Origin of the sequence: Dyadobacter arcticus (assembly GCF_011762185.1) — a bacterium.
In the GTDB taxonomy this organism is placed as follows: domain Bacteria; phylum Bacteroidota; class Bacteroidia; order Cytophagales; family Spirosomataceae; genus Dyadobacter; species Dyadobacter arcticus.
The window spans coordinates 173,015-230,685 of sequence record NZ_JAASQJ010000003.1 but is presented as its reverse complement, the minus strand read 5'-3'; the positions used below and the strand labels follow the sequence as shown (position 1 = coordinate 230,685).

Here is a 57,671-nt window from a genome sequence, read left to right as displayed (position 1 = left end):
GGGAGATTCGCTGGACGCTTACCTCTGCATCCTGCCCGACGATTCAAAGGGGATTATCGAAACACTCATTGCACAATATGATATGGATCTCTTGACAACCCGGCTCAAAGAACTAGGTGAAAAATGCCGGCAGATCGTCCAGGCTTGGGGCGAAGGATTTATGGACCAGGAAATCGCCATTGAAATGGGTTACCAATCGGCGGCAGTAGTGAAAACGAGCAGGTTGAGGTGTTTGGAGAAGCTGAGGGGGTTGTATGGGAGGGAGGGGAAGGAAGGATGAGGGAGGAAGGGAGAGAGAGGGAGGAAGGGAGAAGGAGGGGTTGAGGGTTAAGGGTTTAAAGATTAAGGTCGGCCCGAGAATAGGGTTGTAGATAAATTAAAAAAAATAGAAAGCTAAAAGCTAAAGGCTAACAGCTAACAGCAAAAGACCGGAAGCCACGGAAAGCATGGACGAACGGATTGATGACTATTTTGGGCAGAGACTTACTGGAGCTGAAAAGGCACAATTTGAGGCTGATTTGAAATCGGATCCTCAACTGGCTGATGCTGTGGCATTTTATCTGGCATCCAGGGAGGCTTCCATGCAGTACGCCCGCGAGAAAAAGCTGCTCGAAAGGCATGCTGAATGGCAGGCTTTGCCGAAAAAAGCAACAAATATGGCTTGGCTGAACGCCTGGTATGCTGTCGCTGCGGCCGTGGCACTGGTTGCTTTTGGTATTGGCTGGTATTTTCTAAATACGCCGCCAAAAGATATGCAGCAACTGGCGGCAGGTTATGTAATGGAAAATTTTACGAGACTTCGTCAGGAATTGGGTGATAGTGGCGACACCCTGCAGCGCGCAAAGGACAGTTACAATAATGGCCAGTACGCTACGGCTTTGAAACGCTGCGAAAGTGTGCTTTCCAGCGATCCGCAAAATGCGGAAGCAAAAAGAATCGCAGGTATTGTTTCCCTTCATCTGCTGGATTACGACAAAGCGATTGACTACTTCCACCGGCTGGGCGCTCAAAAAGAACTGTATGCCAATCCCGGGAAATTTTACGAAGCCATCGCATTGATTCAGCGCAATCAGCCAGGAGACAAGAAAAAAGCAGAAAGTTTACTGCAGGAAGTGATTGACCAGGACCTGGAAGGTAAGAATGAGGCAGTGAAATGGATGAAGTAAGGTGCGGAAACTGCATTGAGCGTATTTTTTGAAAAATCTAACCATCCCCTATTATGAAAACCCTCAATTACCAGAAAGTTCTTCACATTGCCTTTACAGGTCTTTTTCTCTGGGCGCTAGGTTCACAAAACGCTGCTGCCCAGTCTACTAAGGCTTTGACAGAGCCGCCGCATCACGGATACAATATTCTTATACCCAAAGGTTACAGTTTGCGACAATTGATAGATGCTGTAAGTAAGAACTTTAAGATTGATATCACTGATTCCGTCCGCCAATGTCCCTGCGACACGGCTTTGATCAACATTGATTACGATGGCCTGGATTTCAACGGACATGATAAACTACAGGTGAAGACCAGGGATGGACAGGGAGGTGACAGTCTTACATTGGACGTACCAGGAATCCTGGCCAATAAAAACTACGAGTTCTCGCTGGATGACGATAATGACATTTACGCTGTTAAAGAAAGTGACATTAAGTATGAAATGCATCAGCCCGCATTCAACCCCAACCGTGGTAAAACCAGAAAGGTTACCCTGGCGATTTTCGATAGTGGGTTGGATGAACAATTACTGGATTTAGATTATCTGGGCGTTAAAAAAGCCCGCAGCTCTTGTTTGTTTCAAAATGATGAAGGATATCGTCCATCACGGGACTTATTCGGAAAGAAAAATACTGGCTTTACAATGCTCTACAAAGGCCTGAATTTTGCGCCGAAAGATGGGCCTGGCGACCGCTACAATATTTTTAACATCACTGATACGCATAAAAACCGACACGGTACACGTGTAGCCTACCTGGCTGCTCAACAATTTAGCAAAAGCGAAACGATTGGCGTTAATTTACTGATCATGAAGGTTTTGAATGCAAGTAATAAAGGTGACGGCTACGGGATCATGTGCGCGATGTACCATGCCAAACAGCTTGGTGCCGAAATCATGAATTTCAGTCTGGGTTACTATGGGCCGGAAGATCCCATTTTCAGAAAGTATGTCAGACAAATGCGGCTTCCTTTTAAAAATACTAGCAAACCGATCTGGCTGGTGACGGCCGCGGGTAATGCAATGCCTGAGTATGATCGGGATAGGGCAGAAAATGCGGAAATCAACCGGGATTTGAGGTTTCGTAGCACGAAATTTTACCCGGCGTATTTTAGTAAAAATATAGAACAGGTCGTTTCGGTGACCACGGTTTCGGATAACGCGCAGAAAATTTGCCCCGGCCAGAACTACGATTCCCATAGCCTTGATATTGGTGTGAAAGGGCGAAACTGCTTTTTTGGCATTGATACATTTGTCGAAATTGAGGGCATCACAAAGGCGAGACAGGGTACATCTTTCGCGACTCCCGTTGTCGCAGGCTGGATCGGTACAAAATCACAATTAATTGTATCGAAAGAGCAGTTATTGAGCGGCTCTTTACGAAAGCCTCATTTGAAATATTTCATACGTGGCAATAAATACATTATTTACAATCCTTAAATCCATAATAATATAGAAGGACATTAATAATGTTGCATCGCCTGGTCTGCGTTATTTTTTTTGGCTTTATTCTCTCAGGTTCCGTACATGCACAGTGTCCGGAACCTGGGATGCTTTATGACCGGATCAATCTCGCGGCCGATACGCTGGAAGATAAGGATCTGATCATTGAAATGAAGAAAATCATTCGGATCGCTGACCAGTGTTCACAAAATAAAGATTCAATTTATGCGCAGGCTTTGCACATTCTGGGAAGAACGTTCTGGTATGAGGGTAAGCTGGACTCCGCAATTATTTTTACCAAAAAAGCAATTTCAGTCAATGCTGGCAATTTTAAAGGTGCGAACGATGCCAATACCTGCCATAGTTACTTCAATCTGGGCTGCATTTACAATGACCTGGGAGATATCCGGCAAGCTTTAAATGCATTGGATCTGGCTATTAAAGTTGGGCAGCGCTACCCTGGCAAAGCAGCTTCTGTTGCAGGGTCTTACAATAAAATGGCGAGTATTTGCACGTCGATCGGGGACTATGAAAAGACGGTGCGCTTCTCGGATCTGGGATATGGATTGGCTCAAAAACTCAATCGTGACGATCTGAAAGCCCGGAGCATGATGGAAAAATCGCAGGGTCTTGAAGAACTTGGCCTTTATAAAGAGAGTGAAATCGCGCTCAATTTGTCCCTGAAATTTGCATCCAGCGATCAGGACGAAGCATTGAAAGGAGCCATATTTTCAATGCTTGCGGAACTGAAAAAGAAACAGTCGGAACCCCGGACGGTGATCGCCTATTATCAGAAATCTTTTGAAAGTTTCAAAAAAGATAAGTTTCTGTACGGCTGCGCGCAGGTAGCCAATAATCTGGGTTTTTATTATCATACCGAGTTTTCGGATTTAAAAAAAGCATTGGAAAATTACACTTTGGCCCTCCAATACATGGTTCTTCCCTCGGGCAAAGCGGTCATTCTCAACAATATCAGCAAAGTTTACGCGGATAAAAAAAGCTATTCGAACGCACTCATTTACAATGACCAGGCAATCCAAACTGCACTTGAACAGCTTGATGTGAAAAAGCAAAGCGCCGTTTTAACTTCCCAAATAATCCGGTCGGTGGTGAATAAAACGGAGCTGCTCACCATTATTCAACACAGAGCAGATACCTGGCTGGGTTTTGCTAAGGCCACTGCAAATGACAGGGCGAAACTGGGAAATGCGCTTAAAACATACATGTTGGCCGACACGATGATCGATTATATGCGCTGGGAGCATACTGGTAACCTTACGAAACTGTTCTGGCGGGGGAAGACGAGAGCAATGTATGAGCGGGCAATAGAAACTTGTTACCTGCTGAATAATCCCGAAAAGGCTTTTTATTTTTTTGAAAAAAGCCGTGCAGTAATGCTTACTGATCAGCTCAATGAGCTTGGGGCCAAGCAGTTACTTTCAGCCAAAGACCAGAAAAAGGAAGGTGAGCTAAAAAAAAATGTGGCAGATCTGCAAAGCCAGGTTGCTGCGGCTGGCAAATCTGCTGACGAGATCCGGACAAAAATTTTGAATGCTCAGCAGGAACAGGAAACTTTTGTGAGGCAGATTGAAAAAAGCAATCCGCAATATTATGCATATAAATACGACAATTCGGTCCCTACGTTAACTCAATTAAAAACAGGCATACTCGGAGAAAAGCAATCGCTGGTCTCCTATTTTGTAGGCGACAGTGCGGTGTACGGACTGGCGATCTCAGCAGGAAAGGTTATTTTGAAAAAAATAGATTTATCTGAATATCAGTTACTTACTTCACAGTTTCAAAAACTAATGATTAACCGGGAAGCTCAGAACAAAGCTTTTAAAAGCTATCTGTCTATTTCCTCAAAATTGTATGAATTGTTGCTAAAACCATTTAACATCCCAGTTCAAACACGTGTTATCGTATCACCGGACGGGGGCTTTCTTCCTTTTGAAGCATTCAGCACTTCCGCAACCGAGCCCGAATATCTGGTAGGCCAGTATGCATTCAGCTACACTTATTCAGCCGGTTTTTTGGCTAAAAGTTTGAAAAAAGAGCGGGCAAGGACATTTTCCGGATCTTTCCTCGGGCTCGCCCCGGTAACCTATGCGCCACGACTCTCACAAGCCAGTCTGCCCGGTTCGGCGGAAGTGCTGAAAACCATCGATCAGGCGTTTTTTCTCTCCAAAATTCTGACCGGCCCGGAAGCTTCGCGAAGTGCGTTCATCAATAATTCACCGGATTACAGGATCGTCCAATTACTGACGCACGCTACCGCTGACAGTTCTGGCAACACGCCAACGCTCTATTTTGCTGATTCCACATTAATAGTCAATGAGTTACCTGCCAATGCAAGTTCTGCGACCGAACTCCTGATCCTCTCGGCTTGCCGCACAGGCATTGGAAAAAACCAGAAGGGGGAAGGCGTATTCAGTCTTGCCCGGGGATTTGCCGGAATCGGGATACCCTCTATCCTTACGACATTATGGAGTGTCGAAAACGAGCCTGTCTACGACCTGACCACATTGTTTTACGTGGGACTTGAAGCGGGGTTACCACTCGATATCGCACTACAAAACGCTCAAAATGAGTGGCTTAAAAATGCGTCACCTTCGGACAGGCTCCCATATGCGTGGGCAGGCATGGTGCTGGTGGGCAACACGCAGGCAGTAAGCCCCGGGCCCTCGCGATCAGTTGTATTTGTGTTGCTTGGAGGACTGGCGGTGCTGGCGGTTTTTCTTATCTATTATTTCCGTAAAAGGGCAAATCAAAGAATTTCCGTTTAAAAATTCATTTCTGTTTCCAAAAGCAAGGTTGATCACGACTAACTGTCTGTAACAACTCAAACTTTTAGAAACATGAAAAAGATTTTACTATTAATGATCCTCTGCGGGTTTTTACCGTACGTCGGCATCGCTCAGAAAACCGTTACAATCAGCAGTCTTACAGATGCTTACGGGACACCGGCAACGGAATTGTGCGCATATATGGCGCCTACTTACAAGACCTATCGCGTTAAAGGCACATTTTCCTCGTCATTTTATCCCGGGCCAGCGGAAATACAGCTTTCGGATATCAATGGAAACTTTACGGCTCCCGGTTACCCTAAAATCCTGGCCACCAGCCTGAGCACAAATGGATATCCAAACTTCACATTCTCCGGCAGCATTTATCAAAGCGACCCCGCAAGCGCATTTAATGGTCTCCCTTCTGGTACAGGTTATAAGATCAGGATTAAAATGCGGGACGTGGATGTAAATCAGGATTTTTACAGCAACTTATGGGACGTGTCTGTAAATGGCGGCGTTACGACACCCGTCATTCAGCCTCATACCAATCCGCAGGCATTGTGTGTCGGTACCTGGTACACCTATAACATTGCTGACGTGCCCAATGCAACTTCATTTGAATGGCAGCTCATCTTCGACAATTATTTCAATATCAGCCCGGCTACGAACGGGGAAATAGAAATATTGAGCCGGACTCAGGCGCGCGTGCGAATCAACAGCAGAATGAGCAATGGCTCTAATGGATTCAGGGTTAGGGCTTTAAATGATTGCGGAACCTCTGATTATTCTGCCATCACTCAGGTTGGCCCTCAATTAGAGCTGCCCCCGCTCCTATCCCTCACCGGAGAAGCCGACGTTTCAAAAGAAAGCAGCTACACATACACATCCGAATTCTCATCCTACTATGGCGGCGTGGCGGATTACACTTGGGCTTATTCTGGCACCGGAGCGACCATTCCGGCGGGAAATTCCTATTTTAAAAACATTGCATTTTTATCCACCGCCACTTCGGGCACATTGTCTGTTACAGCCACAAACGGTTGCCAGACGAGTGGGCCTTTAACCAAATCAATCAATGTGATACAGGTTAAAACCACAGCGCAGGACGGCGACTGGGACGTGGCCTCAACCTGGGTCGGAAATGAGGTACCACTTGTGAGCGAACCAGTGAAAATAGACCATCACGTAACGCTCACGGCATCTGCGCAATGTAAAACGCTGCACATTTCCGCAACAGGCAGGCTGAGCATGACCGACTACGACATGACAATTGGTGAAGCGGCCTGGGACGGCACGCAGCTTGCGCCTTGCGGGCAGTATTTCATGCAGATTGACGGCACTTTTGAAATGACCGGCGGAGCGTTGCATGTTGGCGGAACGATTAATAAGGGAAGCTCAGGCATTTTCAGGATGAGTGGCGGACTGGTACAAGTGAAGAGAGGTGGCTGTGGTGGTAATTTTAATATTGGCAATTCCCTTGTATATCTGCCGACTGCGGAAGGGGATGTGACAGGAGGTATTGTTGAAATTCTTGGAAATACAGGCACATTCAAGGGCATTTATTTCAGTAATTTCGGTCCTAATACCACCATCAGGATTGGTAAGGCGGGTACCAATACTTTCTTTACCGGAACTCCTCCTGATTTTACACGAATTTACCTTCCTATAACACTCAACCGGGTTGGCAATGTTGAAATTTACAATGTAATCACCTCTGGCGGCGCAATCAAGCCTAACTTGCTCTCGGGAGGTAGCCTGGATTTGGTTCGTATCCGCGGCAATCTGTTTCTGCAATCTTTCAATACTATTTTGGTTGGCGATGAAACCAATTTTTCCACACCTGCTACCATGGGAATTTCCATCATTGGAAATCTTACGAATAATGCCGCATCACTCGAAATGGCGAGCGGCCGAATGTTGTTTTTTGGTGGAGAAGGATCCTACGATGTTTTCCTGGGCAGACCCTATTGCACCATTTATGGTTCAACTCCCCAAAGTATCGCCGGGTCAGGCACAATTACGGGTATGACCTGCAATTGTAATTCCGCCGGCATGGTATTGGGCGGACCGATTACCCTACCCCTCTTTACGCTTGGCGGTAGAATGATACTTGGGAATCACGACCTGACCATTAATAACCTGAAAGTTGAGGCAAATACCAGCGGTTATATTGAAACAAATGGCACTGGCAAATTGCGGCTAAAATACGTTACCGGTAGCATTCAATCCAATGTGTTTCCGGTAGGCACCGAGAGTGGCCCGGCGCCGGTTACGATCACCTATCCCAGCAGCCCGAATGCCGAAGTGGCGGTATCCGTCAAAAATACATTTACCAATGCCGCTCCCACCACCAAAGCCGTCGCGCTCGAATGGAACATTACCAGCAATGTTTCGGCGCCCGCCAATGTAACTTTCAAATGGAATGCCTCGAATGAATCGCCGGGGTTTAACCGCAACAGCCTAGCCATATCCCGCTTCAATGGCAGTGCGTGGGAAGTGCGCGCTTCGGGCCTGTCGGCAAGTGGCACAGGACCTTATTCGGCGAGCATCAATGGGGTCACCCAGTTTTCTCCCTGGGCTATATTCGATTCTCAGGCAGCATTACCCGTAACCCTTGCTTCATTTTTGGTGAAGAAAGAGGAAAAAAATGCGCTTCTGGAATGGACAACGACAGAGGAAACCAATAGTGACCGTTTTGAAATAGAACAGAGTTCGACCACAAAAAGCTGGCTTAAAATCGGCTCCGTCATTTCCGGAGGAGAAAGTAAAGTTTTGAAATACTATAACTATACACATACTGATCCTTTCCCTGGCGAGAATTTTTACCGCCTGAAAATGATTGATGCAGATGGAAGTTTTACTTATAGCCGCATCAAAAGTGTTGATTTTGCGAACGATGTAAGTGCTTTTATCTATCCCAATCCGGTTTCCGACCGTCTGTTTCTTGGGAATACAAAAGGCATCCGATCTGTCAAAATCCTAGACATTGCAGGAAAAGAAGTCCTGAAAACAACGGAAATCAATGCACTTGGCATTCAACTAAAACACTTAGCCGCAGGAGCTTACATTACAAATATTGAAAAGATGAACGGAGAGGTCAATACCTACAAAATAGTGATCAAACCTTGAATGTTTCTTTGAAAAGGAAAACGGCCTGACGAAAGCGATTTCATCAGGCCGCTTTGAATATAAACGATTTTTAATAAGTACCGTCGGAGGCCGAATAGCCGCCGGAAATTACCTTTTTCGCGCGGTTACGATAAATTTCAGGATCGGTTGGGGCAGTAGTAGCCAGGCCGTCGACGTATCGGTTGAACATGCAAAATGCAGCCGCAATCAGCACAGTGTCGTGTATTTGCCGGTCGTCGGCACCATTTTCCCTAGCTTTTTCAACTTGTTCAGGTGTCACATTTTTACCTCCTTTTTGCACACTTCCCGCAATTGCGAGCAGCGCCTTCATTTTCCCAGACAAGCCCGTTTCGGCATAGTCATTTTTGACGTCCCGAATAAGCGACCAATCCTCATCACCCAGATATGCACTGGCAATCGCACCATGAATGGTTTGGCAAAAGAAACAGTCATTTTCAGATGAAACATAAGTCGCAATCAATTCTCGTTCCCCCCGGCTTAGCCCTTCATCTGTCTGCATCAATGCATTAGCCAGCAAATTCATTGGAGCAGCCGTATGCGGACTAAACAACATAGGGCCCAATATGCCAGGCATTCCGTTTTGAAGATCAATATGAGGCATTCGAATCGATGGGTTATTGGTAATTATTATTTTAACAGTGAAGGCGGATGTTGGATGAATTTACTTCCGGCAACCTTGGCTAATCTGCATCCCATCCCCCCACATTTGAATTTCGCAAGTATTAGTTTGAAAATTGCAAATGCGGTGCCGTCTGGCATTGTACTTTTGTGTATGTCCAGGATGTAATGTCGCGGACTGTTTTTTTTAACATACTTAAAATCAATCATGCAGATTTCAAACAACAAAATACTGATAACAGGTGGTGCGTCCGGCATTGGGCTGGGACTTACCGAGCGGTTTGTAAAAGAAAACAATACGGTGATCATTTGCGGCAGGCGTGAATCGGCGCTCAAAGAAGTTTCGGATAAATATCCTTCCGTGATTACCAAAGTATGTGATTTGTCCAATGAATCGGAAAGAGAAGCGCTCTACCAATGGATTGCCACGGAGCATAGCGACTTAACCGTCCTGGTCAACAATGCGGGAATGCAGCAATGGATGTCAGTTTCGGACGAGGACTTTTTTGAGCGGGCAAAAGAAGAAATCACATTGAACATTGACGCGCCGGTCCATTTGTCTTCCTTATTCACCAAACTCCCGTCGTTAACAGCAATCATCAATGTAACATCGGGCTTGTCATTTGTACCATTTACCAAAGTTCCGGTTTATTCGGCGACGAAAGCCTTTTTTCACTCTTTCACATTATCGTTACGCTATCTTTTGCAAAGCAAAGGAATTGAAGTAATCGAAATGATCCCGCCTGCATTGAATACAGATCTTGGAGGAAAAGGTCTGCACGATCACGCACCACCCGTGAGTGATTTCATCGATGCAGTTTTTGATCAGATGAAACACGGAAAAACAGAGCTAACGTTCGGTTTCAGTGAGCAGATGGCGAAAGCAAACCCAGAAGAATTGCTGGCTGCCTTTAACAAACTAAACGGCATTTAATCCTTATCTGGCGATATCGAACTACCATCTTTCCGCTTCGATATCGCCTTTTAAAATGTTATTAATCGATACTTTGGCATCCAATAACACGTATATGCTGGTTCCGCGCTCTCTCGCATACCTGCTTTCCACCTTGCCCGTCAGCCTGACTTCCCTGAAAAGTGGCTGCTCTTTTTTCCTTTCCTTATCGTCATCATCCGCATTTTGAACCAGGATCACGTTCTTGATTTCTTCATCCAACGGAAACCAATCAATGTAATCTGCATTTAATGTTACTGCACCAATGTCTTTGTACTTGGAATAATAATTAATGGCCCCGGCCTGCCCGTAATTATCGCAAAGCACAAGCGTATGTTTTTTATCGCTGACCTTCTCATAAACGGAATCCACTTTATGGGCTAACTCGCTCCATCCCAGCATGTCCGAAAAATCCTGGGGCAGTTCATGATCCTTACCGTCTTCCCAGCGCAGCAACCCCAGATCCTTATAAATTTTGGGATTTTGGGCAATTTCGAAGGGACTTTTGGTTGGGAATGCGACCCGGAAAATGGGAATGGATAATATAATGATCAACAATATCGAGGCAACCCGAAGCCAGGCTCGTTTTCCAACAAATAGCGATTCGAGGTAAACGGAGCCAAATGCAAGGTAAATCGGATATAAGCCAATTGCGTAATAACCTTTGGCTTTGAGATAAATAAAAAGCGACAAAGTGAAGACAAACGACCAGAAAAAAACCTGGTACTTCTGAAAAGCCGGATATGTAAAAAAAGAGATGAACGCTGCGAGAATTATGAACATTGACCCCATAAAAAACAGCAGCTGTTCTTTCACAAAATCCATCCTGTCTACATTGACCAGCTGCGTTTCAGCCAGTAACTTCATGTGATGTATAACAGGAAACTTGTTTTGATACTGCCAGATCAGATTTGGGGCAATAATGAGAACGGCCACAACCGCAGCAACATATAACCTGCTATTGGAGAATATTTTACGCTGACTTGTCAGTAATAATGCCGGAGCCATCCCGGCTGCCAAAAAAACAATGTTGTATTTATTTAAAAAACTCAACCCAAAAGCGATTGCCGCCATATAAAGCCATTTATTCTGTTCCGTTTTGAGATATTGAAGGATGGAAAAGTAAAGTAAGGTCCAACCAAATATATCCACGGAGTTGGGCTGATAAAGCATATTGATCCGAAGCAAAACCGATAAAGTGACTGCGCTAGCGCCCAAAATAAGGGCAAATAAATTTCCGCCCAACGCTTCGATTGCCTTCCAAACGACTACCAATGTGAGCACGCCAAAAAGTGCTGGAAAAAATTTCACCCAAAAGTCCGGGTTCTCCAAATGTAAAATGAGGTAAGAGGTCCAGGAGGTGAAAGGCGGGACCGACAAGTAACCCCAGGCCAGATGTTTTCCCTGGTCAACGTGCAGGTATTCGTCGCGATGCAGGTCGTATCCGGGTGCAATGACGACGCAATGGATCGCAAATTTTAACAGGATAAAAAACCAGAGGATGAGTGTTTTCTTTGACATGCCATAAATCTTTGTCCTGAATGTATGGCTTTTCGCTGGAATGATATTTGTTCTTAAGTGCTAAATTCAAATTTGTAAATTATGGACAGCATCAATCAACAACAGGAAGAAAAAAACCATGAAGATCTTTTCGGTGATAAAGCCGGCGAGAAAATTAAAGAGCTGGCAAAAGATGCAAATACCTGCTTTTTCTGCACAAGTATCACCAGCGGCAAACCTCTTAATACCCGGCCTATGTCGATACAGAAAGTGGACGACGACGGCAATTTCTGGTTCCTAAGCCCCGAAGACAGTCATAAGAACGCCGAGATCCAAAACAATCCATCGGTTCATTTGCTATTTCAGGGTTCAAAATATTCTGAATTTTTGAGTGTTTATGGCCATGCAACGATCTCGAAAGACAAGGAAACCATTAAAGAATTGTGGGAGCCGATTTTGAAAACGTGGTTTACCGAAGGCGAGGATGATCCCCGCATAACAGTAATTAAAGTAGAGACGGAGGAAGGATATTATTGGGACAATAAGCATGGCAATGCAGTAGCTTTTGCTAAAACATTGATTGGTGCCGCCATTGGCAAAACAATGGATGATTCGATCGAGGGCAAATTGATAAAGCCTTAAACGAACGGCACTTAAAAATAAAGGGAGTTAAAACCGGCTATGATCCGGTTTTAACTCCCTTTATTTTTTTTATAAAAGCCTAAATTAAAATTCGACAACAGGAACTGCGCTGCACGAAGCAGCTGATATTTTCCAGTCCATATCCTTCCTTTTCCACACGCGCATGTACAGATAACGTCCTTCAAATTCGCGGCCGCGGCAATTGCCTTTGATCCGCTCAATCACCATCACGATTGCGGTGTTTCCGGTCAGATTGATCTGCTTGTCGCAAACATCCATATGTCTGATCGAAAGCTCACCGGCACGGTAAATCGCAAGGTCGTCGGATTGAGGAATAACCTTTCCCTCTCGGTCAATAAATAACACTTTTTCATCCAATAGTTCTTCCACCACATTCACATTTCCATTCTTGACAGCAGCGATTAAACGTTCCTCAGCCTCCGCAATTTGTTCCCGATCGGTCATTGTTCATTACATTGAAAAGTATGCCCGCAAAGGTCCGATAAAGGGAGTTTCAATGGTATTAATTCTGTTTCAAATGCTGTAAATTATGTTTCACGCAAATTCATTGGGAGTCACATGATAAAACTCCCGAAAACATTTGGAGAAATAGGAAGCACTGTCAAAACCGGTCTTATACGCTGTTTCCGAACTATTATACCCTTGTTTGAGAAATTGGGCGGCGCGTTTCAGGCGGTAATTGCGGAGTATATCTCCGGGTGCAATACCTGTGAGTGTTTTTACTTTCCGATGAAGACTTGTCCGGCTCATGCTTACCTGCTCCGCAAGTTCTTCCACGCCAAATGACGTGTCATCAAGCCTTTCTTCAATGATACGATACAGCTTTTTTATAAAGATATCTTGCAGGGAAACTGCATCAACAGGGTTAGCCAAAGCCGGTTGATCAGGGTTACTGACTTTTAGCCGGAGCTGGTTTCTCATTCTCCGCTGTCTTTCGAGCAGGTTACCAACTCTCAATTGCAATTCCTGAATGTGAAAAGGTTTAGTCAGGTAATCGTCGGCACCGATGCCCAGTCCTTCCATCCGATCATTAAAGGAGGATCTGGCGGTGAGCAAAATGATGGGAATATGGTTTGTCCGTTCGTCTTTTTTCAGCTTGCCACAAAATTCAAATCCATCCATAACTGGCATTAAAACATCGCTGAGCACCAAATCAGGCACATTCTGAATGGCTTGCTTTAATCCTTCCGCTCCATTGGACGCATAGATGATCGTATGATTCCCAGCCAGGCTGTCACCAATAAATTCTGCCAGTTCAGCATTGTCTTCAACCAGCAGAATCGTCGCAGCCTCTTCTTCCGGTTCACCTTTAAAGTTCTTCTCAATCGAATCCGGCGTCCAGAAATCTTGCACACCACCGTGCGTGACGAAATTCGGACTGGCTTCACTCATGCTCCCGGCATCCGCCTTGCGATAAGGCAGCGTAATCTGGAAAACAGTTCGCCAGCGCGAACCTTCCATTGGACTTTTCACAAAAAGCGTCCCTTTCTGCAATTCCACCATTTCCTTAACAATGGATAACCCGATACCAGACCCTGCCGCAAGTTGTCCGTTGTTGATTGGGTCGTCAGCCTGATAGAACCGGTCATAGATATACGGTAACTTTTCGGGCGGAATTCCGATACCTGTGTCACAAACTTCCAGATAAACCCCACTCTCTCCCCGGCTTTCGAGTGTTAGCTGAACTTCGCCATCATTGGGCGTAAATTTGATAGCATTGGAAAGCAGATTGGACACAATCTGTTCCAGCTTGTCGGGATCAAACCAATAATTGCCCATATCAGGGTCTTTTCTGAGCACCAGGAGAATGCCTTTTGCTTCCGCCTCGTGCGTGAATGACGATAGCAGATCTTCCAGAAACCGGCCCGGATCTCCAAGTGCCTCGTTGATTTTGAGGTTGCCCGATTCTAGTTTCGACAAATCCAGCAATTGGTTGATCAGCCGCAGCAGTTGGTTAGCATTCCGTTCAATGGCAGAAAGCCAGCGTTGTTGTTCAGGCCCATTCAATGTAGGTTTTAGGCGTTGGGCGGGGGTCAATATCAAGGTAAGCGGTGTCCTGAACTCGTGCGTGATGTTGGAGAAAAATTTGGTTTTTAATGTATCCAATTCTTTCAGCTGTCCGGCTTCACGATCTTTCTGCATGATTTCCTGCCTGAGCCGCTCCCGATTGGCCAAATATTGTGAATAAACCCAAAAGATGCCCGCTAACACACATGCATAGAAACAGTAAGCCCACCAGCTAAGCCAGAACGGCGATTTGATTTGTAATTCCAACTTCCGAACATTCGAGCTCCATTGCCCCGTCGTGTTAGATGAATTAATTCGAAGCAAATAGTTTCCCGGCGGCAACTTAGTAAAACTCGCCACAGGTGTATTGTCGGATACAATCCAGTCATTATCGTAACCTTCCAGCTTGTAGCGGTACCTCAGCCGTTTTGGACTGTTGAATTCCAGTCCTGCAAATTCGAAAGCCAGGGAATTCTGGTCGTAAGGAAGGGTCAGCTTTTTCAATTGATTCAGTTGTCCTGTCCGTATTTCCGCATGTTGGTCTGCATTGACATTGTTAATTTTTAGGTTCGTAAAGGCGACTTCCGGATGATAGGTATCCGCTTTCATGGCATTGGGATCAAAAATAGTCCAGCCCTCCGTCCCTCCAAAAGCAAGTCTTCCGTCGGGCAATTTCAAATGGTGAAAACGATTGAATTCATCCCCGGGCAAGCCATCGTCACTCAGGAATGTTTGAATTTTATGGGTTACCGGATGAAAGCGGCACAAGCCCTTGTTGGTACTCAACCACAGATAGCCGGATTTATCAGTCAGAATGGAGTAAATGGTGTTATCTGGTAAGCCCTCTCGCATCGTAAAAACTTTGGTCTGCAATTTCTTCCTGTCTAAAAGAATAAGGCCGTTGTAAGAACCCATCCACAGAAGATCCGGGCGCGTTGGATCGGCTGTCATACCCAGTAATAAATCCTCCGGAATGATGCTGGGATGTGTTTTTTGGGTTAAATGGATAACCTGCTTATTATTTCGATTAACAATCAGCAAGCCGTGCCCATTGGCAGTTGTCAGGAATAACTTGTCTTTATCCGCGAAGATATCCACCATATTTAATGCTGCCCCAACCTTTTTCACCAGAACCGCGGCGTCCAGAAACACCACCCATTTTTTTGCAGAAGCATCAAAATACCGGATGAATCCGCCGTCACTAACCGTCCACAAAATGCCGTCAGGCGCAAAGGAAATCCCCCGGATACCCAATGGCATATTGCTGTCAGTGCTGATGTCGGGAATCTTTGGGAGCAAGACGATTTTCTTTGAAGCCTCATCATAGTAACCAACCTTATTCCGCAAACCGATCCAAAGTCTGCCCCGTACATCATAAGTGGATCTCACCAGATAACCGGACCCTATGAAATTCTGGGCGTCAAACGGCCAGCCCGAAATGGCAGAAAGTGAAAGCCTCAACTCCTTTTGAACAACATCTTCATGAAATGCATGCTGGTAATGTTTCGATTCGAACAGCGGCGTTGCCAAATCGATCTGGTGAACCCCGGCGGCATTGGTACCCAGCCATATAAGTCCGGAACGATCTACCAAAAACGCCGGCGTTTCCCAATGCTTTGGGTTATCAATTTCCCCAACCTCCTCAATCCCCGATTGGTCACTGTAACGAAAAACACTGCCGTTTATCTCGAAATACTCAGTTCCTTCTGGCCCGGTTTGTACCGATCGTATCCCAACTCTTGGTTTTGTCGGCAGCGGCTTATTTCTTAATGTTCCTGTTTTTGGATTGTAAAAGATCAACCTGTTCCTGTCGCCGAACATGATCTCACCACTACTGCGTTCGAACAAACCAACCATCTCTGCATCGGAATCAACAAATCGGTTAAAATCCAATGCATGAGGGATTCTGATAGATTTGAAATGGTTTTGAGCCTGATCGAAAAAACTTAATGCGACTTCATCCAATACCCAGATGCGATGCCGTTTATCTTCCATCATCGCGCGGATCGTATCGCTTGCCATATCCTGCCGCGCTTTGCTGAAATGTAAAATGCGATTGGCCTTAAAGTCATATTTCAGAATTCCATCCCCTCTTTTCACTACCCACATATTTCCCTCAAAATCCCCTAACCATCCTCGGCGGACGAGTTTTAACGGGTGGTTGTTGTATAGAGGTTTTGCGGTTTGCCTGGTAATTTTTTCGTCTCCGGGATCCATTACATCGATCTGCCCCGACCCATGTTCTATCCAAATATTGTTATTGACATCCCGCGCCATTGAAATGATCACATTGGAACTGATCGTTGCAGAATCATTCTGATCATTCCGGAAAACCTTGAAGCGAATGCCGTCATATCTCGCCACACCATTCAGCGTCCCAATCCATACAAAACCATCGGCGTCCTGAACAAATCCGGAGACAAAAGACTGGGGCAGACCATCCCGGATACTGATGATCCTGATCGGCTTTTTGACGGATTGGGCACTCCCATCCCACAAAACCGATAACATGATCAGGGTCAGGCTGGTAATGTGTTGAATAGAGGATTTGAGTCGCATATGTCAATGTCAAGCCTTAACAAAGCAACGGCAATTTAAATATTTTCTTGATCTGGATGATGTAGATTACACAGAAGCAGGTGTCACCAGAAAGGCAAAAAGACTTTTTCGCTTATAGCTCGCCATTATCGATTGAAATAGTCCGCAATTTCTTTTTTAGTCGGCGCTGAACTTTGTGCTCCCATGCGCGTAATGCTTACCGCCGCCGCTTTACTTGCAAAAATTGCCGCCTCTTCCAATGTATTTCCCTCTGAAATAGATAAAGCAATTGCACCATTATAACAATCCCCTGCCCCAGTGGAGTCTGCTTGTATAACTCTGGTAGCCTTGATAAACTGGCTTTTCTCTCTGGTTTTGAAAAATGCGCCCATGACTCCCAATGTAATGATCACATTTTTACAACCATAGTTGAATAGCTGATCTGCCGCTTGTCTAATAGACTTTTTATCAACGAACTCAATGCCGGTCAGCATTTGCATCTCCGTTTCGTTCGGCGTGATCAGATACAAATGTTGATAAATTTCCTTAGGTAAAACCCGCGCAGGAGCCGGGTTCAATATGACTTTAGCGCCTTTATTTGATGCGTATTTCACAGCAAATACGACGGTTGCAAGGGGAATTTCTAATTGGATAAGCAGGATATCTTCGGATGTTATGTTTTCCAAGGCAGGAATAACATGTTCTGTCAAAAGGGCATTATTTGCTCCTGGTGCTACGCTGATCGCGTTTTCACCGTTGACATCCACATTAATCAATGCAACACCCGAGGGTAGTGTCGGATCGGTCGTTACAAAATCTGTATTGATATTTTCATTCCTGAATTGATGTAATGCAGCGTTCCCAAATAAATCGTCCCCTACCCTGCAAACAAAAGTAACATTACCTCCTAACCTCGCTGCACTCACCGCCTGATTCGCCCCTTTACCTCCCGGATTCATGAGAAACTCTCCTCCAATAATGGTTTCTCCCTTTGCAGGTAACCTTTCGGATTTAACAACCATATCGGTATTGGAACTTCCGACTACATAAATCATGCTGATGTTAATGCTCTTTTTAGCGAAGCCGGGCCGAATAGAGCGGCTTCATAATTCTTGGCCTTTTGCCGGATTTAACCGTTCTGGTTGTGTCGATTTTAGTAGAAAAAGGGTTTGTATTCTCAAAGCTACCGGATATTTCGATTGTATCTTTGTATTGGGTGTAGCTATTGTTATGCGTCGATTCCATGATAATGCTGATGATATTTTAGAATTTGTTTTTCTAATCATAATCTAAAAATCATACCAGAATTAATCGTTAGGGTATAAAAAAGCCGGAAAATTTTCCGGCTTTTCACACTAATTTAGGATTGCTCAACTTTATCCTACATTTTTTCCATTTTTATCAAGTTTCACCCTGGCGTTTTCTTTGCCATTTCCAACCTGTAATTCATAGTATTCTGGTTTATCGCCTTCTTTCACTAAAAAAGCCTTGTTAACTGTCCAACCTGAGAATTCTTCTCCTTTAATGGTTTTTTTAATTCCTTCTGGCAAATCTTCCGGTTTCACAGCAACCTTTTCTTCCTTACCCGCCTTTTCCTCTTTCGATGGTTTTACAGGCGGCTCCTGAGTTGTTGGATCTTGGGTGACTGCCTCTTTTTGTGTTGTTTCTGGCTGCGCAGTTTGAGCCTGAACAGAGGCGAAAGAGATAAGTGTCAAGGCTACTGCCGATATTATTAGCTTTTTCATAATCTTTGTTTTTAACATTTTATTGTTTGACTCTTGTGCAATCACGTTGTTGGTTTAATAACTACCAAGATTATTCCAAAATTAACAATATACTGTAAATCAAATACTTAAATAAACTCTATAAGTGTGGTAGTGTTTATCGAAATCCCCGATTTGTGGGACTTTGCCAGCAATTTCAACAAAAAAACCGCTCTGATCAGGAGCGGTTTTTAAACACCAAGGCATTTTGGAACTTACTTATCGTAACCTGGATTTTGGATCAATTTCGCATTCCGGTTAATCTCGTCGCGACTGAATGGTCGGAAATACATTTTGTCCACCCACGTCCGATTTTCATGCGATTTTTCTTCCACAGGTGTGTAGGTATAATCGTAAATCGTAGGATCGTAATGATACGGCTCGCGCATCGACTTACCTGGCTTGAATTTACCAATTACGGTAATGTATTGAAGTGGCCTTCCCAATGTTGTGGGTGCGATCATCCATCGACGGGCATCGTGGTAACGCTGCTCTTCATAAGCCATTTCAACCCTTTTTTCATGACGAAATGCCTCTTTTAAGGCAGCGCCCGTAGCCTTCACAGCCGGCATACCTGCACGGAAACGGACCTTGTTTAGCCATTGCAGCGCAACGGCATCTTGTCCCAATTCAATGCTTGCTTCAATATAATTGAAGACATTCTCAGTAGTCCGGAGGAATGGCCATGGGATGTTCTGACGATCCGTATTGTCGTACAATGCCGGGTTTGGATCGATGAACTTGCGCATGTAGTATCCTGTGCGGCTGCCATTCCAATCTTCAATTGAACTACTGCGGGTATCCAATCCTTTTCGGTTAACGAGTGCTCCTTTGTCATCTAACAGGTCATAAGAACCGGTCTGGATCTGATTGGCAGGATCCTTTGCATCTGAAGGACGTGGTTTCCAGTTGGCACCGTCATACATAATTGTCGCATAAAAGCGAGGGTCACGGTTTACATACGGACTCGCTTTTTGAGCCGGATTGGTCCATTTGAATGCAGTACCATCCATCATTTGGTAATCGTCCACCAAAAGACCGATCGGTGTATTTCCAGCCCAGTTGTGATAGCCATTCGGACCGTTGTTCAACCCCGTCTGACGCGCGCCTTCACCTAAACTTGCTGTGAAAAACCGTCCAAAAATGATTTCGTTCGCAGCAGAAGCATCCAGTGTTTTGTCAGCACTTGCACCAGCCATTGCCATAGAGATATAGTTGGTCTTCCCTTGTTCAGCAGTCACCGGAGCAGTCAGATTTAACTTATAGCCACCATCTGTTGCATCCAATGCAGCTTTTGAAGCAACTTGTGCAGCCAGCCAACGCGCTGTTCTGTCGCCAGAAATATATCCCAGAAATTCAGGATTTGGAAACCCAGCGATGACAGTTGACTTGGCTTTTGCAGTAGGAATGTCATGCAGGTCGCTGGCGGCATAAACCAATACCCTCGACTTTAATGACAATGCAGCGGCTTCGGTTGCGCGGCCTTTCACTGCCGTTTTACCTTTCAGCAACATGGCAGAACTATCCAAGTCCATCGTAATACGCGCAATGTTCTCCTCATAAGTATTACGCGCCACTGAATAATCCTCATTCAACGCATACACATTTGTAATAATAGGTACAGAACCATAATAGCGCACCAATTGCTGATAATAGTAAGCCCGCAAGAAGTAAGCTTCTCCCATCAGACGGGCTTTCAAAGTTTCGTCAGCGAAAGTGGCAGTTTTCAGGTTCGCAATTGCCTGGTTTGTAGCCCGGATCCTCGTATACATCGGTCCCCATCCATAGGTATCATCTACCCAACCAAGGTTTGAAGGACTTAAACTGCCTTCATTGACGGTATTAATGTTCCTTCCTGTATGGGTAAACACCGCTTCATCAGTGAGGGACGCAAGCATTTGCTCGCTAAATCCACCCTGCTGAAGACCAGCATAAATCCCGGTAACAAAGCCTTCAGACAATGCTCCGTCCTTCCAAACTTCCTCCGCGGGAATTTCTGTCGGAGGCGTTACATCCAGAAATTCCGTGTCGCATGCTACCAGGCCAACTGAGCCCAGCGCAGCAAAAAATAGCAAATATTTATAATTGAGTTTCATTGTTGATTCTTAAAAAGTTACACGTACACCTGCATTAAGCACTCGCGACTGTGGATAATATTGTCCGCTTGTTGAAGTCGCTTCCGGGTCCCATATCTTGATCTTGTCGATGGTGAACAGGTTAAGCCCATTTACATAGACCCGAAGGTTACCCAAACCTATTTTGCTGCCGATCTCGGAAGGCAGGTTATATCCCAATTCAATATTTTTCAGACGCACATAATTGTTGCTTCTTAAAAAATACGTATTGGCACCGGCATTATCGAAATTGGTATAATAAGTATTATTTCTATTAGCAAGCCTTGGCTCGGTTGAGCTTGGATTGTCAATTGTCCAGCGGTGATCGTAGGCATATTTTAGGTAATTACCAATGTCCCCGGATTCAGTCTGACCAATGTATTGAAGACCTCCTAATGTTCCCTGGAATAAAATCGACAAGTCAAAAGCCTTATACCCAAGGTTGAAGGACGCGCCTCCGGTAAATTGCGGACGGTTGGTTTTTTCAGACCGCATTTTATCATCTGCCGTAATTTTCATATCTCCATTCACATCCTTGAACTTCATATCTCCCGGACGGATCGAACCGGTGATACCGCTGTAATCCAATGGATTGGAATCAACTTCGGCCTGGTCTCTGAAAACTCCGTCATACTGGTAAGCCAGGAATGAGTTGTAAGGCATTCCGGTTGTTTGCTGGTAAGATGGTGCGCCAGGCGTCTCATCCCAGTACTTGATCTTATTTTTGGCATAACCACCGTTCACGCTGACCGAATAGGTGAAATCGTCCGAGCTGCCATCGTAGCTCAGTTTGAACTCCCATCCTTTGTTTTGCAGCTTACCCAGGTTTTGAGGGGGAAGCTTGCCATCGATACCCGCGCTGGAAGGCGTTGAGCCAATTTTTGGGATAAGGATATTGGAACGGTTATTCACGAAGTAATCGAATTCAAATGCGACCCTATCATTGAACAATGTTCCCTCGATACCCACATTGGTGTTGTTGGCAACCTCCCAGGTAAAGGCTTTGTTAGCAACCCTGGTTTCCAGCAAAGTTTTGGCTACCTGGTCATTGATTACATAGGAACCAAAGCCCATTGTTTCCAGATATTGGTACTCAGCAAGGGTTTCTGTTCCCAGGAAATAAGGTTCAGCACCCATTTGTCCCCACGAACCGCGAATTTTCACATTGTTCATGAAGTTGATATTTCCCTTCCAGAAATCCTCTTCGGAAATACGCCATCCCGCAGAAACCCCAGGGAAGAAACCGAAACGACCGTCTTTTGGAAACACATAAGATCCATCTACGCGCCACAGAAACTCAGCCAGGTATTTTTCTTTGTAATTGTAACCAGCCCTTCCGAAGTAACTCAAACGCGCACGTCTGAAAAGATCGAAATTGTCTATATTCTGCTCGGCTGTACCACCTGCAAACAATTGGTCAACCACCGGCGAGATGAAATAGCGGCGGTAGGCCAGGAAACCATCAGCTTCCACTTTCTCACGCTGGATACCAGCCATTACGTTGAAATTGTGCGAGTTAATGTGTTTTTCATACGAAACCTGACCCGTCAACTGGATAGAAAGTTCTTGTGATGAACTCTCCGTCAAACGTGGATCGCTGAAAGTAGAACGCACCGTTCCTGTCAGGAAAGGCGATGTTCCGTCTGCTTCAAAAGTCTTCTTATCCCAAAAATAAAGCGTCCAAGGTTTCTGGAAGGATTTCTGACGGCGCAATTGCTTATCGATCGCAGCCATGGCAGTTACTTTCAGGCCTTCAACACCGGGAATCAAAATGTCCAATGATGCATTGGTTTGGATGTAGTCCCTTTTATCGTGGTTATAACCGGTTGTATTGGTAGTGATAACCGCAGGGTTTTGTCCGTTTTCAATATCAGGTCCCGGACGTCCGTCTGGCCAGATGGCGATTTCAGTTGGTTTTCCGCGCATTAGCATCCGGAAAATGTCCCCTGCTCCACCGCCATTTGGAAAACGACGGAATTCTTCACGCAATGTCAGACCCAGATTAGCGCTCACATACTTATTGATCTTTGTATCCAAATTGATACGCATATCATATTGCTTGTAACCCGTTGCTGAATTCACATAATTACCATCCTGGTTGATGTGGCCAAGAGAAGCGAGGTACTTAATGTTGTCGCTACCGCCCGTTAGTTGCAGGTTATGACGTTGCTGCGGCGACCAATTCCTGATCACCGACCCATACCAGTCTGTGTTAGGGTGAAGAAGCGGATCGGAGCCATCCCCGAATTTTTTAATGTCATCAGGCGTAAAAACCGCGCTGAGTACATTGCCATTATCCGTTCTTGTGTAGGCTCCATTGGTATTGAAACCTTGCAACGCGCCAGACCATTGGCCTACGGGTAAGTTATCATAAATCTGCAATTCATTCCGAATGGTCGCATATTCCGATGCATTGGACATCTGAGGTGTGCGAGTAGGTTGTGCGATACCCATATTGATATCATACGACAACTGCGGCTTACCGGTTTTTCCTCTTTTGGTAGTGATCAGAATAACCCCGTTTCCAGCGCGTGAACCGTAAATGGCAGCCGCAGCATCTTTCAAGACCGAGATACTCTCAATGTCGGCTGGATTCAAACGATCCAAACCACCGCTCCTGTTTGGAACTCCATCCACTACAATAAGTGCATTGCTGTTACCCAGCGAGTTGGTACCGCGGATACGGATCGCTGAACCATCGTAACCAGGTTCACCGCTTCCCTGAACCGTAGAAACACCCGGTAACCGTCCACCCAATGTATTGGAAAGGTTGGTAGCCGGTGCTTTTGCTAATTCTGCCCCTTTTACGGCCGTAACCGCACCGGTGAGCGTCGCTTTTTTGGCGGTACCATAACCTACAACAACTACTTCTTCAAGTGCTTTTGTATCGGTCAACATCTTCACATCCAGGCTCGTTCTGCCTCCCAATGGTATTTCCTGCGTAATATAACCGATAAAAGAAATGACAAGTGTTGCTGCACTTGGTGCATTCACCGTGTAATTCCCTTCCAGGTCCGTTACTGTACCAACTGAGGTACCTTTCACAACAATACTCACTCCAGGCAATCCTTGCGCCTGCTCATCATTGATTTTTCCCTTTACCGGCACATCCTGAGCAGATGCAGCGGTTATGACCATGGTAGCCATTAATAGGGAATAAAAGCACCGGCATAGGCTCCGGCCCCTCGTTCTTCTAGAAATTCTCATAGGTTAAAGTATAATTGGTAGATAGTTAAACTCGTGTCGGTTTTACACATTTTAATTCAACAAAACATTGCAAATATCCTACTCCGCAAAGACCGTAATGATCCCTGTTGAAGTCAAGATGTGATGTTGGAGGAGTTTATGTAAGGACTACTAGTGATCGGATTGCCTAACTCGTAGGGCGTCATTGTAACCGCTAGACAAAAAGATATTAAAATATTTACAAAACCAAGCAATCTTCCTATCGGACTATGTTTTCTTCGAAAATAACCATGAGTTACATAACGTATATTGACCGTTGGATAACCCAGATCACCACAGGATAATCGGCTATTAATATTTTTGATCGGAGTATTTTATTTCAAAAATGTTCCACGCCTAATCTTATCTCCAATGATCAAAACACTACTGTCGGCACTTTTAATCTGTTTCTTTTTTAATAGTCTCAAGGCACAAAATCCCTGGAATGGCAAGATTGTTCTTCAGGGTTTCTATTGGGATTACAACAATTCCAACTACGTCAATTCCTGGGCCAATTAACTTACCGAGCTCTCGCCCCGGCTCCGCAATCTGGGCATAGATCATGTCTGGATACCTCCTACCATCAAAAATGCAAGCACAAGCAAGGTTGGCTATTCGCCTTTCGATCCTTACGATCTGGGCGATAAATTTCAAAAAGGTTCTGTCACAACAAGAGTTGGGACCAAGGATGATTTGCTCCGAATGATAGCCGTCATGCATGCGAATGGATTAGGCGTTATACAAGATGTGGTACTCAACCATGCCAGCGATGCAGGCGCTTTGAATGGAGAAGGCGGCCAGGATCCGGAGCCCGTTTATTCCATGGCAAATGAAAGTGGCTATAAGAATTTTCGATACGTTTCATACACGACTCCTGCAACAGATGAAACCGCGCAGAACTATCTGGCCCGTTCGGGACGATGGTCGAAGAATTACCAGAATTTTCATCCCAATCAATGGACCAACAGCACGTCGGGTAACTGGGCCATGGGTGGCTGGGGGCCGGATTTTAGTTATGAAGATGGTAATTCTTACGGCCTAAGCACCAATGCTACCTACAATCCGCCTCAATATTTGAATTACAATGTTACGGAAGCACGCAAATGGATGATCTGGCTGAAAAAGCAGACGGGCGTGGATGGATTCAGATGGGATGCTGTCAAGCATTTTCCGCATTGGGTGGTGCAGGATCTGAGCTGGAATGTGAAATACAAGGCTGGCTGGGCCAATGGCGGCGCCAATATGTTTAATGTAGGTGAATATGTGGGAAGTGCGGGGGAAATGGACCAATACATTAACGACGTCAAGTTCAGCAATGGCGGTTCGGAAGATCTGGCAGGCACATTTGATTTCTCATTGAGAGGCGGGCTGTACGGGATTATTAGCAGCGGCGGCAATTACAATCTTGGAGATATTCCTGGAATGCAGCAAGGTAATCGCTACCGCACCGTGCCTTTTGTGAATAATCACGATACATTCAGGCCTGCCACTTTCGACGCAAACGGGGATTACGTTACCTGGAACACTGGCGACGAACTTGCGGCACACATCAACCCGGATGATGGTCGGATTCAGGTTGCTTATGCCATTGCAATGGCTGTCGACGGTTCGCCGCAGATATTTTTTGAAGACCTGTTCGATATGTCCACCACAACACGTGACAATCACCTCCCGACTTCTTTAACCGACTTACCTGTACGGGATTACCTCGCAAACTTAATGTGGTGCCATCAAAAACTAAGTTTCAAAGCAGGTGCTTATAAAGTGAGATGGCAGGCGCAGGATGCATTGGTGATCGAGCGGTCGGCCAAGGCTATAATAGCGGTTAATGATAACTGGACAATCGGCCAGACGGTAACCGTTCAGACTGATTTTGGAAACAACGTACAGCTGCACGATTATTCGGGCGCCAATTCAAATGATGTTTGGACTGATAACACGGGGAAGGTGACGCTTTGGATACCCCCTTGCGATGGCTCCAATGTGCGGAGAGGCTATTGCGTATTCGGTCCGGCCGGGATTTCAGGAGGCTTTGCACCCGCTGCCATTCCAACTACGCAGGAATGGGAAATGGCTGACGATCTGGGTGATTCAAATCCGAAATCTTTAAAACAAGGAGGCGCCATTCCGGATTTTGGGGCCTGGTTCAATCCCAGAACGGTGGGCAGAATTTATGCTGAGGCAGGCAAAAACATTCATTTAGACCTCTATCCTACGAAAACCGCAAAAGCTACCAAACTTACGCTGGCTATTTACAAGGAAGATGGAACTACGCTGTTGGCAAAAACTACCGGTGCGGGAAATTTGATCATAGACCATGTTCCCAATGAAAATAACTATTACGTCATTAAAGCCTGGAATGAGCAATTCAACTCAAAAGGCCAGAATGTTTACGTAAAAGCAACGTACACTGCCCCTCAGATACTGACCGATTTGAAAGCGCCGACAAAAAGAATGACGGCTACTCGCGAAGAGGGTGTAGAGGAAAAGGAAACCGGCCTAAATGTATCTTCTCATCCCAATCCCGCAAATTCGGAGACCCGGTTTGTGTTAAGCCTGCCGGAAGACATGCCCGTAAAGCTGGAAATACTTGACATGCAAGGCAGGTCTGTGAGTGTCGTCACGGATGGTAACTATTCCAAAGGCAAACACACGTTTCAATTCAATGCAAAGCCGCTACCATCAGGCATTTTCATCTATCAGCTGGTAACGCCCCAGAAAACTTTAACAGGTAAGCTCATTAAGAAATAAGCATTTCTTATACCGCTTATTCATTGTATCTGCCGGAGGATAAACGATTTCTATCCTCCGGCCCCTCTGGTCTATCTTTAGAATTCTAATAAATTCAAAACAGACATGAGATCATCAATATTTGCTGCTTTTTTTGTATTCGCAGCCTTTCTATCCAGCGCCCAGGCGCCCCAGCAATTCAGTTTCCAAGGCGTGGCACGGGATGCTGAAGGCAGAGCGATTTCCAATGCTACGATTGGATTGAGGTTGACAATTCACAGCACCACAACCATCGGCCCAATGGTTTATCAGGAAACACACAACGCTTCTACGAGCCAGGGCGGAGTTTTTACAGTAGCTGTTGGCGCAGGAACTACGCAAAATGGCATTTTCAAAAATATCGACTGGAAATCTGAATTTCATTATCTACAGGTTGAATTAGATCCAGGAGGTGGAACTAACTATGTAAATCTTGGCTCATCTCAACTTTTAAGTGTTCCCTATGCGCTACATGCGTCCGAAGCAGGCAGGTGGAAAAATATGGATCCAATTATCCAAACAGGAGTAATCGACGAAGGGGGCGTATTGCCAGCGCAATCATTTTCTACCTATACTGGTCCCAAATTAATTTGGTATCCGAGAAAAGCAATATTAAGAGCGGGTTACATTGATAATAACAATTGGGATATAGGCAAAATAGGCTTCAGCTCCGCCGCATTCGGGCAGAATACTCTTGCTTCAGGTGTTGCCTCCTTTGCAACTGGCGTTGAAAGTGAAGCAATCGGGAATTCGGCTGTAGCGATGGGTGAAAAGGTAATATCAAAAGCCTCATACTCCATGTCAATAGGGAGTTATAATGATACTGAGGATCAACCAAGTCTGTCTAATCTACAATCAACAGACAGAGTTTTTCAAATAGGCATTGGCACTTTTGGTGCAAGATCGAACGCCCTGACAATGCTTAGGAATGGTAATCTGGGATTAGGAAAAAGCGTTTTGGTACCCCAGTTTGTCCTGGACGTAGGCGGACGTATTCGTATCCGTCGCAATAACGAATCTGCCGGACTTTGGTTAAATAATTCTCAACAAGAGGCAAAGACTTTCATTGGGATGAAAGTTGACAACGAGGTTGGTTTTTATCTAGGCGATGACTGGAAATTTTTGGTTAATGCAACGGGCGAGGGTCGCCTAAACGGATCATTGATCCAGACGTCCGACCGCAGACTGAAAAAAGACTTTTCTACACTCAGCAACAGCCTAAGCAAAGTCAATCAGATTCAGGGTTATCACTTCATTTGGAAAGACCCTAAGATGGATCAATCAATTCAAACTGGTTTTATCGCCCAGGAAGTCGAAACCATCTTCCCTGAACTCGTTAAAACAGATGAAAAAGGCTTCAAATCTGTCAATTACATTGGCTTCATCCCGCATCTGATCGAATCGGTTAAAGATTTGAAAAAGGAAAATGACGAATTGCGGAAATCGGTTTCGCAATTGTCAGCCCTGGAAGCAAGAGTAAATACCTTAACAGAAATGTTGCAAACGCTTGCCGCAAAGCAGGAAGCAACGTCAATGCAGACAAAATGATGCTGGTACCTGCGTCAGCTAATTCAAACACACTTATCTTAAATTCAATAACTACACACCATTCATGAGATCATTTATTAAAATTTTTCTTTTTGTAACTCTGGCACTATCGGGTTACGCACAGGCGCCGCAAAAGTTTAGCTTTCAGGGAGTGGCGAAGGATGCTGCTGGCAAAGCGGTTGCGAATGCGAATATCGGTTTAAGATTTTCCATCATTCAGCATGCAGATGACAATGTTGTGGTTTATCAGGAAACTCAAAACACGACGACTTCCAGTTCAGGGGTTTTTACAGTATTGGTGGGAGCAGGTTCAGTTAAAAGTGGTTCATTCAACATCAGCTGGGATATATACGAACACTCTTTGAAAGTTGAATTGGATGCAACTGGCGGAACCAATTATGTTGATCTTGGGCTGACAAAGATGTCAAGCGTCCCTTACGCCCTATTCGCAGGCGAGGCAGACAGGTGGAAAAACAATACACCAATAATCCAGACCGGCGACGACGATCAGGGCGGTTTTCTTCCGCAGCTTGATCCAGGGAACATGCTTATCTGGTATCCTCGAAAGGGAGCTTTTAAAGTTGGTCGTAACTTACCTTTCAATACTGCCTGGGAGGACAATAAAACCGGAAAATATTCTGCTTCTTTCGGACTCAATTCGGAATCTTCCGGATTGTCATCCACTTCGATAGGATCCAACAATGTAGCCAGCGGCAAGTCCTCCTTTTCAGCAGGCGACAACACATTTGCCAAAGCACAATCCTCCACTTCCATCGGACAGTTCAATAACAAAGATGATAATCCGAGCAATACGCCCATATTTTTCGATCGTATTTTTCAAATTGGCAATGGTTCCAGCGAGGCCAACCGCTCCAATGCACTTACAGTTTTAAGAAGCGGAAAAATTGGGATTGGTGATAATGTATTGGCTCCTGAATTCATCCTGGACATAGGCAGCCGCCCAAGAATCCGTCATAATGAAAACACAACTGCCGGAGTTCTTCTCGACGATTTCAATAATATCGCCTCAGCATTTATGGGTATGAAATCAAACACCGAGATCGGTTTTTACCACAACGGTAAATGGTCATTCTGGGTAGATGGGCAGGGTAACGCGCATATAGCATCCGGTATTCTCTCAACGTCGGACAAAAGGCTCAAAAGAAACATTACGCCCCTGAGCAACACCCTTGCCAAACTGACCGAACTGAATGGTTACCGTTATTTCTGGAAGGACGGCACCCTTGACCAATCCATTCAAACAGGCGTGATCGCCCAGGAAGTGGAAGCTTTATTTCCTGACTTGGTCAAAACGGATGAGCAAGGGTTCAAATCAGTCAACTATAATGGGTTGATTCCGCATTTGATTGAGTCGGTTAAAGAGTTGAATGCTTCTTTGAATGCTTTGCAATCTGATAAAAATAGACTGAAATCAGAAAATAAAGCATTGAAAGCACAGGCGTCTCAAATAACCGCCATGCAGCAGGAAATGAGCCAGTTAAAAGATTCTTTACATAGCATAGAAGCCAGTTTGAAAGCAACTTCAAACGGCGTATCGGCAAAAACTTCATCAGGAAAATGAAACAGATCACACTAATAATCCTCTGTACGATGATGTATTGTACAAAGCTTTACGCCCAACAAGTCATTCCGTCGGGCATTTATGGTGCCGCCTATTCAGGAACAGTTGGCAATCTTTCAGTCAATTGGGTAATTGGAACGTTAACCCCAACCGATATGTCGGTGCTGCCTGTTCGGCTGATCAGTTTCAAAGGTCATCTTCGTAGCAACGGCAATGCCGAACTTGAATGGAAAACCGCGGAGGAAAGCAGTAATAAAGGTTTCGAAATACAAAAATCCATTGACGGCAAACATTTTGAACAAATAGGCTGGGTAGATGGGGCAGGCGATTATCAGGGCGAGAAAAGCTATCATTTTACCGATAACAACCTTCAAACCACCAGCTACTATCGTTTGAAACAGGTTGATTACGATGGAGAATTTACGATCAGCCGGATTGTGAGTGTCATTCCTGAAAATGAAAGTCTGGATCGTTTTTCAGCATTTCCAAATCCTTCACATGACGGGGTAATCAATCTTACGCTGCCGGATCATGCCATCTCACTCACATTGTCAGACAAGCGGGGCTCGGTGATTCAAAAACAGGAAAATCCTGCGGCCAGTCAAAAGCTGAAACTGCCAGAAGCGGGATTCTATCTGCTGCGTATACAGACAGCAGTTGGAGAGAGGACATTGAAATTGATGCGGGATTAATGCTAAGATCATGCGGCTCAATGAGCCGTCCAGCCGCCGTCAACAGTCAGTACCGAACCTACCATATAGCTTGCCGCATCGCTGGCCAGAAAAATCGCGGCTCCCTGAATTTCACGGAGCTGCGCCCAGCGTTTCAATGCAGTTGCACCCAGGATGATATCCCTTGCTTCGTCGCTATCAGCAATGGGAATGTTCATTTCAGTTAAAAAAGGCCCGGGACAAATGGCATTGACATTGATATTAAAAGGCGCCAATTCCATCCCCAATGCTCTCGTCATCTGGACGATCGCCCCTTTGCTGGCCGTATAAGGTGTTCGGTTTGCCAAACCAACCAGTCCAAGCGTACTGCCCAAATTAATAATCCGCCCACTTTTTTGTGCCTTCATAAAAGGCGTAACGGCACGTGACGAAAGCCAGGTGCCGTTTACATTGGTATCCATTACTTTATTGAAATCCTCCGGAGAAATTTCGTCGATCGGCCCTCTGATATTTATTCCTGCGCTGTTGATCAAAATGTCAATTTTCCCAAAAGTGTCCATCGCAAACTGGGCCATCGCCTGCGTTTGTGACAAACTGGTAATGTCCGCGGCAAACGAAACCGCCTTCTGTTTGTATAAACCTTCAAGCGCTGCCGCACTGTGCATTCCTTCATCAGCATTGCGGCTCACCAGTATTACATTCGCACCGGCAGAAGCCAGCCCAGCCGCCATTGCATATCCAAGACCTTTTGAGCCGCCCGTAATGATAGCCACTCTGCCAGTCAGATCAAATTGCTTTATTCCGGGTAGTTCCTCTTTGGTCATGCCCTTAGTATTGATGAAATGCCTGGGATACAAATTGTAAGACCGTCGGCAACGATTCTCGCCAGTATGTCCAGTTATGCGCACCTTCCCTGATCCTGAACTCATGCGGAATTTCTTTTTTTCGCAAAGCAATGTGAACCAGACTGTTGCCTTCAAATAAAAAATCATCATCGCCGCAATCAATATACCAGCGCACGGCCTTTTTATCGGCATCCGGCATATTGTTGACCAATGCTAACGCACTGTGGCGGTTATAATATTTGGTTACCGTCGAATCGGCGATGTCCGGATTGTCGCGGACAAGGTTCTTTTTAGCATCTTCCACAGTAATAGGTCCAGTTGAAGCACTTAACGGACATGCTGATGAAAATAATTCCGGATGGTGCAATGCGTACATAAAACTACCGCCGCCACCCATGGATAATCCTGCCACAGCGCGGTAGCGTTTCTCTGCTTTAATGCGAAATTTCTTTTCAACAAAAGGCATCAATTCCTGGAAAAAGAAATCTTCATACGGCCAGTCTCCCTTCACATCATTGAAATATCCTCTCCTACCTGTATCGGCATCCGGCATGACAATGATCATGGGTGTTGAAGTGCCTTCGCGAATGGCCTTGTCGGCAATGTTGAGCACTTCCCCAAACTGCACCCAGCCCGTGTGGTTATCTCCCGCGCCGTGTAACAGATACAGCACCGGATAACTCCGCTCCGAAGTTGCATAATCAGGTGGCAAATAAATCGCAAATTTCCTTTCGGATTTCAAAAGTTTGGAAGGAAGTGACAGATTGTCAAGCACTTTGCCTGTTTGCGCAAAGCTGCAAACAGAACAAAAAAAGAGAAGAGCGGCAAATTTCAGAATACGCATAAGTGATGATTAGTTGACGGGAATGTGGGTGATTATTTCTTTTTAAGCTTCATTTCTACCGGGTCCCAATTGACGATCTTTTTCTCGAAATAACTTTTATTGCAAGCAAGTACCGGAGCGGCAGCCCTAAAAGCAAAAATCGGGTCTTCGATGGTTCCTAGGCTTCCTTTTTTGACATTATCGAAAAAATCCCGGAAGTGATTGGCATCCGCGTCGTCGCCCTTGGGCGCTTCAAACTTAATTTCCTTTACAGGCTCTACTCTCCGGGTATCTTCCGGGTACTGTGCGTCATATTGGATCTTAAATTCCTTCTGCTGACTCTCCGAAAATGTGTTGTAGCTATCGTAACCGGCAAAACCAGGCGCTTTGGGCAGTTTTTTCTTATTCAGAACAAGGTTATTTTGGGTAAATTCGATCTGCCCCTCAGTCCCTACAATTCGGGTGTTATTTTTGATAGAACCTGCATTGGCAAAATTCACCCGCAACACCATTTGAAATTTCGAATGAAGGTCAGTCTTCGGGTAATCCAGGATCGATACCAGCACGTCGGGAACATCGCGACCGTCTTTCCAATAGCTGAGCTCGCCAGAAGACAGGATACGTTCCGGCCCAAGCGAACCGGTTACGAAATGCACCCCGGTAATTAAGTGTACAAATAAATCGCCAGCGACGCCTGTTCCATAATCACGGTAGTTTCGCCACCGGAAAAACCGTTTGGAGTCAAAAGGGACTTTGGGAGCGTCGCCCAGGAATGTATCCCAGTCCAAGGTGTCGACCGACGCGTCCGTGGGAATGGAATAATTCCATGCGCCGATCGAGTTAAACCTGTCATTGTTCGATTCCACAAAATTGATTTCACCGATCTCGCCAGCCTGTACCAGTTTTTTCGCTTCCTTATAGGACGCAGAACTGACGGACTGACTTCCTACCTGCATCGTTTTGCCCGCTTTTTTCCAGGCGTCAATCACTGAATGTCCTTCGTCAATGTGATGGACCATCGGTTTTTCGCAGTACACATTCTTTCCGGCTTTCAATGCAGCTTTGGTGATATGGTCATGCCAATGGTCGGGCGTGACGATCAGCACGGCATCAATATCCTTCCGATCCAGAATTTGCCGGTAATCTCTTGTAGTGAAAATATCTTTTCCATAAACCTCTTTTACCCTGGTTAGTCTGCCGTCATAAAGATCCGCCGCTGCTACAAATTCGGCTTCCGGCGTACTCCGGATTGCGGATCTGGTATCACTATTTCCCTGAATCCCCATTCCAATGGTCGCAAAACGAATTTTGTCATTGGGGCTGATTTTTTTGAGGTCTTTAATGATATTGAAAGGCTTCGCAATGCCGTTGGTGGCCAGTAAGGCTGACGCAGCTGTAACGTTTTTTAAAAAATTCCGGCGGGTCGGGTGCATATTGAAATTTAAAAAAGTGTAAGAAACAATAATAGTTAACTCATTTTATATGAACGCTCTACAATTCCTCAATAAAAACATCTTTATAAAATACTTTGGCCTTTCCACCTCCATGTATCTGAAAACCGATAATTCCCTTTTGCGGAACGGATTTGTCAGTCTCCGTATAATCCACCGTTTGCTTTCCATTCAAAAATATTTGAATGTGCCCGTTATCGCTGCGGACTTCATAATCATTCCATTCATTGCGTTTCAGAATTTTCTCAATCGTTACCGAGTCCGGAGCAATAAGGGTTTTGTTTCGTCGAGACTCATCATAAAGACTCGCCCAGTATTTATCACCCAAGTCGGCCTGGTAGCCGATCATTTCGTAAGCCGGGTCCTTCGCCCTGACGCTATGAAATTGAACACCAGTATTGATAAAACCCTCATTACCAGTAAGTTTAAATTTTAATTTCAAATTAAAATTGGAATAGATTTTCCTGGTGCAAAGAAAATCATTGTGCGGGACGGTCTCGGTTAAGGATCCACCAGCCAGTGCACCGTCTTCTATTTTCCACATTTTTACAGTATCTCCCTCCCAGCCATTGAATGTTTTACCATCAAAGAGTCTTACCGGCTTTCCTTTGGGTAGATCAATAAAACTCATTAATGCCAGAACAGCGGCTGCCAGGAGATATAATGGTTTGTTTCTCATATGGATCGTAGTTTTGCTGATTTGGTTTCAGATTTTTCTGTTCTCTCAAAAGCGTAAAAGGCAATGGCTTTACTATTCGTTAAGGCGTATCCAGTCTGCATGAATATTACTATTTTTACAAATCTGTGTCTAATCTTCCCTTAACCCAAATCAATGCAGACTGAACTATTGCCCTTGAATGACACGCTTAATGCACTTAAGGGCGACCTGCTGGTTGCTATCGAGAGATTTGAACTCGTAGCAAAGGCCACCCGGGATGTGATTTGGGATTGGGACCTCTTAAAAGGCACTTTTTGGTGGAGCTCGGGAATGCAGGAAAGGTTTGGTTACCGTCCCGACGAATTGGAATCGGGCCCGGGTTCCTGGTTTGATCGCATCCATGCCGAAGATCAGGAGCGGGTAATCCGAAATATTTATTTAATTATTGAAAAAGAGGAAAGCAATTGGTCTGACTTCTATCGTTTTCGCCGAAGCGACGGTTCATACGCAAATGTGCATGACAGGGGTTACACCATTCAAATTAACGGCAAGCCTGTTCGAATGGTGGGTTCGATGATAGATATTACCGATCAGCTACGCTCGGAACAAGCGCATAAAGAGAGCGAAGAGAATTTAAAATTTGCATTGCAGGCTGCACGATTAGGAACCTGGAATATGGACCCGATCAATAAGGTTGTCCAGTTTGACGACCATTGCAGAGCGCTTTATGGAATGCCTTCCGATGAGCAATTAAATTATGACTCGCTTGTTCAATTCATTCATTATCAGGATCGTGAGCGGGTTCGACTGGCAGTAGCGCAAGCCCTTGATAACAAATCACGCAGTGCTTATGATATCCGTTACCGTGCGCTAGGCGCCAGTGACAAAATATTGAGATGGCTGCATTGCAACGGCAAAGCATATTTTACAGAAGAGGGAATGCCATATCGCTTCACGGGCATTATGCGCGACGTCACGCACGAAATCAGCTCACAAGAAAAAGTGCTGTGGGCCGACCAGCAAGCCGCGATGACCATCGAAGGATCCGGAGCCGGCTCATTTTTAATCAAGCTGGGCACCAACGAAATAATCCATTCCCCCACCCTGGCCAGGATCATCACTGGTAAAGAGGACGTAAACATCAGCCGTGACGTTTTCGTACTTCATGTGCATCCGGAAGATATATTACTGCGTCTGGCGGCATATGCAAAGGCCATTGAAACGGGTGAGCTGAGGTATGAGGCCAGATTTGTCTGGAATGACCAATCCATCCATTGGGTGCGGGTCATTGGCAATTATTTATACGATAGCACCGGTCACCCCATTTCAATTTCAGGAATAGTCATGGATATCACAGACCGTATCGAATCTGAACATAAATTAAGGGAAAGTGAGGAACGCCTTCGAACATTGGTCGAACAAGCACCGGTTGCGACTGCGCTTTTTGTAGGAGAAGACATGATTATAGACATTCCAAATGAGGCAATGCTAAAACTTTGGGGGAAAGGTGACGCCGTTATAGGAATGCCTCTGCGACAAGCATTGCCTGAATTGGAAGGCCAGCCATTCCTGTCTATTCTGAAAAATGTCTATGAAAAAGGCGAGGCACACTCAGATAAAAGTGCAAGGGGTGACATCATGATTGACGGAAAGTTGGAGACTTTTTATTACGATTATACTTATAAGCCGCTATGCAACTCGGACGGTGAAATTTATGCCATTCTCAACATGGCGCTTGACGTAACCGAGCAGGTCAAATCCCGGCAGGAATTGGAAAGGAGCGAAGAGCGTTACCGTCAGCTTGCAAATGAACTGGAACAAAGGGTAGAACAACGAACGGCCGAATTGCACCAGGCCAATGCTGAATTGGTCAACTCCAATAATAATCTTCAGCAATTCGCCTATGCCGCCAGTCACGACATGCAGGAACCGCTCAGGAAAATCCAGTCTTTCGGATCCAGGTTGCAAATTACTTATGCCGGAGCATTGGACGAAAACGGCGTATTTATGCTCGATCGGATTCAGGATGCTTCTAAAAGAATGTCGCTGATGATCGATGATCTCCTCGCATATTCGAGGCTAACAACCCGAAACGATGAATTTAGGCCAGTGCAGCTTACCCAGATCGTCAAAGGTGTGCTGGCAGATTTAGAGATTTCAATTCAGGAGCAGGAGACGGACATTCATGTTGGAACGTTGCCGGTTGTTTGGGGGAATTCGTCCCAGCTTACCCAGTTGATGCAAAATTTATTGAGCAATGCAATCAAGTACAAAAAGCCTGATGTGCCCTCCAAAATAAACATATCCTGGCATGAGGTCATGCCAGCCGAACTGAAAGTACTGCCTACTTCACTTCCAGACCACAGATACTTATGCCTGGAAATTGCTGATAATGGGATTGGATTTGATGAGAAGCATCTGGACAAGATATTTCAAATGTTCCAGCGTCTTCACGGCCGGAGCGAATTTTCCGGATCGGGTATCGGCCTTGCCTTATGCAAAAAAGTGGTTCAAAACCATCATGGGTACATTACAGCGAAGAGCGAACCAGGCAAAGGTTCAACATTCCTTGTATATCTGCCTCAGCCGAAATGATAAGCAACCCGGAAATAGTTGTTACTTCTTCCAGATATCCGCGAAATCGTCGTGATGTTTGCGAAACTGCTGATGAACATATTCGCACAAAGGAAGCACCTGTAAATGCTCTTGTCTTGCATAAGCTACCATTTCATCCAGCATTTTTTTGGCAAGACCTCTTCCTTCCAATTCAGGATTTACCTCAGTGTGGTAAACGGTGAGTGTGGTCTCGCTGACCCCGATCACCATTTCCCCCACCTGCTTGCCTTCTTCTTCAATATAAAATCGGCCGCGTCGGCGGTCATCCAGCTTCATTTTAACTTCGCTCATAAAAAGTTTTTTTAATCAAACACCCTCTGCCACCTTCTTCATTTTAGCGAGACCTGTTTTCGCCACTAGCAACGGATCCTGCGCATAATAACCCTGATTAAACACTTCGAATGACAGGATTACCGGTTTATCAGGATTTTTGAGGGATTTTAAAACATCTTTTAGCGGGGCAACGCCATCTCCGGCATAAACACGGTCCGCATCAGTAATCGTTTCGCGGGGAGGTGCTGCCGGGTAATCATTCATGTGAAATATTTCAATAAGCGGTTTCCCTACATCTTTAACACTGTCCATGCCCGAACCGCCTTTATGTAAATGGTAAATGTCCATCAATACCCGTGCCGACGGATGCGCCGCTTCTACCGCAACATATAATATCTCTCCCACCCTGCTCAGGTTTTTCGAAAATCCCCAGAGTTCAAGATGTGGTACAACGCCTGTTTTTTCTCCCAGCTCCAATATCGTCCGATATCTTTCCGCTACTTGTTTCAGATCAAGTGATGCCCCGGTAGTGGCACCCATCGGTGGGGCGGCAACGCGCAGGCAGTCTATCTTAGCCAATTGTTCCATTTCTGTTTTGAGCTGATCCAATGCTTTTGCCCTGGTGCCTTCATCATCCACAATCCATGGAGCAAAGCCGATGGCGTCCTCAACTTTCAGCCCGAGATCCTTAATAATCGTTTTGGCTTCCGCAAGCGTACCGCCGGTCTTGAGATAATCCTGCAAGGTGTTTATCCAAATCTCGACAGAACCATATCCCGCCTGCGCCGCCACTTCCAGCTCCTTACGGAAGCCAAGCTTATGTCCACGAAGCGTGCTCATATTGAGCGAATAGATAAATGGCTGCACCTTATTCTTGACGTTTTCCGTTGGTAGTAAACCCGATCCGGTGACGGCTAGTATGGATGATAATGATTCTCTGCGATTCATTACGATGAGTTATTTGATAGAACTGATTGATTTTTAGAGATGTCGGAGGGAATTACTGTTTTATGGAATATCAGGCTTTCATCATTAACGTCAGCAACTTCCGATCCAGCTTGTGTCCGTGCCAATCTTCGTAGGCAACATCTTCGCGGCGTGAATCCAAAACGCCGAAATCACCTGAGAACTCCCAGAGCGCGAAACCGATGCCATTGGAAGAAAGAATATCCAGAACATCGCCGAACCACGCCAGGAAAACATCATGCGGGGTCTTATTCCAGCTGCCGCATTCTCCGCAGTGCACGCCTACTCCCTTCCCTACCAGGTCGATCCATGGTTTATAAAATTTTTCGAGCATCTCACGGCTTAAATATTTGTCCCCAACCTGTCCGGGCCACTTCGGCTTCGGTAAATTTTCGGTGTCCTTCATCGCCCAGGGTGCCTTATAATGTGAAATGATGCCCGGATGATACCCGCGACAGCTTTGCGCAATGTCTAAATCAGCCAGTTCTGGAATAACCGAGGAGCCGGTATCATTACCATCCGCAATGATCAGGTGTCCTGGATTTTCCTTCCGGATCGCCTCCGAAGCCGCAACCGCAACTTTCCTGTAAGTTGCGCCGGGTACCGTTGATCTTTTAGAATGCTGATCATTCATATCCGCCCGCATACTCGGCTCGTTCAGCAGATCAAAACTGATTTTTTTGGACGAAACACCTTTGTACCGCTTCGCCCACATGTTCCAGTGGATGCAAAATGCGTCCAATGCTTTCTGATCCGTCCAAAGATTATACGGTTCGTTAAATCCGGCATTCACACAATATCCGGGTGCACGGTGCAGGTTGAGACTGACATGCATATTGTATTTATGAGCCGCAGTTACCAGCTTATCAATATGTTCAACCGCTTTTTCGTCTATTTGATATACTTCCTCAGGGGTAATGTTCTTCGTCCTGTCAAATTTCAGATAAGCGGGATAAGCCATGGGAATCCTGACAAAATCAAAACCCCAGTCGCTCATCCATTTAAATTGCTCTTCGTGTGTAGGCTTGCGGCTGGACGCAGGGTCGGGCGAGAAAAAATCAAGGAGATTAAAACCCTTCCACTTTGGGAGTTTGTTCTTCGGCCTTGCATTGAAAGAGGCTAACTCCTCGGCTCCGATTGTACCGGCAGCAACTAGTGCGCCTGTGCTTTTTATGAAAGTCCTGCGATGCATGGGTCAGACATGTTCGTTGTTACTTTCTATAAAATGCCGGTTGGCAGGAATTTTACTTGGCGAGAACTGGCAAGTTTTGAAAACTTACCAGATCTACGCACCTTATTTCGTGTAGATTAACCCTGTTGTTGTATAGCCCGTCCGGCCTTTGTAATTATAAACCATTTCAACAGCCTTGTCTTTAATATACTTGTTTTTCAATTTTTGATGCAATTCAGCCGGTTGTTTTACGCCATTTACAATTAATTCATCCTGGCTAAGTCTGTACGAAAGGTCGCTAATCCCCTTGATGGCACCTGCACTAATCAATTCGTCAATTACGCCATTTTGCATCTTTTCGTATTCCTGCCGATTCTGTTCAGCAGCAAATCTGAATTCCTCTGCATGTTCTCTGGCTTTATTAGCTTCTACGCGGTGTTTATCGGCCTCCTGTCTTTGTTTGTCAGCTTCCGCACGCATTTTCTCTGCGTCTCCGCGCATTTTGTCCGCCTCCTGTCTATGTTTGTTGGCCTCTAACCTCAACTCATTGGCATGAACGCGGTTTTGTTCTGCCCCCTTCCTTTGCACGTCGGCCTGTTGTCTGAGAAGGTCCGCCTCTTCCCTTTGTTTATCTGCTTCTTGACGCTGCTTCTCGGCATCATCATGGGCTACTTTAATATCTTTAATGATCTTGTCAATTTCTGTTTGGTAAGATGCCATTTCACTGTCAGGAACCGGCTTTCCATTGACAACCAGAGCAGTAGTCTTTCCATTTGTTTGAACAATGGTGTATGCTTTTCCATTGGCAGTTACATCATATGTACTTATTCCGTCCTGGGCAGCGTGGATATTGGCGGAATGAAAGATCGTATTTTCTGACTTTTTCTTTTTCGGTAACGTATCGCTTTCAAAAGTTGACGAACGAACCGGCAAGGAAATCCGACTAGCTATCTCCTGTTTTTCCTCAGCTTTCTGCCGATTTTCTTGATGAGAAACAACCCATGCTGGCTGGTTTGGCGCAACATGTGAAACGGCGGCAGATAGTACCGCTACTAAAACTAAACTGATCACTACAAATAATTTTTCCATGGCATCAAGAGGTTTATTGTTGTTATTGATTATTCGTTTAATCCTGTCCAGCAAGTGGTTACGCTTTTTAGAAAACGTCATTGCGAATATATTGCTAGACGTTTTATATTCCTGAAAAGAAACCAGCGCTTCAACGAAGGAGGTCTTATTCCGCATGACCGAGATCGCAAGGTCGTCGCAGCAATGTTCACGCTCTTCTTTAAGTACTGAGGAAATCCAAAGCACAGCAGGATTGAAGAAAAACACGTTTTCAGAAAAAATCTGAATGAGATTAACCAGATAATCGCGGCGGCGGATGTGTGCCAGTTCGTGTAAAAGAATCGCTTCCACTTGCGACGCGGGTAAATTGGCCAGGAGTCCGAACGGGATCAGGACGATCGGTTTCAGAAATCCGATGACCATTGGAACGGTAATGTTTTCGGACTCCATTAATGAAATCTTTTGACTGATATTGAGTTTGAAAGCCAGCGCCTGAAACCGAAGCCGCCATTTTTCGTCCGGCTCATAAATCTTTTGTCGCCGGATCCGATGAAGAAAAACCAAGCCGCTGGCCGCCTGGACGCTCTTTATTCCAAATATCAGAAACCAGATTGCCACAATAAATCCCGCATTCTGACCACAAAAAAACATCAGAGAATCGATCCATTTGAAGTTTTTGGAAAAAGCATTTAGATTGTCTACAGCGCGTGTCTGCGCGGCATTTGCCGGAAAATAATGCAGGTTTTGAATTTGTGCAGCTTCGGAAATGCCATTTTTCTGACCCATTTCAACACTAAATGTGAATCCCACTCCCAACACGAATGCAATGAGGACCAGGGATAGCAAATTGTACCTGAACGCAGGTTTGCTCTTACCTGTCAAAATTAGAACCGCCCCTGCCAATCCCGCTGCAATTAGCCCCTGCCACAGTGAATGTAATAAAGTGAGGCATATCGCCTGAACAAGTTTCTGAAAATAAGGCTGCGTGATCACATCAAAATTCATGGCCAAGAATTGAGATAGGTTAATTATTTATCCAGTTTTTTGAAAAAATCCCTGATCTCGTCCAGATCTTCCGACGAGGTATTTTTATTCCCGAAGAGCTGCATGACCAGGCTCGCGGCTGAACCTTTGTACATAGAATCCACAAATCGCTCCAACAAAGCTGTTTTGGTTTTATCCTCAGCCTCCGCCGGACTATATATATGTTTCATGCTGCTCTCATCCCTGACCACAATTCCCTTTTCCGCCATGATCTGCATTAATTTTAAGGTTGAGGAATATTGAACGGCACGTTTTTCCTCATTAAGCTTATCATTAACAAACCGGACTGTCGATGGACCATGCTCCCAAAGCACCTGAAGTATTTCCAATTCTGATTTCGTAGGCTCCATTAAAAAGTGTTTTCATACCAACGCCTTAAAGGTAGGAAATATTTCGTACGAATAAACTTTTAGGGTTGTTTTTTGTGAATTTTTTGATGAGCAGTTTCTTAATTAATGTTGAAGGATGCCATTGGCATTTGATATCACTTGTTCCCGGGATAAATCCCGGGTCAAGGAGATCGACCGTGCCGCTGGCACTTTTTATCGTACTTAATGCCGCTAGGCATGACCGATATCCCAGCCCAGGGTTTCAACCCTGCCGGCTATGACAATAACGCAATCAGATGCGCAACAAAAAAGCCGCCACCGGAAAGTCCAGTGACGGCAACATTAAAACAATATTTAATGAATCCTATGCTCCCAGCGCCTTCCTTGCATATTCAACGCATTTTGCAGTTTCCTTCACAGCGTCAGACCCCGCAGGAATTTCATATTCCAGCTCAATAGTAGCCGGGAATTTGTATTTTTTCGCACGCATCAGCTCCAATGCTGCTGTAATCGGGGTATCTCCCTGGCCCCAGACCACATTGGCCCCGCCATGTTCTTTGTTTTTTCTGTCTTTGATATGCATGCTCACGATGTTATCATGCTTGGTTTCAATCAAAGGGATCGGATCATAACCTGCTGCCACATAATGCCCCATGTCAAAATTCATCGCATTGTATTTAGACTGGCCCAGCGCAGTATCCCACCATGTCGGCGTTTGCTGCGTGTGACCATGATAACCTACATATACCTTATTTTTTAATGCGATTTCTCCCAGCCTTTTTGTTTGGGCGGGATCATTTGGAAGTTCAACATTAGCCTGGTTTGCTCCCAAAGCTTTCGCAGCGCGAAGCGCGTAGTCCACTTCCGCATCTGTATTTTTCTCACCCAATGCCGACGGTTTAAATGCATAAATACTAACCCCCGCATCATTGTACATTTTGCGAAGCTGAACAAATTTATCCATTGGAGCCTTCACCCGCCACTCGGCAAGTTTAGTACCGTATTCCGCTTGTGCCGCTTTTTGCTCAGCGGTCATTTCCGGACGCTGCCCATTTGCCGCAGGTGCCATATTTGGACGTGGCGGAGCTTCCGGTGCCCCGGCAAATGATTCGCCAGTCGGTCCCATCAGCTCGATCGCGCTGATATTACAATCAATGCAATATTTTAGAATATCTTCTGCGCCGCCCGGCATACTACGCCAAGAATAGGTGATGGCGCCCACCTGTACGCCATTAAATAGTGAGTTAGGCTTTCCCAGGTTTTTGATATAAGCCGGAGCCCCAAAAACAGGCACCTTTACCAATGCAAACCCGGCTGCCGCAAGTGCAGAAGCACCCAAAAATTTGCGTCTTGAAATGTCTTGATCTTCCATGAGTTTCTGTTAAAAAAGGTATCTGATTACTTCAATAATAACGGCCTACGTATTTATTCTCAACAACAATCTTTTTCATTTTTGCAGGATTAATCGGTCCCTGTGCAGAATAGACGATCTTACCACCCGGCTCGACCAAAATCGTATAGGGTAAAGCGCCCTGCCATTTGGGATCGACCGCCTCGATCAGTTTGTACTTATCTTCCACATTGAAAATGTAATTCTTATTGGAAGCAAATTTGCCTTGCAAAAATTTTAGCACTTTTGCCTTTTTATCGGGGCTGTCGGCACTGATGGATATAAATTCAAAATCACGGCCGCGGTACATATGGTGCATCGTCATAAAATCGGGGAATTCAGTAACGCAAGGGCCGCACCAGGTTGCCCAAACATTGATTAACCGGAGCTTATCCGATTTGTTCTGGATCAATTCCTTTATCCCGGCTTCGTCGATCGTTTCCAATGCAACCGCTTCCTTGGCCCAGCCAGCCTGCTCATCCTGCACACCGTGTTCTTTAGAAATCCATTTCATGGAGCAGCCAAAAGTCTTGGTGGTAGGCGCTGGCACAGGCTTACCAGCCACCATTGCCTCTATCGCATTCCTTGCATCAATATTTTTTGGCGTGCCGGTCGGTTTCTCCACGTCGTCAATGCGGCCGTGGTATTGCAGCTTTCTGGCTTTGTCAAAAATGAAAATGTGCGGGGTAGCAACCGGGCCATATGCATTGGCGATTTTCTGGTCATCGCCATCATAAAGATATGGGAAGTTATAAGCCATGTCTTTCGAACGCAATTTCATCTCCGCATAGGTGTCGCCTAGATCGGTGTAACCCAGCTCATCCAGACGGATTGCTTTCGGGTCGTTGGATGAAATGGCAACTATCGCTACCTTTTTTGCTTTGTAATCTGCTGTCATCGCCTTTAAACGATCCTCATAGGCTTGCGCCGTTGGGCAATGGTTGCAGGTAAATACGATCGCAAGAATGTCTGCACCAGCAAAACTTTTCAATGTGTAACGTTTCCCGTCCACACCCAAAAGGTTGAAATCCGGAGCAGCAGCGCCGATTTTCAATGTAGCGGGCTGCTCTGCATAAGCCAGGCCAAGTTGCGCTGCGCCAACAAAAAGAGCTATGAGTATTCTATAAACTGAGCGCATAGGAGTTACTTTTTTATTTAAGATTTAATTATAAAAACAAAAGACCTCACACTTCAATTAATTACTGTTTTTATACCATTAATCTGCCAATATACTTTTGAAAATGCTGCTTTATTTTTTTGGAAAGTCAACCTGTTTTGTTGTTTTCAAATAAGCAATCAGCTCAGTAACCTCCTTATCCGACAAATTTTCCAATAGGCCGGTCGGCATCATGGAAGCAGGCGTTACTTCGCGTGTTTGGATGTCCGATTTATTCACCACAACCGCATCCTGGCCCACAATGCGAAGGGTAACCTGCCTTTCCGTCTCCTTGGCTATGTTTCCAACATATGTGCGGCCATCCCGAGTGGTAACGACCACCATTTTGTAATCATCCTGAATTTCGCCGCTTGGATCGAGAATGTTACCCAATAAATAATCAAGATTAGCGCGGTTTGACCCCGTAAGTTCAGGTCCGATAATGCCGCCTTCGCCATAAAGCTTATGACAGGGCGCACAGGTTTTTTGAAAAACCATTCGTCCCTTCATTTTGCTGGCCTCCGTCACCGACTTGTCTGAAAGCAGGTTACGGTACTTTTTATAAGCTTTTTCATCAAACGCAACGTGATCAATCGGCCCCCATACTTCCACAAAGCCGCTTCCTACAACCCGTCGCAACTGGCGTGCGGTGTAGGTAGGTATATCTTTTTTAGGTATTGCATTTTTTGAAAGAGCCTGCGTAAGAAGCCAGCCTGACTTGGGTCTGGAAGCCAGGGTTTGAATGGCTTCAGACTTTTCGGCAGCATTGAGTTTAGGATATTTTTCGATCAAAGATTTGGCCATTGGCTCATTATCGAATGCAGCCAGGCTTCTGATTGCGTCCAATCTAAGAGAATTGTCCTCTAAAAGTGCAGGAAGCTCTGCGACAAGTTCCGCTCGCTGCCTGCTGGTGAGCGACTGCAATGCTTTTCTTCTCTGCTCTGCTGGGAGATTTTTATTTTTTAGCGTTGCCAAGTCATTTTTTGCAGCCTCGGTATCTCCAAACTGGCGGCTCAGATCCGTCGCCAATTGTGCCGTTTGCTTATCTGATTGTTTCAATTTCGTGAAAACCGCATTCCAGTTTGATGGTGTCTTCATGTCAGTTCTTCCTTCCAATCCATCGCGCATTCCTTTTAATAAATAGGTTCTCCCAGATGTTGCTTTGCCAATGGATGCAACTAACGTTTCAATTTGATCGGCGTCCGTTACCCGACGAGCAATGAACTCTGAAACCATGGGTATCTTGCATTTCTGAGCTACTTCCAGCGCTTTTGTAGGATTTTCTTTGACCAGCGGTTCTATTCCAAACCAGATCATTTTCGGTAAATTATGGTCTTCCGAATCCTCTGCATGTGCGAGCAATCCTTCTGCAATACCCCATCTGGATGCGGCGCCTAGCCTTTGCAATGCCGCTGCCAGATACAACCGCACTACCGCCGACTTATCTTCTACGGCCATTTTTTCAAATTTTGCCAATGCCGCCGCAGATGGTTTTTCATCCTCACACAAAAACTGGATCGCCCAGGAACGTACATAAACATCGGAATCCGAAAGCGATTTGATCAGAAAATCAGGGTCCGGATGGACGAGGTTCAGCGCCCACATGGCACGCAAACGATCATCCGCATTGTCTTTTGATTGAAATAAACTTTCCAGTTTCGCGATAGCAGGCTGTGCAATTTTTCCCTTTGAAGCCCTACTTTGTAAAATAACGCGTGCTCGTCTGGCGTGCCATTCACTCTTGCTGGTTTGCAGATCTGCGAGTTCCAAATCCGTAAGTTTGTTCAAGTCGTCATACCTCCCTTTCCAATTTTCTGCCAGCGAAACTTTTGGCATAATCCTGAAAATCCGCCCGGTTTCGGAGTTTAAGACATCCGATCCGCAAATGTCGGCATCGTGCCAATCCAGCACATACATGCCTCCTTCCGGCCCGATTTCCATGCTAAAACCCACCCATTGTGCATTGTTGGCCAACATGAAATCGTCCCCATGCTTACCAGAAAATCCAGAGCCTTTTGGAACCAGGATATCTGATAAAACGCCGTGCTCGTGAATGTTTGCCATAAAAATTTTACCGCGCTCTGCTTCGGGAAACGCATCAGAAAGATATACCCTCGCGCCGCCGTGCGCAGACCTGTGCGTGTGATCAGCGATGGTTTTGATATCGTTGTAAACATATGGATTGAAATGCTGACCACCCTGCCGATGGTAAATCCCGCCCGGAATGACGTGCCATAGGTGCGGGATTACACAAGCAGTAATCAGCATCTGACCTTTTGCATCATAATCAACACCCCATGGATTGCTAAAACCATGGGCGACCACTTCAAATTTACTTTTCTTCGGATGGTAGCGCCATACGCCTCCGTTGATATCCACGCCATGTTCCACTTCAATATTCTCAGGAAATGGGTCCTTGTGTTTGTATAACTTCCCTTTTCCAATCGGCTTACCCACTTTCGAAGGCGTTGCAAAACCCTGCAAACCATATAGCCAACCGTCTGGACCCCAATGAAAACTGTTCAGCGTCTCATGCCGATCGCGGATTCCCCAACCTGTAAGCCGCACTTCAATATCGTCCATATCCGCCTTATCATCGCCATTTTTATCCGGAACAAAAAGCAAATTCGGCGGTGCACCCACAAACACGCCATCAAAGCCAACAGCCAGCGCAGAAGGAAATGCGATCCCTTCCATAAATACCTTTTTGCTATCTGCAACGCCGTCTTTATCAGTATCTTCCAGAATTAGGATGCGGCTATCCCCTGCATTGGAAAAGCCCTTTCCCCTTGATTCATAATCCTTATTTTCAGCTATCCACATGCGTCCACGATCATCCCAGCAAAACGCCATGGGCTGCGTCATCATGGGTTCGGATGCCCAGGCGTTCACTACAAATCCGTCCTTGATCGTCATCGCCGCTACCGCCTCCTGGGCACTTAAAAACTTCGCCTCACGGCCTTCCTTCTGCGCAATACCCCAGAGAGCGGACGTATTGTACATTCCATTATTACCGATAAACGCACCAAAGGTTTTGTTAAGCTCTACGTCATTCAACTCACCGGTGTATATGACCAGCTCATGCTTGATCACCTCCGTTTCGCCTTTTTTGATATGCCAGTCACCTTTTCTTGCTCGCGCCGGGCCAGCGCCCAATTGACTGTCTACACGCCAGGTTTGCGGATAACCCTTATTTTCAGGATGATCGAGAATGGCAATGTGCGCCAGATTGTCGCGGCCCTCCACCTGCATGCCAATGTCCACCCACAAAGCAGCCTGGCCCTCTGCCTTTTCATTTTTCTGACGTGCAGCGTTCACTACCTCACCTTTTATCCCCTCTTTCCAGGGCATGCGGACAAATAGCCCGCCATAATCGTATTTTCCAATGGTTACGTCGGTCTTTGCTTCTCCATTCCATTCAAGGTCAAGTAAATACTGGCCATCTTTTTGGCGCATCGTCCAGTTTTGGGTTTCGGTCAAAACGGCTGTTCCGGTTGAATCGAGCAGGTCGTAAACGGTTTGCCACTTTACTTCCGGGCCTTTGGCTTCAAGCACTTTCGCAGAAACCCTGCGCCAGTATCCTTCGTCGGGATGGTGAAAATAGTCGCGGCCATTGACTCTGGTATAACCCCAGTAGATACCCGTCTGATGTTTGTGATGGCCCGGACTATATTCGGTTAAAATGCCCTTTCCATCAGGCGCAACAATGGGATGCAGGTAAGGACGGAAATTCGCCTTCGCATTTTGGGTAACAATGGGTTTAGTTTCGCTTCCGCGAAAAATACTGATCGTTTCGGCCGTCTGGTTTTGAACAACCCGAAGCTGTACATCTGCATTAGGCTCAGTTTTCGAATATGAACCGGACTCTGGAAAACGATATCCAAAATTCAGCAGGAGAAAAATCATCAGCAGCGGAGCAGACCGTAAAATACCCATATTTCAACCTTATGTTAATAGCCAATGAGCTAGTTCTATGACCGTTTTTATTTGATAAGAATAAGTACGGTTCTCCCAATAATTACTCAATAAACTATCTGAGGACAGCAATTCCTGAAATGGAGACTTGTATAATCGTAAGCTAATTTGTTAATTTAAATCTAGCCTGTCTCATGAAGCCGCAGTCATGACCTTCATCAAACTTTTCGCTTTATTAGTTATCTTAACCATGATGGAGCATCATGGAATTATCTACCGGACAGGAAAAAAATCCTTATCTGCAAGAAGAGCCGAGGAAAATGCGGAATTACTTTCGGCCGGGCGAAATGCCATGCACGGAAGCTGGCGGCTTTCCGGTATAAATAAAGAGCAAGAAATTTTGATACTGCCATACGACGATCCTGCTGCCATGAGAGGAAAATTGACCGATAAGGAATTGCTTATTTCCTATTTTCCTGACAGCACCTTTACCCAGGTAGGCACGACCGGCAATTTCCTGACTGGGCGGTGGAGTTATGATCAGGCGTCACAATCGGTACTATTGACCGTGGGACGAAAAACGGAAGAGGTACTGCTTACCCTGCAGAAAGCGCCGAATGGACAACGCGTGATGAGCTTTGATTTTGGCAGGAAACAGGCAATGTTGTTATTGGAAGATGGCAAACCTATTCTCGATTTCCAAGATGACCCGTTTTATTGGACCAATAACCAGTGGCGCATTAAGCCCACTAAACCGGAAAACAAAAGGCAATTGGTAAGAAGATTACGAAACTACCTTCTCCACACTGCCTACGTATTGAAGGCAGCGCAGATCAGGGAGAAGCGAAGGGTTTCACTTGAATTTTCGGATGGCATTGCAAAGCTTTATAATGTAGGCATTGGGATCGTCAAGCCTGATAAAATCCCTCAAACCTGGATTGACGGCTTTTATTCGCGGGAAGATGCGATAAAAGCATATGACATTTACGAAGATTATTTGCTCAATGCAAAGCATAAAAAATCCCGGACCGGTAAATGGATCCGGGATGATTACAACATCCTGGTCGATATTCACAACGGGCTGGCTAGCTGGTAATTAGCCAATTTTTATAGAATAAAGAACCTTTCCGGAGTATATGCAAGTGGTACTTGCTTGTCGCTCATCATTTGTTTCAGGTCGCGCTCAATGTTTCTCGAAATCGAAAGTACAGGCGTATCGGTCGGTTTGTTTTCAAAAGGATCCTGCAAATGAATGGCCATTTTCTCGATCAAAAAGAAACAAGCGGTAATCACAATCAGCACAGGAACCATTAGGAAACCAAATAATTCGACCAATCCAAACGGCAGCAGCAGAATAAAAAAGTGCAGCGCGAGGTGAATATACAAACTGTAAGTGGATGGAAAAACCGTGTTCTTAATTCGCTCCGATCGGCCCATAGAATCACAAAGCCGGGTCAATGTCTGATCGATTTCCACTTGCTGATATGGGTTTACCCAACCCTGCTTTAATGCATTGTTCAAATCCCTGGCATGTAACTGGATCAGTCCCAGATGCTTGTTATCATAATCCTTCACGAATTCATAATCTTCTTCGCTGACAAATTTTCCGATCAGAGGCATCGGATCATTTTTCCGCAAGCCCTGACCCAATGCATAACACCAGGCAATCTGTCGTTTGATCATGCGGTGTTTGAAACCCTCGATGTTATCCGGTTCGAAAGGCTCGTCCATCAGTGAAATTACTTGCCGAGCCAAAGTCCTCGAATCATTCACAATCGCGCCCCAGATGATCCTGGCCTCCCACCAGCGATCATAAGCCTGATTGGAGCGGAAGGCAAGCAGAAGGGAAATGATAGTCCCTAGAACTGTGGGGACGGTCATCGGGATGGAAATATTGGTAATGTGGAAATTTTGATAGATGATCTCGATCGCGAAGCCATAAATGCTTACGAAAAGGATCTCGTATTTAATTTTTCCGAAAATGTATCCAATGGGAATATTCTTTTTAAGAAGCATAAGTTTGTTTTTTATTGGGCATCAACCGTTTCGGAAAATGCAGAGATGTTGATCAAATCAGTATTTATAACAGGAAGCCCACATTTTTTTAGGACTGGCAATGCATCCAGACTGCTTTTATTTAGCTTGGGAATGCCGTAACTCTCGGAGTAAGCGATGAAATTAATTTCATGGTATTCGAGGAAATTCTTGAAAGAGGCCAGCTTGTTTCCGTAGAAAAAATCAATTCTAATGCTCAGCAGATTTTCAGCGAACATTCTTTTTAACATTTTACAATCACCCCAGAATTGCTCAGATACCAATTCATATTCTTTCTCCCGCGACCCGGAAAAAAGCAGGTCCTGGATATCATCTGCTACGTGAAATAGATGGGTGAAAATAATTTTAACATCCTCATTGGCATCTCTCAGAATGGCTTCTGCAACCTGAATGCCTTCTTTTGTAAAATCTGTCGGGATCATCACAGTCTTCATAACTCTGTCGGTTTGATTAACAATGCATTTAATAATGATTTCTATGATGCAATGTTACGGCGGAGTTATTAGGCGCAGTTAAGAGGAGAATTATAATGTGATGTGAAAGTTATTAAAATGGGATGAGAATGTTAAAAAGGCATTAGAAGTAACGAAACGGAAGATATGTCAGAAACTGGGTACCCTCGCCTACTTTGCTTTTAACCTCGATTTTGCCCTGATGCATGCGGATAATATTATTTGCCAGCGGAAGCCCGATGCCATATCCTTTGTATTTTTCTGTATTCGAAGCGCGGAAAAAAGGCACAAAAATCTGCCCGATCTCGCGCTCAGGGATACCGATACCTTCATCGAGAATTTCCACAACCGAATAGCTTTGGTCTGCGCGGATCACAATCCCGACCGTTTTGTTATCTGAATATTTACAGCTGTTCAGGACAACATTGGTAAATGCTGCTTTCAAAAGCACCTTATTTCCATTCACCACCAATTTCTGCTCATCTTCCGGCAGGTTATCAAAATTGACCGCCACTTTATTATCCGGAATAATTTTATCAACCGCCTCTTTGACCGAAAGTATCAGCTCGTCGATGCGGACATCTTCCCATTGTTCTTTTTTACCATCAAAACCAGTTTGCGCAAGGCTCAGCATGCTGGTCGCCAGGTGTTCTAGCTTTTCCGACTCTTTAAAGATATTGCGGAATGAGTGCGCCGCATTTTCCGGCAGGCCAGGCACCGATAACCCCAGTTCCGCCTCTCCGCTGATGACGGTAAGCGGGGTTTTGAACTCGTGTGACGCATTGCTGACGAAATTGTTCTGAATTTCAAAGGTAATTTCCAGCCTGTCCAGCATATCGTTGAAAGTTCTCGAAAGCGCCTCGATATCGTCATTGCTGTTGTCGATCACAAGGCGCTGATGCAGATTTAAGGCATTAATACCCTTTACATTACGGATAATAAGTCGTATCGGTTTGAACACTTCATTGGAAAAAAGCTTTCCGAAAGTGAAGACAAAAACCATGGCGATCAGGAAGCCGATAACCAGCAGATTTTTAAGATTGTCCATTTCCGCCAGTCCGTACAGATCCACTGCCGATGAGATCACCATCACATTTTTGCCTTCCTTTTTAATGTTGAGACCAATGTAGGAGGTGTCATTTTTAAAGAAGCGCGCAGGCGCACTTTTGTAAAGGTCGTTATAAAATGACGCGGGCATTGGCAGCTTTTCCTTTGAAATCTGGTCAGCCTGCCCTTTCATAACCCGGTGCTTTTCAAACGGCAGGTCGCCCAAATGCCGTTGCTTAATGTCGTAATAAATGGAAGTAAGCGATTCATTCTCCTCGATTGCTGCGTGACCCACAATGTCGGCACGCACTTCCAGTCTGTGAAAAAAGCTGGCAGAAATGCTTTCAGAAGCGAAAATGTAAATGAATATGCTGAGCGAAAGTATGATCCCGGCGGTGAGCGCGGTGAAGATCAGGGCAATCTTATTTTGGATCTTCATAAGCCTGGCGAATTACATAACCCATGCCGAATACAGTATGGATCAACTTGATTTCATGGTTCTTGTCGATTTTTTTGCGGAGGTAGTTAATGTAAACGTCCACGACATTGGTGCCAAGGTTAAAATTGATGTCCCAAACATTTTCCAGGATCTCCATTCTGTTCAAAACCCGGTTTGTGTTGGTGAGCAGGAATTCCAGCAAACGAAATTCGGTAGCCGTGAGCTCAATACTTCGCGATCCGCGATTGACCTTCTTGCTAATCTTGTCCAGCATCAAATCACCAATCGTCAAAACACCTTCTACGCGTTCTTTTTCAGGTTCCTTTCCTCTTCTCGTCAACGTCCTGATTCTCGCTTCCAGCTCAGCCAGCTTGAAAGGCTTGGTCATGTAATCATCCGCACCGGCATCCAGCCCCGAAACAATATTTTCAGTGGTTTGCAATGCCGTAAGCATTAGGATAGGTGTAGATAATTGCGCATTGCGAACCTTTCTGCACACTTCCATACCGTTGATGACAGGTATCATCAGATCCAAAATAATAATGTCAAATGCATGGTTCAGCGCCATTTGCAGGCCAGATTGACCATCCATTGCTACTGTAATTTCATGACCTGAGGCAGTAAGACTTCGCTGAATTACTGAAATAACGCTGGGTTCATCTTCAATGAGCAAAAGCTTCATGTCGCGTTTAAAATGCTGAATTTTTAAATATAGCGCCGCAAGCGGGAAGCTCAAGCTGCAACAAAAAAAAGGGAGAAAAATTTCTCCCTTTTCAGAACTTCCAATCTCAATCGAACCTTCGAAAAGATCCGTATTTAATTACTTCGTGGAAACGCTTTTCATTTGCAATCCTACGATGGCTGCTTTCTGAGCAGCGCTGTGCTTATTGGTGTCAACTGTAAGCTTGGCAGTTTGTGGTGCAGGACTTTCCAAAACAGGAAGTGAGACAGGTAACGCTTTATTTAATACTGAAACTCTTACTTTCTCTTCAACTTTATATGTAGAATTCCCAGCGTTAGCATAAGTTGCGATAGTCATGGCCATCATGGCAGCTACTATCATTGATTTTGTATTTTTCATTGTTAATAGTGTTTACTTTTTTTGTTGTGTTTTTGACTTTGTTTCTGATACAAATATACTACAATATTCCGAATACAAACGTTCAGGGTAATTAATAGCAAAACAATATTTTGTGAAATACCATATAAATCAAGAATTTTATCTGAGTTATGTGAGTCATTTTATGGTACTATTTCAATATTGTAAATTCAAAAGTATCCGTTTTCAACCTTTTTTCACTAAAAAACATTTTGCAACTCAGAGCCGATGCCAATCGAAATACTGTTTTAAATAAATGACATCAGTAAAATTTCGCAATTGGTTAAGAATTAGGAATTTTATTCGGAGTGGATTATATCGATAGCCTATTTTCCCAAATAAAAGGGTGAATACGCCATCAATCCAAAAAATTTTTCAATAATTTTTTTAAAAAAATGGCACAAATGATTAAACGGCAATTTTTGGAAGGTCACCGGCATGTTCAAAAGCCGGGAATGAATTCAGTAGCTTACCAGTTTAGATGAAATAACCTTTAACATGATGACCAATGAGTACAACTAAAACATCGTCAACGTTTAAAATCGGCGGGGAAATTGAAATAAGCAGGCTGGGTTATGGCGGTATGCAGCTCACCGGCCACGGCGTTTGGGGTGAAGTTTCAAACCGCGAGAATGCCAAAAATGTTTTAAGAGCTGCTGTGGAGGCTGGGGTTAACTTTATTGATACCGCCGACTCTTATGGTCCGCATACCAATGAAATCCTGATCGCCGATGCGTTGCAGCCTTATCCGGAAAGTCTTCTTATCGCGACGAAAGGCGGTTTTGATCGCACGGGCCCTAACCAATGGACCATCAACGGAAATCCAAAACACATTAAGGAAGCGATCGAAGGAAGTCTGAAACGCCTGAAACTGGATGTCATAGGCCTCTGGCAATTGCACCGTTTCGATCCCAAATTTCCAATAGAAGAAACACTTGGGCCAGTGGCTGACGCCGTGAATGCAGGCAAAATTCGCCATGTTGGCTTGTCGGAAGTGAATGTGGAGCAGATTGAGCGCGCGGAAAAAGTATTGCCGATTGTGTCCGTTCAAAATTTATACAATTTGGGAAACAGACAATGGGAAGATGTGCTAAACTATACCGGGCAGCGCGGAATGGCCTTTATACCCTGGTATCCACTCGCATTGGGCCCCGACAGAATGAAAAGTAAGATTGCAGACATTGCCGCGAAGCATGATGCAACCACAGCACAAATTGCGTTAGCCTGGCTTTTGAAAAGGGCTTCAAACATTCTTTTGATTCCCGGGACGAGCTCATTGCCACATTTGCAGGAAAACATGGCAGCGGCCTACGCTGAACTTTCCGACGAGGATTTTGCTGCTCTTTCGGTATAAATTGAGTGGCACCATTCGCTATCTCTTTTCCAGTTTCTTTAATTCACTCTGCAGATAAGTTTTGGGTAACCATTTGGTACCGATCATTACTCCCTCAATATTTTTGGTTTGGCCAATATCTTCCAATGGATTTCCATTCAACAGGACCAGATCAGAAACATTTCCAATTTTTACAACACCCGAATCCATCTTTTTAAGATATTCGGCCACATTCACTGTTCCCGTTTTCAAAGCTTCGTACGGTGTCAATCCGGCATCAGTCAGATATTTCATTTCATGATGGGTAGCAAAGCCAGGCACATTCAGGACCTGAGGGGCGTCACAGCCTAGTAACAATTGGACCCCGCCCTTCTGACACGCCAGAATCAGTTTCCTGCGAATATTTACAAATGCTTCTGCATGTTCTTTGCTAAACTTCGGATTGTTATTGTAAGTATTCTTCGCGTTCATCCAGTTCTTTACATCCTCCGGCTTCATGTATTTCAAATCAGGGTCATTGGCGTAGTCATTTGCTGGCGAAGGTGATAGCCACCGTTCCGCAATCGCTTGTGTGGGAACAACCCTGATATTTTTTTCTTTTAAGGCCTTGATGAGTTTCGGGATTTTGCTGGTGTCTGCGCTGTAAGCGGTCCAGCTGCTGAAAAGCCCCGTTTCCTGTTCCGCCAGCGTGTCAATACCTGGTGTAATGGCTTCAACGAAACCATCCAGGTGATCAATTGTCGAGTAACCAGCGTCAATAGCCGCCCAAACGCCAACCGCAAATGAAACGTGACCGACCATCGGAATACCCAGTTCAGCAGATGTCTTTGCAATGCCCGGAAAGGTCTCCTTCGTCAAACCTGGAAGTAATTTGAGATAATCATAACCTGCCGCCTTCTCTTCTTTTACCATTTCAATTCCTCTTGCAGCCGTTTTCACAGTCTGACCGCTAAAAGCAGGGCCGGTAGTGTAGAAATTCGGGCCTAAGATTTCGCCGCTGCGCACTTTTTCACGCAGTTCAAGGTGTTTGGCGTTACCCAGCATGCCGCGGATTGTGGTAATGCCGTTGACCAGATAAAGCATCAAAACTTCCTTCATTGGTGCAAGATCATCCACCGCAGGCACGTGCGCATGCATCTCCGACCAGCCGGGCGTAAGATACTTGCCCTTTGCATCCACAATTAACGCGCCTTTATCAACCCTCACCTTCGAATCGTCTCCCAGGGCGGTGATCTTCCCATTCTTTATTACCACAGTCTGGTCCCGCAAAACCGTCTCCCGATCCATCGGAATCACATTCACAGATTTAAAAACAATTTCTCGATCGGCATTGCTGACAGGCGACTGGGCGGAAGCAGTCGTTAAAGCAATCGCGCAGAGGAAGAGGCTCAGGTAGTGGTTCATAGGAAGATGTTAGCTGTTAGCTGTTAGCTGTTTTTAAAAAGTAGAAAACGTTCATATCTAACACATATGTCAAATCGTAAGTTAAAGAGCTAAAAGCTAAGCGCTAAAAGCTAAAAGCCAATAGCCTAAAAAGCTCAACCCAACGCCGCCACATTCTGGGCATTCTTCTGCGCTTTTAATGCCAGCTCCGTTGCCAGGAAACAATGCTCCTGCGACATTGCGGTTTCGGTGCGATTAAGTACATCGTCGACAAGCTGGCGGCCGTAGGGTAGTTCTACTTTGCTGCAATCGATGTAAGCTGTTTCTTTGTTATTCACGACAAAAAGGTGGTTTCCACCTTCCCGACCGCCGATATCGACATTTTTGCGGATTTCGATAAATCCTTCTGTGCCAAGGACGGTTAAACGTCCGTCACCCCAGGTACTCAGTCCGTCGGGCGTAAACCAGTCCACCCGGATGTAACCTGCGCCACCGTTTCCTCTCAACATCGTATCTCCGAAGTCCTCGAAATTAGGATATTGCGGATGATTCACATTACCAACCTGCGAAGCAACGATCTCGGCTTTTGTCGATCCCGTGAAGAAGAGGAACTGATCAAACTGATGCGAAGCGATGTCGCAGATAATGCCGCCAAAGCGTTTTTTATCAAAAAACCATTCGGGGCGGGTGTCGGTACTCATCCGGTGCGGGCCCAGACCAATGGTTTGAACCACCTTCCCAATCACACCTTCTTTTACCAATTCCCCCGCTTTGATAGTCGCCCGGTTTTCCAGCCGCTCGCTGTACATAATCGAATAAATGCGTTTCGTTTCCTTCTGCACTTTACGCACCTGAGCTAGTTGTTCCAAAGTTGTGATGCCCGGCTTATCCACCATATAATCCTTCCCACTTTTCATCACCCGGATCCCCAGGGGCGCACGCTCGTCCGGAATGCCAGAACTAAGTATCAATTGAATGCTCTTATCGTCAAGAATTTCCGCCTCACTTTGCGCTTGCTTAATCTTTGGATAGCGTTTCTGAAATGCGCTGGCCAGGTCTGGTTCTTTGGCATAAAAAGAGATGAGCTCTCCGCCGCCTCTGACGACCGCCGAAACCTGCCCATGAATGTGTGCATGATTTATGCCGATCACCGAAAATTTAATCCTAGGCGGCATTATTGCCGACTGTGAATTTTCCATTTGGTCCGTTTTTGCTGCTCCCATCACTTCCTGGGCCAACGAGGGGATCATCATTAAGGTGGCGGCAGTGTTGACAGAATTTTTAATAAACTGGCGGCGATTATCTTGTGATTCTTTCATTGCTAGGATTGAATATTGTGATTACTTTATGAAAAGCACCTTTTTTACATATTTAATATGTTGTAATCAAGGACATTGTTATCCGCTTCTCTCCCTTACAAACAGAAAAATCATTGTTTACTACTTGTTACCAATCGCAATGCCGAATGTGATCCGGGAATCGTTGCGTTTGCGGGTGGCTTCCACTACGCTTTCATAAGAATTTTCAAAACTCGTACGCAATGTAACCCACTTATTTAGCGGCAATTCGAGCGATATGATGGTATTCCAGCGCACATTAGAAAGATCGTTCAGGGCTGG

The 57,671-nt window shown here is 45.2% G+C and carries 44 protein-coding genes (2 of these 44 running past the window's edge); 15 read left to right on the top strand and 29 right to left on the bottom strand.

Annotated elements, in window-relative coordinates; genetic code table 11:
* From FHS68_RS14405 to FHS68_RS14385, 5 genes are all read left to right on the top strand, one after another.
* A protein-coding gene (locus tag FHS68_RS14405; protein WP_167271303.1) for an RNA polymerase sigma factor crosses the window boundary here: on the top strand, positions 1-280 show its 3' portion. Its footprint begins 320 nt before the window's first position; 280 of the gene's 600 nt are visible here — the last part of the coding sequence; the start codon falls outside the window, past its left edge; it ends in the stop codon at positions 278-280.
* Positions 281-446: 166 nt separating this feature from the next.
* Entirely contained in the window at positions 447-1,166 is a 720-nt protein-coding gene (locus FHS68_RS14400; protein ID WP_167271301.1) for a tetratricopeptide repeat protein, read from the top strand.
* Positions 1,167-1,219: 53 nt separating this feature from the next.
* Complete coding sequence (locus tag FHS68_RS14395) at positions 1,220-2,647, top strand: S8/S53 family peptidase (protein WP_167271299.1); 1,428 nt, start codon at positions 1,220-1,222, stop codon at positions 2,645-2,647.
* 29 nt (positions 2,648-2,676) lie between these two features.
* Positions 2,677-5,436, top strand: a complete 2,760-nt coding sequence (locus tag FHS68_RS14390; RefSeq protein ID WP_167271297.1) for a CHAT domain-containing protein — start codon at positions 2,677-2,679, stop codon at positions 5,434-5,436.
* A gap of 72 nt (positions 5,437-5,508) precedes the next feature.
* On the top strand, positions 5,509-8,568 hold the full coding sequence (locus tag FHS68_RS14385) for a PKD-like domain-containing protein (RefSeq protein ID WP_167271295.1): 3,060 nt from the start codon (positions 5,509-5,511) through the stop codon (positions 8,566-8,568).
* 70 nt (positions 8,569-8,638) lie between these two features.
* On the opposite strand, the gene FHS68_RS14380 is transcribed toward FHS68_RS14385, so the two are convergent.
* Positions 8,639-9,190 (bottom strand): carboxymuconolactone decarboxylase family protein, encoded by a 552-nt coding sequence (locus FHS68_RS14380; protein ID WP_167271293.1) that lies wholly within the window; start codon positions 9,188-9,190, stop codon positions 8,639-8,641.
* Between the two features lie 225 nt (positions 9,191-9,415).
* On the opposite strand from FHS68_RS14380, the gene FHS68_RS14375 reads away from it, so the two are divergent.
* Positions 9,416-10,141 carry an SDR family oxidoreductase gene (locus FHS68_RS14375; RefSeq protein ID WP_167271291.1) on the top strand — a complete coding sequence of 242 codons (726 nt, stop codon included), beginning with the start codon at positions 9,416-9,418 and terminating at the stop codon, positions 10,139-10,141.
* Between the two features lie 21 nt (positions 10,142-10,162).
* Here the strand turns inward: FHS68_RS14375 and FHS68_RS14370 are convergent, their stop codons facing one another.
* Entirely contained in the window at positions 10,163-11,680 is a 1,518-nt protein-coding gene (locus tag FHS68_RS14370) for a glycosyltransferase family 39 protein (RefSeq protein ID WP_167271289.1), read from the bottom strand.
* Positions 11,681-11,761: 81 nt separating this feature from the next.
* Between FHS68_RS14370 and FHS68_RS14365 the strand changes: the two genes are divergently transcribed.
* Positions 11,762-12,301, top strand: coding sequence for a pyridoxamine 5'-phosphate oxidase family protein (locus FHS68_RS14365; protein ID WP_167271287.1), 540 nt, complete (start codon positions 11,762-11,764; stop codon positions 12,299-12,301).
* An 84-nt stretch (positions 12,302-12,385) separates the two neighbouring features.
* Here FHS68_RS14365 and FHS68_RS14360 read toward each other — a convergent pair whose 3' ends face one another.
* From FHS68_RS14360 to FHS68_RS14330, 7 genes are all read right to left on the bottom strand, one after another.
* Positions 12,386-12,766, bottom strand: coding sequence for a nuclear transport factor 2 family protein (locus FHS68_RS14360; RefSeq protein ID WP_167271285.1), 381 nt, complete (start codon positions 12,764-12,766; stop codon positions 12,386-12,388).
* A 90-nt stretch (positions 12,767-12,856) separates the two neighbouring features.
* Entirely contained in the window at positions 12,857-16,888 is a 4,032-nt protein-coding gene (locus FHS68_RS14355) for a hybrid sensor histidine kinase/response regulator transcription factor (RefSeq protein WP_167271283.1), read from the bottom strand.
* Between the two features lie 125 nt (positions 16,889-17,013).
* A complete protein-coding gene (gene rbsK, locus FHS68_RS14350; protein WP_167271281.1) occupies positions 17,014-17,922 on the bottom strand; it encodes a ribokinase in 909 nt (302 codons plus the stop codon).
* A gap of 19 nt (positions 17,923-17,941) precedes the next feature.
* A complete protein-coding gene (locus FHS68_RS14345; protein WP_167271279.1) occupies positions 17,942-18,112 on the bottom strand; it encodes a hypothetical protein in 171 nt (56 codons plus the stop codon).
* Positions 18,113-18,243: 131 nt separating this feature from the next.
* Complete coding sequence (locus FHS68_RS14340) at positions 18,244-18,657, bottom strand: hypothetical protein (protein WP_310588565.1); 414 nt, start codon at positions 18,655-18,657, stop codon at positions 18,244-18,246.
* Between the two features lie 188 nt (positions 18,658-18,845).
* Positions 18,846-20,726 (bottom strand): RagB/SusD family nutrient uptake outer membrane protein, encoded by a 1,881-nt coding sequence (locus FHS68_RS14335; RefSeq protein ID WP_167271277.1) that lies wholly within the window; start codon positions 20,724-20,726, stop codon positions 18,846-18,848.
* A gap of 9 nt (positions 20,727-20,735) precedes the next feature.
* Positions 20,736-23,891: a SusC/RagA family TonB-linked outer membrane protein gene (locus FHS68_RS14330; RefSeq protein ID WP_229211908.1), complete on the bottom strand. Its 3,156-nt coding sequence runs from the start codon at positions 23,889-23,891 to the stop codon at positions 20,736-20,738.
* 450 nt (positions 23,892-24,341) lie between these two features.
* Here FHS68_RS14330 and FHS68_RS14325 point away from each other — a divergent pair, with 450 nt between their 5' ends.
* The 5 genes from FHS68_RS14325 to FHS68_RS14305 all read left to right on the top strand — a co-directional run bounded on the left by FHS68_RS14325 (position 24,342) and on the right by FHS68_RS14305 (position 30,560).
* A complete protein-coding gene (locus tag FHS68_RS14325; RefSeq protein WP_167271273.1) occupies positions 24,342-24,488 on the top strand; it encodes a hypothetical protein in 147 nt (48 codons plus the stop codon).
* Positions 24,489-24,518: 30 nt separating this feature from the next.
* Positions 24,519-26,720 (top strand): alpha-amylase family glycosyl hydrolase, encoded by a 2,202-nt coding sequence (locus FHS68_RS14320; RefSeq protein ID WP_229211965.1) that lies wholly within the window; start codon positions 24,519-24,521, stop codon positions 26,718-26,720.
* Between the two features lie 105 nt (positions 26,721-26,825).
* The gene (locus FHS68_RS14315) at positions 26,826-28,286 is read left to right on the top strand and encodes a tail fiber domain-containing protein (protein ID WP_167271269.1); all 1,461 of its coding nucleotides are present in this window, start codon (positions 26,826-26,828) and stop codon (positions 28,284-28,286) included.
* A gap of 64 nt (positions 28,287-28,350) precedes the next feature.
* Complete coding sequence (locus FHS68_RS14310; RefSeq protein ID WP_167271267.1) at positions 28,351-29,868, top strand: tail fiber domain-containing protein; 1,518 nt, start codon at positions 28,351-28,353, stop codon at positions 29,866-29,868.
* The gene (locus tag FHS68_RS14305) at positions 29,865-30,560 is read left to right on the top strand and encodes a T9SS type A sorting domain-containing protein (protein WP_208408320.1); all 696 of its coding nucleotides are present in this window, start codon (positions 29,865-29,867) and stop codon (positions 30,558-30,560) included. Before FHS68_RS14310 ends, FHS68_RS14305 begins: the two co-directional genes overlap by 4 nt.
* Before the next feature lie 17 nt (positions 30,561-30,577).
* Here the strand turns inward: FHS68_RS14305 and FHS68_RS14300 are convergent, their stop codons facing one another.
* From FHS68_RS14300 to FHS68_RS14285, 4 genes are read right to left on the bottom strand one after another with little or no spacing between them, the layout of a single operon-like run.
* Positions 30,578-31,363 (bottom strand): SDR family NAD(P)-dependent oxidoreductase, encoded by a 786-nt coding sequence (locus tag FHS68_RS14300; protein WP_167271266.1) that lies wholly within the window; start codon positions 31,361-31,363, stop codon positions 30,578-30,580.
* A 4-nt stretch (positions 31,364-31,367) separates the two neighbouring features.
* The gene (locus FHS68_RS14295; RefSeq protein ID WP_167271264.1) at positions 31,368-32,228 is read right to left on the bottom strand and encodes an alpha/beta hydrolase; all 861 of its coding nucleotides are present in this window, start codon (positions 32,226-32,228) and stop codon (positions 31,368-31,370) included.
* Positions 32,229-32,260: 32 nt separating this feature from the next.
* Positions 32,261-33,640, bottom strand: coding sequence for a Gfo/Idh/MocA family protein (locus tag FHS68_RS14290; RefSeq protein WP_167271262.1), 1,380 nt, complete (start codon positions 33,638-33,640; stop codon positions 32,261-32,263).
* A gap of 58 nt (positions 33,641-33,698) precedes the next feature.
* Entirely contained in the window at positions 33,699-34,337 is a 639-nt protein-coding gene (locus tag FHS68_RS14285) for a 3-keto-disaccharide hydrolase (protein WP_167271260.1), read from the bottom strand.
* 153 nt (positions 34,338-34,490) lie between these two features.
* Here FHS68_RS14285 and FHS68_RS14280 point away from each other — a divergent pair, with 153 nt between their 5' ends.
* Entirely contained in the window at positions 34,491-36,911 is a 2,421-nt protein-coding gene (locus FHS68_RS14280; protein WP_229211907.1) for a PAS domain-containing sensor histidine kinase, read from the top strand.
* A 21-nt stretch (positions 36,912-36,932) separates the two neighbouring features.
* On the opposite strand, the gene FHS68_RS14275 is transcribed toward FHS68_RS14280, so the two are convergent.
* The 8 genes from FHS68_RS14275 to FHS68_RS14240 form a co-directional block, all read right to left on the bottom strand.
* Entirely contained in the window at positions 36,933-37,223 is a 291-nt protein-coding gene (locus FHS68_RS14275; protein ID WP_167271258.1) for a GNAT family N-acetyltransferase, read from the bottom strand.
* Between the two features lie 15 nt (positions 37,224-37,238).
* Complete coding sequence (locus FHS68_RS14270) at positions 37,239-38,153, bottom strand: sugar phosphate isomerase/epimerase family protein (protein ID WP_167271256.1); 915 nt, start codon at positions 38,151-38,153, stop codon at positions 37,239-37,241.
* Positions 38,154-38,223: 70 nt separating this feature from the next.
* Positions 38,224-39,363, bottom strand: a complete 1,140-nt coding sequence (locus FHS68_RS14265; RefSeq protein WP_167271254.1) for a cellulase family glycosylhydrolase — start codon at positions 39,361-39,363, stop codon at positions 38,224-38,226.
* 102 nt (positions 39,364-39,465) lie between these two features.
* Positions 39,466-41,415, bottom strand: a complete 1,950-nt coding sequence (locus FHS68_RS14260) for a M56 family metallopeptidase (protein ID WP_167273244.1) — start codon at positions 41,413-41,415, stop codon at positions 39,466-39,468.
* A gap of 23 nt (positions 41,416-41,438) precedes the next feature.
* Positions 41,439-41,804 (bottom strand): BlaI/MecI/CopY family transcriptional regulator, encoded by a 366-nt coding sequence (locus FHS68_RS14255; RefSeq protein WP_167271252.1) that lies wholly within the window; start codon positions 41,802-41,804, stop codon positions 41,439-41,441.
* Between the two features lie 343 nt (positions 41,805-42,147).
* On the bottom strand, positions 42,148-43,155 hold the full coding sequence (locus tag FHS68_RS14250; protein WP_167271250.1) for a sugar phosphate isomerase/epimerase family protein: 1,008 nt from the start codon (positions 43,153-43,155) through the stop codon (positions 42,148-42,150).
* A gap of 31 nt (positions 43,156-43,186) precedes the next feature.
* Positions 43,187-44,311 carry a redoxin domain-containing protein gene (locus tag FHS68_RS14245; protein WP_167271248.1) on the bottom strand — a complete coding sequence of 375 codons (1,125 nt, stop codon included), beginning with the start codon at positions 44,309-44,311 and terminating at the stop codon, positions 43,187-43,189.
* A 111-nt stretch (positions 44,312-44,422) separates the two neighbouring features.
* Positions 44,423-48,265 (bottom strand): PVC-type heme-binding CxxCH protein, encoded by a 3,843-nt coding sequence (locus tag FHS68_RS14240; RefSeq protein WP_167271246.1) that lies wholly within the window; start codon positions 48,263-48,265, stop codon positions 44,423-44,425.
* A gap of 229 nt (positions 48,266-48,494) precedes the next feature.
* Here FHS68_RS14240 and FHS68_RS14235 point away from each other — a divergent pair, with 229 nt between their 5' ends.
* Positions 48,495-49,340 (top strand): hypothetical protein, encoded by an 846-nt coding sequence (locus FHS68_RS14235; RefSeq protein ID WP_167271244.1) that lies wholly within the window; start codon positions 48,495-48,497, stop codon positions 49,338-49,340.
* An 11-nt stretch (positions 49,341-49,351) separates the two neighbouring features.
* On the opposite strand, the gene FHS68_RS14230 is transcribed toward FHS68_RS14235, so the two are convergent.
* The 5 genes from FHS68_RS14230 to FHS68_RS14210 all read right to left on the bottom strand — a co-directional run bounded on the left by FHS68_RS14230 (position 49,352) and on the right by FHS68_RS14210 (position 53,318).
* On the bottom strand, positions 49,352-50,260 hold the full coding sequence (locus FHS68_RS14230; RefSeq protein ID WP_167271242.1) for a bestrophin family protein: 909 nt from the start codon (positions 50,258-50,260) through the stop codon (positions 49,352-49,354).
* A gap of 11 nt (positions 50,261-50,271) precedes the next feature.
* Positions 50,272-50,733: a hypothetical protein gene (locus FHS68_RS14225; RefSeq protein WP_167271240.1), complete on the bottom strand. Its 462-nt coding sequence runs from the start codon at positions 50,731-50,733 to the stop codon at positions 50,272-50,274.
* 142 nt (positions 50,734-50,875) lie between these two features.
* Entirely contained in the window at positions 50,876-52,237 is a 1,362-nt protein-coding gene (locus FHS68_RS14220; RefSeq protein WP_167271238.1) for a sensor histidine kinase, read from the bottom strand.
* Positions 52,221-52,919 (bottom strand): response regulator transcription factor, encoded by a 699-nt coding sequence (locus FHS68_RS14215; protein WP_167271236.1) that lies wholly within the window; start codon positions 52,917-52,919, stop codon positions 52,221-52,223. Before FHS68_RS14215 ends, FHS68_RS14220 begins: the two co-directional genes overlap by 17 nt.
* 138 nt (positions 52,920-53,057) lie before the next feature.
* Positions 53,058-53,318, bottom strand: coding sequence for a hypothetical protein (locus tag FHS68_RS14210; RefSeq protein ID WP_167271234.1), 261 nt, complete (start codon positions 53,316-53,318; stop codon positions 53,058-53,060).
* A gap of 526 nt (positions 53,319-53,844) precedes the next feature.
* On the opposite strand from FHS68_RS14210, the gene FHS68_RS14205 reads away from it, so the two are divergent.
* Positions 53,845-54,690: an aldo/keto reductase gene (locus FHS68_RS14205; protein ID WP_167271232.1), complete on the top strand. Its 846-nt coding sequence runs from the start codon at positions 53,845-53,847 to the stop codon at positions 54,688-54,690.
* Positions 54,691-54,708: 18 nt separating this feature from the next.
* Here FHS68_RS14205 and FHS68_RS14200 read toward each other — a convergent pair whose 3' ends face one another.
* The 3 genes from FHS68_RS14200 to FHS68_RS14190 form a co-directional block, all read right to left on the bottom strand.
* A complete protein-coding gene (locus FHS68_RS14200) occupies positions 54,709-56,073 on the bottom strand; it encodes an amidohydrolase family protein (RefSeq protein WP_167271230.1) in 1,365 nt (454 codons plus the stop codon).
* 134 nt (positions 56,074-56,207) lie between these two features.
* Positions 56,208-57,371 carry a Gfo/Idh/MocA family protein gene (locus FHS68_RS14195; protein ID WP_167271228.1) on the bottom strand — a complete coding sequence of 388 codons (1,164 nt, stop codon included), beginning with the start codon at positions 57,369-57,371 and terminating at the stop codon, positions 56,208-56,210.
* Positions 57,372-57,491: 120 nt separating this feature from the next.
* Positions 57,492-57,671, bottom strand: the 3' end of a protein-coding gene (locus FHS68_RS14190) for a DUF481 domain-containing protein (protein WP_167271226.1). The gene runs 645 nt beyond the window's last position; only the last 180 of its 825 coding nucleotides appear in the window; its start codon lies off the right edge, out of view — the gene reads right to left on this strand; it ends in the stop codon at positions 57,492-57,494.

Coding starts and splice junctions, on each gene's coding strand:
- FHS68_RS14225 (WP_167271240.1), bottom strand. CDS start 50,733: ATGAAGACTGTGATGATCCCGACAGATTTTACAAAAGAAGGCATTCAG.
- FHS68_RS14355 (WP_167271283.1), bottom strand. CDS start 16,888: ATGCGACTCAAATCCTCTATTCAACACATTACCAGCCTGACCCTGATC.
- FHS68_RS14335 (WP_167271277.1), bottom strand. CDS start 20,726: ATGAAACTCAATTATAAATATTTGCTATTTTTTGCTGCGCTGGGCTCA.
- FHS68_RS14260 (WP_167273244.1), bottom strand. CDS start 41,415: ATGAATTTTGATGTGATCACGCAGCCTTATTTTCAGAAACTTGTTCAG.
- FHS68_RS14245 (WP_167271248.1), bottom strand. CDS start 44,311: ATGCGCTCAGTTTATAGAATACTCATAGCTCTTTTTGTTGGCGCAGCG.
- FHS68_RS14250 (WP_167271250.1), bottom strand. CDS start 43,155: ATGGAAGATCAAGACATTTCAAGACGCAAATTTTTGGGTGCTTCTGCA.
- FHS68_RS14210 (WP_167271234.1), bottom strand. CDS start 53,318: ATGAAAAATACAAAATCAATGATAGTAGCTGCCATGATGGCCATGACT.
- FHS68_RS14220 (WP_167271238.1), bottom strand. CDS start 52,237: ATGAAGATCCAAAATAAGATTGCCCTGATCTTCACCGCGCTCACCGCC.
- rbsK (WP_167271281.1), bottom strand. CDS start 17,922: ATGATTTATGTAGTCGGAAGTTCCAATACCGATATGGTTGTTAAATCC.
- FHS68_RS14255 (WP_167271252.1), bottom strand. CDS start 41,804: ATGGAGCCTACGAAATCAGAATTGGAAATACTTCAGGTGCTTTGGGAG.
- FHS68_RS14280 (WP_229211907.1), top strand. CDS start 34,491: ATGCAGACTGAACTATTGCCCTTGAATGACACGCTTAATGCACTTAAG.
- FHS68_RS14235 (WP_167271244.1), top strand. CDS start 48,495: ATGATGGAGCATCATGGAATTATCTACCGGACAGGAAAAAAATCCTTA.
- FHS68_RS14195 (WP_167271228.1), bottom strand. CDS start 57,371: ATGAAAGAATCACAAGATAATCGCCGCCAGTTTATTAAAAATTCTGTC.
- FHS68_RS14205 (WP_167271232.1), top strand. CDS start 53,845: ATGAGTACAACTAAAACATCGTCAACGTTTAAAATCGGCGGGGAAATT.
- FHS68_RS14380 (WP_167271293.1), bottom strand. CDS start 9,190: ATGCCTCATATTGATCTTCAAAACGGAATGCCTGGCATATTGGGCCCT.
- FHS68_RS14360 (WP_167271285.1), bottom strand. CDS start 12,766: ATGACCGATCGGGAACAAATTGCGGAGGCTGAGGAACGTTTAATCGCT.
- FHS68_RS14395 (WP_167271299.1), top strand. CDS start 1,220: ATGAAAACCCTCAATTACCAGAAAGTTCTTCACATTGCCTTTACAGGT.
- FHS68_RS14265 (WP_167271254.1), bottom strand. CDS start 39,363: ATGCATCGCAGGACTTTCATAAAAAGCACAGGCGCACTAGTTGCTGCC.
- FHS68_RS14385 (WP_167271295.1), top strand. CDS start 5,509: ATGAAAAAGATTTTACTATTAATGATCCTCTGCGGGTTTTTACCGTAC.
- FHS68_RS14270 (WP_167271256.1), bottom strand. CDS start 38,153: ATGAATCGCAGAGAATCATTATCATCCATACTAGCCGTCACCGGATCG.
- FHS68_RS14300 (WP_167271266.1), bottom strand. CDS start 31,363: ATGACCAAAGAGGAACTACCCGGAATAAAGCAATTTGATCTGACTGGC.
- FHS68_RS14400 (WP_167271301.1), top strand. CDS start 447: ATGGACGAACGGATTGATGACTATTTTGGGCAGAGACTTACTGGAGCT.
- FHS68_RS14240 (WP_167271246.1), bottom strand. CDS start 48,265: ATGGGTATTTTACGGTCTGCTCCGCTGCTGATGATTTTTCTCCTGCTG.
- FHS68_RS14310 (WP_167271267.1), top strand. CDS start 28,351: ATGAGATCATTTATTAAAATTTTTCTTTTTGTAACTCTGGCACTATCG.
- FHS68_RS14275 (WP_167271258.1), bottom strand. CDS start 37,223: ATGAGCGAAGTTAAAATGAAGCTGGATGACCGCCGACGCGGCCGATTT.
- FHS68_RS14390 (WP_167271297.1), top strand. CDS start 2,677: ATGTTGCATCGCCTGGTCTGCGTTATTTTTTTTGGCTTTATTCTCTCA.
- FHS68_RS14370 (WP_167271289.1), bottom strand. CDS start 11,680: ATGTCAAAGAAAACACTCATCCTCTGGTTTTTTATCCTGTTAAAATTT.
- FHS68_RS14230 (WP_167271242.1), bottom strand. CDS start 50,260: ATGCTTCTTAAAAAGAATATTCCCATTGGATACATTTTCGGAAAAATT.
- FHS68_RS14305 (WP_208408320.1), top strand. CDS start 29,865: ATGAAACAGATCACACTAATAATCCTCTGTACGATGATGTATTGTACA.
- FHS68_RS14215 (WP_167271236.1), bottom strand. CDS start 52,919: ATGAAGCTTTTGCTCATTGAAGATGAACCCAGCGTTATTTCAGTAATT.
- FHS68_RS14295 (WP_167271264.1), bottom strand. CDS start 32,228: ATGCGTATTCTGAAATTTGCCGCTCTTCTCTTTTTTTGTTCTGTTTGC.
- FHS68_RS14200 (WP_167271230.1), bottom strand. CDS start 56,073: ATGAACCACTACCTGAGCCTCTTCCTCTGCGCGATTGCTTTAACGACT.
- FHS68_RS14285 (WP_167271260.1), bottom strand. CDS start 34,337: ATGAGAAACAAACCATTATATCTCCTGGCAGCCGCTGTTCTGGCATTA.
- FHS68_RS14330 (WP_229211908.1), bottom strand. CDS start 23,891: ATGGCTACCATGGTCATAACCGCTGCATCTGCTCAGGATGTGCCGGTA.
- FHS68_RS14365 (WP_167271287.1), top strand. CDS start 11,762: ATGGACAGCATCAATCAACAACAGGAAGAAAAAAACCATGAAGATCTT.
- FHS68_RS14345 (WP_167271279.1), bottom strand. CDS start 18,112: ATGGAATCGACGCATAACAATAGCTACACCCAATACAAAGATACAATC.
- FHS68_RS14325 (WP_167271273.1), top strand. CDS start 24,342: ATGATCAAAACACTACTGTCGGCACTTTTAATCTGTTTCTTTTTTAAT.
- FHS68_RS14375 (WP_167271291.1), top strand. CDS start 9,416: ATGCAGATTTCAAACAACAAAATACTGATAACAGGTGGTGCGTCCGGC.
- FHS68_RS14290 (WP_167271262.1), bottom strand. CDS start 33,640: ATGCACCCGACCCGCCGGAATTTTTTAAAAAACGTTACAGCTGCGTCA.
- FHS68_RS14315 (WP_167271269.1), top strand. CDS start 26,826: ATGAGATCATCAATATTTGCTGCTTTTTTTGTATTCGCAGCCTTTCTA.